53 protein-coding genes, 6 tRNA genes and 2 pseudogenes (1 of these 61 running past the window's edge) are annotated in these 57,671 nt (G+C 48.3%); 12 read left to right on the top strand and 49 right to left on the bottom strand.

What is annotated here, in order from left to right:
- From L1N85_RS05340 to yicI, 8 genes are all read right to left on the bottom strand, one after another.
- Positions 1-217 carry the 5' portion of a CAP domain-containing protein gene (locus L1N85_RS05340; protein ID WP_235235669.1) on the bottom strand. 545 nt of this gene lie to the left of the window's left edge, so the window shows 217 of its 762 coding nt (coding positions 1-217); it begins with the start codon at positions 215-217; the stop codon falls past the left edge of the window.
- 232 nt (positions 218-449) lie between these two features.
- Positions 450-1,136, bottom strand: coding sequence for a peptidoglycan recognition protein family protein (locus tag L1N85_RS05335; RefSeq protein WP_235235667.1), 687 nt, complete (start codon positions 1,134-1,136; stop codon positions 450-452).
- A gap of 149 nt (positions 1,137-1,285) precedes the next feature.
- Positions 1,286-2,122, bottom strand: a complete 837-nt coding sequence (locus L1N85_RS05330) for a DUF4097 family beta strand repeat-containing protein (protein ID WP_235235665.1) — start codon at positions 2,120-2,122, stop codon at positions 1,286-1,288.
- A complete protein-coding gene (locus L1N85_RS05325) occupies positions 2,119-2,676 on the bottom strand; it encodes an HAAS signaling domain-containing protein (RefSeq protein WP_235235657.1) in 558 nt (185 codons plus the stop codon). The genes L1N85_RS05330 and L1N85_RS05325 overlap by 4 nt, the downstream gene beginning before the upstream one ends.
- Positions 2,673-2,993, bottom strand: coding sequence for a PadR family transcriptional regulator (locus L1N85_RS05320; RefSeq protein WP_235235655.1), 321 nt, complete (start codon positions 2,991-2,993; stop codon positions 2,673-2,675). Before L1N85_RS05320 ends, L1N85_RS05325 begins: the two co-directional genes overlap by 4 nt.
- 213 nt (positions 2,994-3,206) lie before the next feature.
- Positions 3,207-4,229: a Gfo/Idh/MocA family protein gene (locus L1N85_RS05315; RefSeq protein ID WP_235235653.1), complete on the bottom strand. Its 1,023-nt coding sequence runs from the start codon at positions 4,227-4,229 to the stop codon at positions 3,207-3,209.
- A 32-nt stretch (positions 4,230-4,261) separates the two neighbouring features.
- The gene (locus L1N85_RS05310; RefSeq protein ID WP_235235650.1) at positions 4,262-5,032 is read right to left on the bottom strand and encodes a sugar phosphate isomerase/epimerase family protein; all 771 of its coding nucleotides are present in this window, start codon (positions 5,030-5,032) and stop codon (positions 4,262-4,264) included.
- Positions 5,033-5,240: 208 nt separating this feature from the next.
- Positions 5,241-7,562: an alpha-xylosidase gene (gene yicI, locus L1N85_RS05305; RefSeq protein ID WP_235235648.1), complete on the bottom strand. Its 2,322-nt coding sequence runs from the start codon at positions 7,560-7,562 to the stop codon at positions 5,241-5,243.
- A gap of 172 nt (positions 7,563-7,734) precedes the next feature.
- On the opposite strand from yicI, the gene L1N85_RS05300 reads away from it, so the two are divergent.
- From L1N85_RS05300 to L1N85_RS05290, 3 genes are all read left to right on the top strand, one after another.
- Positions 7,735-8,646, top strand: a complete 912-nt coding sequence (locus L1N85_RS05300) for an AraC family transcriptional regulator (RefSeq protein WP_235235646.1) — start codon at positions 7,735-7,737, stop codon at positions 8,644-8,646.
- A 111-nt stretch (positions 8,647-8,757) separates the two neighbouring features.
- Positions 8,758-8,985: a 3-dehydroquinate dehydratase gene (locus L1N85_RS05295; protein WP_235235644.1), complete on the top strand. Its 228-nt coding sequence runs from the start codon at positions 8,758-8,760 to the stop codon at positions 8,983-8,985.
- A gap of 176 nt (positions 8,986-9,161) precedes the next feature.
- Positions 9,162-10,061 (top strand): ArsR/SmtB family transcription factor, encoded by a 900-nt coding sequence (locus tag L1N85_RS05290; RefSeq protein WP_235235642.1) that lies wholly within the window; start codon positions 9,162-9,164, stop codon positions 10,059-10,061.
- A gap of 9 nt (positions 10,062-10,070) precedes the next feature.
- Here the strand turns inward: L1N85_RS05290 and L1N85_RS05285 are convergent, their stop codons facing one another.
- Positions 10,071-10,946, bottom strand: a complete 876-nt coding sequence (locus L1N85_RS05285) for a helix-turn-helix domain-containing protein (RefSeq protein ID WP_235235640.1) — start codon at positions 10,944-10,946, stop codon at positions 10,071-10,073.
- A 284-nt stretch (positions 10,947-11,230) separates the two neighbouring features.
- Here L1N85_RS05285 and L1N85_RS05280 point away from each other — a divergent pair, with 284 nt between their 5' ends.
- On the top strand, positions 11,231-12,067 hold the full coding sequence (locus tag L1N85_RS05280; RefSeq protein WP_235235637.1) for a phytanoyl-CoA dioxygenase family protein: 837 nt from the start codon (positions 11,231-11,233) through the stop codon (positions 12,065-12,067).
- An 89-nt stretch (positions 12,068-12,156) separates the two neighbouring features.
- On the opposite strand, the gene L1N85_RS05275 is transcribed toward L1N85_RS05280, so the two are convergent.
- Entirely contained in the window at positions 12,157-13,431 is a 1,275-nt protein-coding gene (locus tag L1N85_RS05275; protein WP_235235634.1) for an MFS transporter, read from the bottom strand.
- 223 nt (positions 13,432-13,654) lie between these two features.
- Between L1N85_RS05275 and L1N85_RS05270 the strand changes: the two genes are divergently transcribed.
- On the top strand, positions 13,655-14,545 hold the full coding sequence (locus tag L1N85_RS05270) for an ROK family protein (RefSeq protein ID WP_235235633.1): 891 nt from the start codon (positions 13,655-13,657) through the stop codon (positions 14,543-14,545).
- 58 nt (positions 14,546-14,603) lie between these two features.
- Here the strand turns inward: L1N85_RS05270 and L1N85_RS05265 are convergent, their stop codons facing one another.
- From L1N85_RS05265 to L1N85_RS05250, 4 genes and pseudogenes are all read right to left on the bottom strand, one after another.
- The gene (locus L1N85_RS05265; RefSeq protein ID WP_235235631.1) at positions 14,604-15,167 is read right to left on the bottom strand and encodes a TetR/AcrR family transcriptional regulator; all 564 of its coding nucleotides are present in this window, start codon (positions 15,165-15,167) and stop codon (positions 14,604-14,606) included.
- Positions 15,168-15,194: 27 nt separating this feature from the next.
- Positions 15,195-15,585 (bottom strand): annotated as a pseudogene (locus L1N85_RS05260) (MBL fold metallo-hydrolase).
- Between the two features lie 209 nt (positions 15,586-15,794).
- Complete coding sequence (locus L1N85_RS05255) at positions 15,795-16,631, bottom strand: phytanoyl-CoA dioxygenase family protein (protein ID WP_235235629.1); 837 nt, start codon at positions 16,629-16,631, stop codon at positions 15,795-15,797.
- Positions 16,632-16,666: 35 nt separating this feature from the next.
- Positions 16,667-17,512, bottom strand: a complete 846-nt coding sequence (locus tag L1N85_RS05250) for a phytanoyl-CoA dioxygenase family protein (protein ID WP_235235627.1) — start codon at positions 17,510-17,512, stop codon at positions 16,667-16,669.
- Positions 17,513-17,637: 125 nt separating this feature from the next.
- Here L1N85_RS05250 and L1N85_RS05245 point away from each other — a divergent pair, with 125 nt between their 5' ends.
- Entirely contained in the window at positions 17,638-18,504 is an 867-nt protein-coding gene (locus tag L1N85_RS05245) for a helix-turn-helix domain-containing protein (RefSeq protein ID WP_235235625.1), read from the top strand.
- Between the two features lie 87 nt (positions 18,505-18,591).
- On the opposite strand, the gene L1N85_RS27060 is transcribed toward L1N85_RS05245, so the two are convergent.
- The 6 genes from L1N85_RS27060 to L1N85_RS05220 form a co-directional block, all read right to left on the bottom strand.
- Positions 18,592-18,723, bottom strand: a complete 132-nt coding sequence (locus L1N85_RS27060) for a hypothetical protein (RefSeq protein WP_268818149.1) — start codon at positions 18,721-18,723, stop codon at positions 18,592-18,594.
- 65 nt (positions 18,724-18,788) lie between these two features.
- Positions 18,789-19,700 (bottom strand): sugar phosphate isomerase/epimerase family protein, encoded by a 912-nt coding sequence (locus L1N85_RS05240; protein WP_235235623.1) that lies wholly within the window; start codon positions 19,698-19,700, stop codon positions 18,789-18,791.
- Between the two features lie 41 nt (positions 19,701-19,741).
- Entirely contained in the window at positions 19,742-20,443 is a 702-nt protein-coding gene (locus tag L1N85_RS05235; protein ID WP_235235621.1) for a sugar phosphate isomerase/epimerase family protein, read from the bottom strand.
- Between the two features lie 11 nt (positions 20,444-20,454).
- Positions 20,455-21,411 carry a phosphotriesterase family protein gene (locus L1N85_RS05230; RefSeq protein WP_235235619.1) on the bottom strand — a complete coding sequence of 319 codons (957 nt, stop codon included), beginning with the start codon at positions 21,409-21,411 and terminating at the stop codon, positions 20,455-20,457.
- A 33-nt stretch (positions 21,412-21,444) separates the two neighbouring features.
- Positions 21,445-22,731, bottom strand: coding sequence for an FAD-dependent oxidoreductase (locus L1N85_RS05225; protein ID WP_235235617.1), 1,287 nt, complete (start codon positions 22,729-22,731; stop codon positions 21,445-21,447).
- A gap of 74 nt (positions 22,732-22,805) precedes the next feature.
- The gene (locus L1N85_RS05220; protein ID WP_235235615.1) at positions 22,806-23,666 is read right to left on the bottom strand and encodes a YhfZ family protein; all 861 of its coding nucleotides are present in this window, start codon (positions 23,664-23,666) and stop codon (positions 22,806-22,808) included.
- 297 nt (positions 23,667-23,963) lie between these two features.
- On the opposite strand from L1N85_RS05220, the pseudogene L1N85_RS05215 reads away from it, so the two are divergent.
- A pseudogene (locus L1N85_RS05215) lies at positions 23,964-24,188 on the top strand (LysR family transcriptional regulator substrate-binding protein); the annotation flags it as partial.
- Positions 24,189-24,225: 37 nt separating this feature from the next.
- Here L1N85_RS05215 and L1N85_RS05210 read toward each other — a convergent pair.
- The 5 genes from L1N85_RS05210 to L1N85_RS05190 form a co-directional block, all read right to left on the bottom strand.
- Entirely contained in the window at positions 24,226-26,004 is a 1,779-nt protein-coding gene (locus L1N85_RS05210) for a cache domain-containing sensor histidine kinase (protein WP_235235613.1), read from the bottom strand.
- On the bottom strand, positions 26,001-27,542 hold the full coding sequence (locus L1N85_RS05205; RefSeq protein ID WP_235235611.1) for a response regulator transcription factor: 1,542 nt from the start codon (positions 27,540-27,542) through the stop codon (positions 26,001-26,003). Before L1N85_RS05205 ends, L1N85_RS05210 begins: the two co-directional genes overlap by 4 nt.
- A gap of 142 nt (positions 27,543-27,684) precedes the next feature.
- Positions 27,685-29,349 (bottom strand): extracellular solute-binding protein, encoded by a 1,665-nt coding sequence (locus L1N85_RS05200; RefSeq protein WP_235235609.1) that lies wholly within the window; start codon positions 29,347-29,349, stop codon positions 27,685-27,687.
- Between the two features lie 75 nt (positions 29,350-29,424).
- Positions 29,425-30,321 (bottom strand): carbohydrate ABC transporter permease, encoded by an 897-nt coding sequence (locus tag L1N85_RS05195; protein WP_235235607.1) that lies wholly within the window; start codon positions 30,319-30,321, stop codon positions 29,425-29,427.
- A gap of 34 nt (positions 30,322-30,355) precedes the next feature.
- Positions 30,356-31,312 (bottom strand): ABC transporter permease, encoded by a 957-nt coding sequence (locus tag L1N85_RS05190; protein ID WP_235235605.1) that lies wholly within the window; start codon positions 31,310-31,312, stop codon positions 30,356-30,358.
- A 193-nt stretch (positions 31,313-31,505) separates the two neighbouring features.
- Between L1N85_RS05190 and L1N85_RS05185 the strand changes: the two genes are divergently transcribed.
- The gene (locus L1N85_RS05185; protein ID WP_235235603.1) at positions 31,506-32,381 is read left to right on the top strand and encodes an alpha/beta fold hydrolase; all 876 of its coding nucleotides are present in this window, start codon (positions 31,506-31,508) and stop codon (positions 32,379-32,381) included.
- A gap of 46 nt (positions 32,382-32,427) precedes the next feature.
- On the opposite strand, the gene L1N85_RS05180 is transcribed toward L1N85_RS05185, so the two are convergent.
- From L1N85_RS05180 to L1N85_RS05115, 14 genes are all read right to left on the bottom strand, one after another.
- Positions 32,428-32,886 carry a DUF421 domain-containing protein gene (locus tag L1N85_RS05180; RefSeq protein WP_235235601.1) on the bottom strand — a complete coding sequence of 153 codons (459 nt, stop codon included), beginning with the start codon at positions 32,884-32,886 and terminating at the stop codon, positions 32,428-32,430.
- Between the two features lie 129 nt (positions 32,887-33,015).
- Positions 33,016-33,804, bottom strand: a complete 789-nt coding sequence (locus L1N85_RS05175) for a YheC/YheD family protein (RefSeq protein WP_235235599.1) — start codon at positions 33,802-33,804, stop codon at positions 33,016-33,018.
- Positions 33,805-33,897: 93 nt separating this feature from the next.
- The gene (locus L1N85_RS05170; RefSeq protein ID WP_235235597.1) at positions 33,898-34,158 is read right to left on the bottom strand and encodes a hypothetical protein; all 261 of its coding nucleotides are present in this window, start codon (positions 34,156-34,158) and stop codon (positions 33,898-33,900) included.
- Between the two features lie 357 nt (positions 34,159-34,515).
- Complete coding sequence (locus tag L1N85_RS05165) at positions 34,516-37,953, bottom strand: glycosyl hydrolase 53 family protein (protein WP_235235595.1); 3,438 nt, start codon at positions 37,951-37,953, stop codon at positions 34,516-34,518.
- 21 nt (positions 37,954-37,974) lie between these two features.
- Complete coding sequence (locus L1N85_RS05160; RefSeq protein WP_235235594.1) at positions 37,975-39,018, bottom strand: glycoside hydrolase family 53 protein; 1,044 nt, start codon at positions 39,016-39,018, stop codon at positions 37,975-37,977.
- Between the two features lie 56 nt (positions 39,019-39,074).
- Positions 39,075-40,637, bottom strand: coding sequence for a DUF3502 domain-containing protein (locus tag L1N85_RS05155; RefSeq protein ID WP_235235591.1), 1,563 nt, complete (start codon positions 40,635-40,637; stop codon positions 39,075-39,077).
- A 55-nt stretch (positions 40,638-40,692) separates the two neighbouring features.
- The gene (locus tag L1N85_RS05150; protein ID WP_235235752.1) at positions 40,693-41,616 is read right to left on the bottom strand and encodes a carbohydrate ABC transporter permease; all 924 of its coding nucleotides are present in this window, start codon (positions 41,614-41,616) and stop codon (positions 40,693-40,695) included.
- 27 nt (positions 41,617-41,643) lie between these two features.
- Positions 41,644-42,564, bottom strand: a complete 921-nt coding sequence (locus L1N85_RS05145; RefSeq protein ID WP_235235589.1) for an ABC transporter permease — start codon at positions 42,562-42,564, stop codon at positions 41,644-41,646.
- A gap of 190 nt (positions 42,565-42,754) precedes the next feature.
- Positions 42,755-44,314: a response regulator gene (locus tag L1N85_RS05140; RefSeq protein WP_235235587.1), complete on the bottom strand. Its 1,560-nt coding sequence runs from the start codon at positions 44,312-44,314 to the stop codon at positions 42,755-42,757.
- A gap of 43 nt (positions 44,315-44,357) precedes the next feature.
- Positions 44,358-46,100 (bottom strand): sensor histidine kinase, encoded by a 1,743-nt coding sequence (locus tag L1N85_RS05135; protein ID WP_235235585.1) that lies wholly within the window; start codon positions 46,098-46,100, stop codon positions 44,358-44,360.
- Positions 46,101-46,249: 149 nt separating this feature from the next.
- Positions 46,250-46,756 (bottom strand): C40 family peptidase, encoded by a 507-nt coding sequence (locus L1N85_RS05130; RefSeq protein ID WP_235235583.1) that lies wholly within the window; start codon positions 46,754-46,756, stop codon positions 46,250-46,252.
- A 211-nt stretch (positions 46,757-46,967) separates the two neighbouring features.
- Positions 46,968-47,834, bottom strand: a complete 867-nt coding sequence (hflC, locus tag L1N85_RS05125; RefSeq protein WP_235235580.1) for a protease modulator HflC — start codon at positions 47,832-47,834, stop codon at positions 46,968-46,970.
- On the bottom strand, positions 47,831-48,898 hold the full coding sequence (gene hflK, locus L1N85_RS05120; protein WP_235235579.1) for an FtsH protease activity modulator HflK: 1,068 nt from the start codon (positions 48,896-48,898) through the stop codon (positions 47,831-47,833). Before hflK ends, hflC begins: the two co-directional genes overlap by 4 nt.
- A gap of 87 nt (positions 48,899-48,985) precedes the next feature.
- Positions 48,986-49,156 carry a hypothetical protein gene (locus tag L1N85_RS05115; protein ID WP_235235577.1) on the bottom strand — a complete coding sequence of 57 codons (171 nt, stop codon included), beginning with the start codon at positions 49,154-49,156 and terminating at the stop codon, positions 48,986-48,988.
- 53 nt (positions 49,157-49,209) lie between these two features.
- Here L1N85_RS05115 and L1N85_RS05110 point away from each other — a divergent pair, with 53 nt between their 5' ends.
- The gene (locus L1N85_RS05110; RefSeq protein WP_235235575.1) at positions 49,210-49,968 is read left to right on the top strand and encodes a sensor histidine kinase; all 759 of its coding nucleotides are present in this window, start codon (positions 49,210-49,212) and stop codon (positions 49,966-49,968) included.
- Positions 49,969-50,048: 80 nt separating this feature from the next.
- Here the strand turns inward: L1N85_RS05110 and L1N85_RS05105 are convergent, their stop codons facing one another.
- Positions 50,049-50,975 carry an SPFH domain-containing protein gene (locus L1N85_RS05105; protein ID WP_235235573.1) on the bottom strand — a complete coding sequence of 309 codons (927 nt, stop codon included), beginning with the start codon at positions 50,973-50,975 and terminating at the stop codon, positions 50,049-50,051.
- Between the two features lie 7 nt (positions 50,976-50,982).
- Positions 50,983-51,411: an NfeD family protein gene (locus L1N85_RS05100; protein WP_235235571.1), complete on the bottom strand. Its 429-nt coding sequence runs from the start codon at positions 51,409-51,411 to the stop codon at positions 50,983-50,985.
- A gap of 143 nt (positions 51,412-51,554) precedes the next feature.
- Here L1N85_RS05100 and uraA point away from each other — a divergent pair, with 143 nt between their 5' ends.
- From uraA to L1N85_RS27505, 3 genes are all read left to right on the top strand, one after another.
- Positions 51,555-52,859 (top strand): uracil permease, encoded by a 1,305-nt coding sequence (gene uraA / locus L1N85_RS05095; protein WP_235235569.1) that lies wholly within the window; start codon positions 51,555-51,557, stop codon positions 52,857-52,859.
- A 95-nt stretch (positions 52,860-52,954) separates the two neighbouring features.
- Positions 52,955-53,293, top strand: a complete 339-nt coding sequence (locus L1N85_RS05090; RefSeq protein WP_235235567.1) for a L,D-transpeptidase — start codon at positions 52,955-52,957, stop codon at positions 53,291-53,293.
- Positions 53,294-53,399: 106 nt separating this feature from the next.
- Positions 53,400-54,296, top strand: coding sequence for an AraC family transcriptional regulator (locus L1N85_RS27505; RefSeq protein ID WP_235235565.1), 897 nt, complete (start codon positions 53,400-53,402; stop codon positions 54,294-54,296).
- 5 nt (positions 54,297-54,301) lie between these two features.
- Here the strand turns inward: L1N85_RS27505 and L1N85_RS05080 are convergent, their stop codons facing one another.
- The 8 genes from L1N85_RS05080 to L1N85_RS05045 all read right to left on the bottom strand — a co-directional run bounded on the left by L1N85_RS05080 (position 54,302) and on the right by L1N85_RS05045 (position 57,562).
- On the bottom strand, positions 54,302-55,453 hold the full coding sequence (locus L1N85_RS05080) for a Gfo/Idh/MocA family protein (RefSeq protein ID WP_235235563.1): 1,152 nt from the start codon (positions 55,451-55,453) through the stop codon (positions 54,302-54,304).
- Positions 55,454-56,280: 827 nt separating this feature from the next.
- Positions 56,281-56,365 (bottom strand) — tRNA-Leu (locus tag L1N85_RS05075).
- A 54-nt stretch (positions 56,366-56,419) separates the two neighbouring features.
- Positions 56,420-56,495 (bottom strand) — tRNA-Lys (locus L1N85_RS05070).
- A 49-nt stretch (positions 56,496-56,544) separates the two neighbouring features.
- Positions 56,545-56,619 (bottom strand) — tRNA-Glu (locus tag L1N85_RS05065).
- A gap of 110 nt (positions 56,620-56,729) precedes the next feature.
- A complete protein-coding gene (locus L1N85_RS05060; RefSeq protein WP_235235561.1) occupies positions 56,730-57,044 on the bottom strand; it encodes a hypothetical protein in 315 nt (104 codons plus the stop codon).
- A 180-nt stretch (positions 57,045-57,224) separates the two neighbouring features.
- Positions 57,225-57,309, bottom strand: a tRNA-Leu gene (locus tag L1N85_RS05055).
- Positions 57,310-57,363: 54 nt separating this feature from the next.
- Positions 57,364-57,439, bottom strand: a tRNA-Lys gene (locus L1N85_RS05050).
- A 48-nt stretch (positions 57,440-57,487) separates the two neighbouring features.
- Positions 57,488-57,562 (bottom strand) — tRNA-Glu (locus tag L1N85_RS05045).
- Positions 57,563-57,671: the final 109 nt, after the last annotated feature.

Below are 57,671 nucleotides of genomic sequence, written 5' to 3'. Positions count from 1 at the left end.
AATTAATCTTACCGCCGTTAAATGTAATCTTGCTAAGGTCGATACCATATTTATTCGCGATTTCTTTGATCGCATCCTGTTTAAGCACATAAGTTTGTACCGTAGAGTTTGTCTTCACAGCAGGCGCTGCACCTGCCGTTGGAGCCGTAAAACCTGCGCCGATTACCGTTGCTGCGATTATGCTGGCGACACCTACACGTATTGGTTGCATCTTCATGAATTCATCCTCCTGGATTATAAGTTTTTTATTCAAAACGCCTTGCGGCTAGTCTTCCAATCTAGCAGCGCATTCGTTTTGATTGCGTGTCGTTCTTCCTGACGCCACTTATCTTACCATGGGGATTTGGACGTTTCATGACACAAAAACTGGAAAATAGTCGAAAACTGGCCGCAAAACGGCGTCATTACTGCATTATGAGAATATGCTCATCGAGCCTATTAGACGTTTGCTATAATTGACCGCTAGCTTTGCGAAGCTCATTGGCAAGCCGATGAATCTCGTCTTTTTCGGCTTTTGTGCTTGCAGCAAACCAAGCCGGAGACAGCCAGTTTTCTATAACTTTGTTCGCATCGTCAACACTTAGTTCCATGCTGGGCAAATCACGAACAAGCTGGACAAAAGCCGATTTATTAATGCCGCTGCCCGGGCATGTCTTGCCCGGATTCATTTCTCGGTGAAACTTGATTTGTTCATGAGGCAGTTTCCACATCGTTAATATAGCGTTAGTGAGCTTGACTGCCGCAGCCAATTGAGAGCCTTCCAGTTTCTCGGCTCCAATATCAAAATTTCCGATCATCTCAAACATAAATGGATGGATCCGATCATGATCAGGATCATTAAAGCCCACTGAAGAAGCTGGCGCCTCGAGCAAAGATCTGCCTTCCCATATATAGCCGTCCGGATCTATAGTCGCATGCTGGGCGATGTCTCCCCATTTGTTCGTGACGGTATGGAACCGCCACATCCCTTGAATGATTTTCATCTTATCCTTAGCCTTGCGATAATCGGCAATCGTCGGTTTCCATGTGCCATGCACATGAACCTGCGAGAATTTCACCTGCGAGACGAATGGTCTTAAATAATCGATATATTCCGTAAACGTGAACCTACGGAAGTTTTTGCGCTCTATTGCCATGATGCATCGCTTCCTTTCGAGAAAATAGTTGCTTCATCATATGCCAGGGAGCGGAGAACCGAAACGGCCGTCTCGCAGAAAAAGAAAGCATGCATAGGACAACCCATACTGGCTTTCTTAGTCAAACAATCGGCTTTGAGACTCAAATCTTATCTAGTTCCGAGCTTTATATTCCCTATTTCCGAATTGATATCGATATGAATATCGCCGCTGCCGATCTTACCGCTCATCGTATATTTTTTATCATTGTCTTTCTCAAATCCATCCCAATTAATTTTGCTGCTGCCGATATCCTTCTTAATCCGGATCGCAGCCGATTCTGGTTGTTTATCTACATTAATGGTCACGTTCCCGGTATCCGATTGTAGAAAAACATCATTAAGCAATTGATTGGTTTCTATTCGGATATTCCCAATATCCGATTCGCCCTTCAGGACTCCTGAACCATCCAATAAGGTAACGTTTCCGGTATCCGATTCAAAGCTGAGTTCCTGTACCTCATAATTGGACGCCTTCACATTTCCGATGTCTGACTGCAGGTTTACTGTATTGGCATGCAATTGATCAATTACGATGTTGCCCGTATCGGAAACAATATCCACAGAATCCCACTCTCTGTCCGGCAGCTCCACAATTAGCTTCAGGTTAATCATCGACCAGCCAATCGTAAATTTATTAGAGTGAAAGCTCTCGATGTAGAGCGTATCTCCTTTTGGCACAGCATTTAGTACAATTTTATCTAAAAATCTCTTGCTGGCATTACCTTCGAGACGAAGCTGAATTTCGTCGCTGTCGCCGCGAACGAATTCCAAATTGAACGTGTCGGTTTCCGTATGGATTGAACGAATCGAATCCGAATCGACCGTTTTTTCTTGTGTATAAGGTTCTCCCTTTATTTTCGTTAAATCGTTTTTATCAAATACGAAAAATGCACAAATCAGTCCGATTCCAAGCATAATAAGGGCGACCGCTAAAAGCTTCTTCATTTACTATTCCCCCTGAGAATACGTGTGTTGAATTTCAAATATTTTAAAGTCATTTTGTAAAAAGAAGTAGTAAGCGATTTTAAACCAACAATGAGTAAGATCGTAATAGAGCTGCTTATGAGGCCTACTGCCAGCGCTTGAGCCATAGAGAATGTTCCATTCCAGAGGCTCTCGAATACGATGCCAATACCGGCTACACCGATCGCAACAGCCGTAGCCCATAGGGCAAGCAATATAGCTGCCAAAGCTAAATAAGGGCCCAATATGAAAATAATATTAAATAAACCGAGGCTTACGGTAGCAAACACTGCGCGCGACAGCTTGCCGAAGCTATTGTTTGTCTCCGCTTGATCGACCCGATATCCAAGCAGAAGCTCGCTTGCGATGCTTCGCGGGTCTCCTAATTCGCGCGCTGCTTCCTCCTCGCTCTGACCATTCTGGGCGGCTTGCTCAAAATGTAAATAGTAGTCATACAACCACTCCTTGCGCTGAGGCTCCGGTATGACCCTCAACAAATGATCAAGCTCCATCATATAGCTGTCTCTTGTTCTCATGGTTTAAGTCCTTCCTCTACAATTTCATTAACCGCTCTCGTAAAATCCTGCCATTCCGCAATTAGTAAACGCATGTGATTCCAGCCCTCCGGCGTTAAATGATAATACTTGCGCGGCGGCCCTTCCGGGGATTCCTTCAAATAGGTGGAGAAGTAACCGTCCTGCGTCAGTCGGTTTAGGAGCGGATATACGCTGCCTACCGCTACCTCGAATTTTTCCGAAATTTTCACCGCTAGTTCATATCCGTAACGATCTCCTCTTGTAGCGAGTACGAGGACGCATATTTCAAGTACGCCCTTCTTAAATTGAATGTTCATCTTCTGTCCTCCATTAATGAATTGGAGCCTCATTTCCTTGTTAGATTACCTATGATATATTGATTACTATTGCCTATTGCATAATAGTGGCGCGCACTCGCTCGTCGTTAGGTATAATTTACCACATGGTATTCTGTAATGCAAGATAGTGTTCAAAAAAGAATACCTCCGGCAAAACGGCTTTCGCTCGCCTATCGGAGGTATCGGATCATACTAGTTCACGCTGATGAATTTGCCTGTTTCTTGCGATTCGAATGCGCACAGAATAACTTTCAATGATGCGCGTCCGTCTTCGCCGCTTACTGCAGGTGTTGTGTTCGTCAGGATGCTTTCCAGGAATGCGTTAATAACGCCGCTTGTTTCTTGCTTGTCATTCGTAGAGATTGCGCCAACCTTATGCTTTTCAACTGTGCCGTTGCGCAATTCAACGATAACTTGATCGTCGGGATGCGTGCCGATTTTCATTACGCCATTCTCGCACCATAGGATCGTGCTGTTATCCTCGCCTTTGTAGTAAGTCCAGCTTGCTACAAGCGTTCCGATCGCACCGCTCTTCATACGAAGCAAGCAGGAAGCATTATCGTCTACTTCCGTTCCCTTTTTATCGAGCGTGCCCACAAATCCAGCTACCTCGGAAACCTCATCGTCCAGCATCCACCGCATGAGATCGGATTTGTGAACGCCAAGGTCGCCCATTGCGCCCATAATCGCTTCCTGCTTACGGAAGAACCAGCTGTTCGCGCCGTCAACGCTCCAGCCGTCAGGACCAGGATGCCCGAAGGAAGTACGGAACGTAAGCACTTTGCCGAGTATGCCCGATTTCAACACCTGCTTCGCTTTCACATGCGGCGGCATGAAGCGTTGGTTTTGTCCAACCATCAGATGAACGCCGTTTTGCTTTGCGGCTTCGATCATCGCTTCCGCTTCTTCGTCCGTAACGGCCATCGGCTTCTCAACGAGCACATGCGCGCCGGCTTTAGCCGCTGCAATGGACATTGGTGCGTGCAAAGCGTTAGGCGTACATACGCTAACCGCATCAGGTTTAATTTCCGCAAGCATCGTTTCAAAATCAGCAAACGCTTTTCCGCCATGCTTAGCCGCATAAAGCTCTGCACGTTCGATAATCGGATCTACGAATGCAACAAGCTCAACATTTTCATGAGCGGCATATTCCGGGATATGACGATGTTTCGAGATAGAACCGCAACCAACTACTGCTACGCGTACTTTTGACATATTATATTTCTCCTGCCTCTTCTTTAAAAGTTTTATTTGTTTAAGTAATTGCTTTTCATCCATTCCATGCTCTCCGCCACTGCTTCAAGCGGAGGATTCGCGCATACATCCTGTTCAACGATCAACCATTCAACGGAAGCCTTTGAGGCTGCATCGATGATCGGCAGGAGCGGCAAGTCGCCGCGGCCAAGCTCGACCGTATCGATTTGTTTGCCCTTCTCGCCGGCGCGGAAATCCTTCAAGTGCAAAAGCGGCAGACGGCCGGCGTATTTCGCGATATATGCAAGCGGGTCCACGCCTGAATACTGAACCCAGCCGATATCCATTTCAACCTGCAAATATTGTGGATCAATACGCTCGTACAAAGCGTCGAATACGATTTGGCCGTCGATTTCCACTTCGAATTCAAAATCATGGTTATGATAAGCGAAAGTAATGCCCGCTTCACGGAAACGCTTCCCGTATTCCTCGAATTTGACAATATGTCCGCGGAACGCCTCTGAACTGCGAGCCTCGGCGGGCAGCCAAGGGCAGATGGCATATTTCGCTCCGATGGTTTGAAGATAAGCAATTTCCTCATCAAGGCGCTCCTCAAGCAAATGCAAGCCGATATGACTTCCGATTGCTTTTAAATGAAGCTCTTGAAGCAGGTCGCGCATGTCCTCTGCTTTGATATCGCCATAGCCGGCAAATTCAACGCCCTCGTAACCCATTGCAGCAATCTTGCGTAGCGTGCCTTCGAAATCGGCTGCTGTAGCATCACGAACCGTGTACAACTGTAAACCAACTGCCATTTGTGTCATTTGTGCTGCACTCCCTTATATTTGATGATATTGTATTTGATTTTGCTTACCGAATATCATTATATCGACAGTTACAATTGAAAAACAGCTGACTTATTAGCATTTTTTTATGCGATTTTGTTAAATGCTTGTTTTTATTGTAAAATTAAGAGCAGCAGCCCTGATAAAGCCTGTCTCTCAGGCAATATCAGAGCTGCTTATTGTTTATTTAGATATGGATCGTCAATTCAACTTGGCTTTCACCGGCAGAAAGCTGCACGACACCATTAACCAGTTCGGCTTTCGCGCCGTCTACGGAAACGATATCGCCAAGTCCTTTTACCGCCAACGTAAACGGTTTGCCGCTGCCGTCTACTTTAACGCTGATCGCTCTGCCTTGACGGCTTGCGGTCACGGTCATTTCCGTCACGCCCTTCATGTCGCGAACAAGCGTCGCAGCCATGCGGTTATCCTCCAGATTATGAAGCTCCAACGATACGCCATCCGCATAGTCGTAATCCGGACGGACATCGTTGGCGCCAAGCGCGATAATCGAGTTCGGGCGAACGAACAACGGAAGACTGAAGAAATCGTATTGCTCCTTGCGCCATGCTCCGCCTTCAACAACCTCACCAGTCAACAGATGCGTCCACTTGCCGGCAGGCAGATAATAGGTAACCTTGCCCTGCTCGTTAAAGATCGGCGCTACGAGTATGGAGTCACCCAGCATATACTGACGATCAAGCATTTCGCTTGTCGGGTCCTCCGGGAACTCGAGAACCATCGCGCGCATCGAAGGCAGTCCTTTCTCAGCGGCTTGTACAGCCGTATTGAAAAGATATGGCATTATCCGGCATTTCAGTTTCGTGAAGAAACGCGTTACATCGACCGCTTCCGTGTCATAAGTCCAAGGCACCCGGTACGATTTGCTGCCGTGCAGACGGCTGTGGCTAGAGAGCAAGCCGAACGCCAGCCAACGCTTGAACACATGTACAGGCGCCGTATTTTCGAATCCGCCAATGTCATGGCTCCAGAAGCCGAAGCCGGAGATACCGAGCGATAAACCGCCGCGCAGACTTTCCGCCATCGATTCGTAATCCGCATAGCAGTCGCCGCCCCAGTGAACCGGGAACTTCTGACCGCCGGCCGTTGCCGAGCGGGCGAACACTGCCGCTTCGTTCTTGCCGAGCTTCTCCTCAAGCACCTCAAATACGACTTTATTGTAGAGCTGCGTGTAGTAGTTATGCATTTTGTTTGGGTCAGAGCCGTCAAAGTAGGCAACGTCGGTCGGAATCCGCTCGCCGAAATCCGTTTTGAAGCTGTCCACTCCCATATCCACAAGCTCGCGCAGGTAGCCGGCATACCATTCGCAAGCGGCAGGGTTCGTGAAATCGACAAGGGCCATGCCCGGCTGCCACAAATCCCATTGCCATACGTCGCCATTCGGTCTTTTCACCAGATAGCCGTTTTGCTTTCCTTCCTCAAACAGGCGGGAACGCTGTGCGATGTAAGGATTGATCCATACGCAAATCTTAAGGCCTTTTTCTTTCAACCGCTTCAGCATGCCTACCGGATCCGGAAATACGCGCTCATCCCATTTGAAGTCTGTCCAGTGGAATTCACGCATCCAGAAGCAGTCGAAGTGAAACACATGAAGCGGCAAATCGCGCTCGGCCATGCCGTCTACGAAGGAATTTACCGTTGCTTCGTCATAATTGGTCGTGAACGAGGTCGTTAGCCATAAGCCGAATGTCCAGGCAGGCGGCAGCGCCGGCTTGCCGGTCAAATCCGTATATTTGCCAAGCACTTCCTTCATGCTTGGACCGTCGATCACGAAATATTCAAGCGATTCGCCCGAGACGCTGAATTGAACCTTCTTTACTTTCTCCGATGCGACCTCGAAAGATACGAGCTCCGGATGATTGACGAAGACGCCATAGCCTTTGTTTGTGATATAGAAAGGAATGTTTTTGTACGACTGCTCGGAGCTGGTGCCTCCGTCCTTGTTCCACAGGTCAACGACTTGTCCATTTCTCACGAACGGCGTGAAGCGTTCGCCAAGTCCGTAAACCCATTCTCCGACGCCTACATCCAACTCCTCGCGCATAAAGGCGTTTCCGTTGTTTTCCTTAATGTAAGCCATTGATTTTTGCGTGCTGCCCGTAATTCTCTCGCCATCGCGATAGAAATCAACCGCCCATTCCGGACCTTTGCGAATGTGAACGCTCAAGCTGCCGCTAGTGAGCACCGCTTCACTTTCATTTTCTTCAATAACGACATGATCGCCCGTTTGCGAGGATAGCTCGAATGCCGGTCCGCGGTCGACAACGCCCGCATGGTGAACAAGTTTAACGCCGATGATACCGGGCAGCGGGGAGTGGAAATGAACCGTCAGCAGCATCGTATCGAGCATGTTAGAGCGCGTAACGATTGGACGAGGGGATGCATAAGCCGTCAGCCTGCCATTCCGCTGTTCGAAATCATGGACCTGTACGGCTCCCAATACGTTGTATTCTTCACGAATGAGCCAGTTGCCATCAGTAAATTTCATGGATTGCACCAACTTTCTGTTTGATTTTATTTGCATTGCTACATAATTGCATTATACTGATAGTGAATCAAACTAATCTAACAAAATCATGCTCAACTATAGCACTATTTTGATAAAATGCGACTCAAACAACCTAATCCTTCCGAATGATCTCCAAGGAGGCTATCTCAGCATGGATCAGACAACCCGCCATTCCTTAAAGGAGAACCGCCTTCACGGCGACAATATGTTTCCGCTCGCTGCGTATTGGATGGAGCCAGGGGAGCTTGGGGCTCCGGTGCTTGACTGCCACTGGCATGCGGAGGCCGAATTTTTTTATGTGCTTGAGGGTGAGGTGCTGTTTCAGGTAGATACCGATTATTTTCCCGTGAAAGCCGGCGAGGCCGTGTATATCGACAGCGGCGACATTCATGCCGGACATGCCATAGGCAGCTCTGCTTGCTCGTTTTGCGCAATCGTGTTCGATACCCATTTACTGGCCAGCGCCAGCTTTGATGCCGTTCAGGAACGCTACATATCTCCATTGCAGGATAAGAAAAGAACGTTCCCCCGTCATATCAAGCCGAGCACGGAATGGGAAAGAAATTTGCTTGAGCATTTGCGCGGCATCATGAAAGCTTGCGGCGATCAACAGTCAGGTTATGAAGCAGCCGTGAAAGGCCGTTTTTATATCATGCTTCACGAAATTTCGGAAGAAGGCCGTTACTGCAACCGAAGTGAAACGAATGCAGCCGATACGACGAAGATCGACAGACTGAAGACAGCAATCGTGTATATGCAGCAGAATTACTACCGCCCAATACGCATCTCGGAAATAGCCGATCAAATTCCGATGAGCGAAGGACAATTTTGCCGCTTCTTCAAGGCGATGACAAGACAAACGCCGATCGAATATTTGAATGCCTACCGGATCAGGCAGGCAACCGAGCTGCTGCTCCAGCCTGAGCGCAAAATATCGGCCGTCGCGCTCGATGTAGGCTTCGATCACATTAGCTACTTCGTTAAAGTATTTCGCAAATCGATGAAGTGTACACCCTCTCAATTTCGAAAAAAACAGGCGGAAGCAGCCGAACGCCGCCAATGAGGCCAGAAAAGTTACAGCTTTGTAACCAAATTCTCACGCTTTTTTAAGAATGATTTAATATTTGTAAGTTAAACTATAAAAAAATTCCTTCGCGGGATGGAGGTTTCTACCATGAAAACGATAATGATTTTCCAAAATAAAACGATACCTGTTTACTTAACCGATACAAATAAACAAGCTATCGAAAAGCTGTCTGCCGTGCTCAACCGGAAGCTCACAACTGGCAAAAACGCTTTGAAAACCTGTATTAAATCACTAATAAGCGTTGAAATTGTAGGCAGCGAAGCTACGCTGCATTCCTATTTCGAGCGCGACACGCTGACTATTTCCCTTTACTAATCAAACTTCTAAGTCACCGTATGTCCATATGAAATGAAACAAAGGAGAGTCGATGGTGCCAGCAGCGCCATCGACTCTCCTTTGTTTGTTGCTCGTTTACATTAGTAAACTTTTAAGTTGTATGATTAACTTATGGATTATATAATATAGGAAAAAGAATAAAATGAGGGTTTTTCATGAACATTGAGGTCAACAGCCAAAACTTGAAGTTTCTGGAGTGCTTTGCATCTGATACGCGAATAAAGATTATCGAATTGCTCAATGAACGGCCGATGAATATCAAAGACCTCGCGGAATCGCTTGGCTTCTCGTCCGCTATCGTGACGAAGCATGTGCAAAAACTGGAGGAAGCTTTCATTATAACGACTGAAAGCGTTCCTAGCACGAGGGGCCGTCAGAAGATATGCCATCTAACGCTCGAATCGGCAACGCTGCAATTTCGGGCTAAGAAGCAGGATGATCAGAACCGCTATGCCGTATCCATCCCGATCGGACAATACTCTGCTTATGATGTAAAGCCTACTTGCGGGCTGGCCTCCGACACGAAAATTATCGGCATGGTTGACGATCCCCGATATTTCTCCGACCCTGAGCATGTGAAGGCCTGTCATCTATGGTTCGGAAGCGGCTTTATAGAATATCGGATTCCGAACTATTTGGTGGGCAAGCAGAGCGTAAGAAGTCTATCGATTTCTCTGGAAATTTGCTCGGAAGCACCTCACTACAATGAGAACTGGCCATCCGATCTTACCTTCTATATTAATGACACTTGCTTGGGTGCTTGGACCTGTCCAGGCGACTTTGGAGCTGTGAAGGGCGTCTATACACCGAGCTGGTGGAAGCTTGGCACGCAGCATGGTTTGCTCAAACAAATAACCGTCGATTCGGAGGGCTCCTATATCGACGGCATTCGTATTTCCGATCGGACGGTTCAAGATCTTGCGATCCATTACGGAGACGATATCCGCTTCCGGATCAGTGCTCCCGAAACAGCTGCCCATAGCGGCGGGTTAAGCATGTTCGGCAAGCAGTTCGGCAACTACGACCAGGATATTCAAGTCTATGTCGCTTATTGATTCACAAGACTAGCTCTGTTTTCGGTATTCACCAGGAGGCACCCCTATTTTCTTTCTAAAAGATTTAGAAAAATGGTGAATGTCAGAAAATCCGCAATAATTCGAAATTTGTTCTTGTGTCAACTCGGATGTAAACAGCAGCTCGCATGCGTGGTTAATGCGCATGTCCAACAAGTATTGATGCGGAGTCATTCCATATTGCATTTTGAATACATCATTAAATCTGGAAGTAGATAGATTGGCTCTGCGAGCCATATCAACCACCGATAGAGGTTCTCCAAGATTAAAAGAGAAGTATGAAGAAATCCAGTTCAATGCCTGCGGCGACGTTCGCTGTGCATGCTTGGCAGGCATGTAATTCTCCAATAAGATAGTTACAAGCTCCATCATTCCGGTTTGCGCCTTCAGTAACATAATCGGGTCCCTATACTGCCAATACTCCACCACTTGCAGAAACGTATCTCGGAATTTCGCTGGATGGCTCAGATTTAACTTTACAGGAATGTCAATTTGAAACATTTCATCCAGTCTAGGCTGCAATAGGTGCTGATAGGAGGTCAAATCTAATTGACCTGCGCGTGTTGGAAAGCTTTGTTCACGGCTTGAACTGTAAAAAATATCAAAATGCGCAAACGGTGTTACCGTTTTCGTTTTCCCTTCTAAGCGGTTGACGCTGTTCGGCTGTATAAGACAAAACTCACCTTTTCCGAAATCATTAGTTTCCCCATCTACAATGAACGAGCATTCGCCGTCCTGCACATAGATAAGCAAATAATCAAGCAAGCGGCGCTCCGGGCTTTCCCAAGGCTTTCTCACCGCAAAATCGCACTCGCGTATAAAGGGAAGAATCGGATAATTCATCATTGAATCCATACTATACTTCATTGAAAACTGCCCTCCCGTCCTAACACATACACATATGTTATCATAAGCTAATTAATAATACAGTTGTTTTTGACAAACTTATTTAAAGCTTTGACAAAGCCAAACCAGGACAGGAACTGTTACACTGTAGCTGAACGGAAGTTCGAAGAAGTCGCAAAAGGCGGGTTTACTGGTATTTTTGGAAGTTTGTCAGAACCAGATGCGGTAACTATGTGTTCGCAGGTGAATTGTACAATTGACATCTGGCAGTATAATTATCAAAAACAGTCTAAGGAGGAAACACAATGGGCAACAATCTTAACGAAAACGAATTTTCTTCACTTAAAGAATGCTACCATCTTACCCAAGAGCAAATCAAATCCTATCAAGAGGATGGCAATATCTTTTTGAAAAATGTCGCATCCGCAGAAGAAATTCAGACTTATGAACCGATTATCAGTGATTGGGTATTTAAGTTGAATTACCATGATAAGCCGATTGCCGCAAGGGATACATACGGCAAAGCGTTTATCCAAGTAGGAAACCTTTGGAAGAAGAGTGAAGCTGCAGCAAAATTCACACTGGCAAAGCGCTTTGCGAAGATCGCAGCAGATTTGATGGGCGTCGACGGCGTTCGCATTTACCATGATCAAGCGCTATTCAAAGAACCCGGGGGCGGACATACGCCATGGCATCAAGATCAAATCTACTGGCCGCTTGATACGAACCATACCATTACGATGTGGATGCCGCTTGTCCCTATTCCAGCGGAAGTGGGCACGATGAATTTTGCTTCCGGCTCCAATCATTTAGGTTATGTAAGCAAGCAAGGAATCTCCGATGAGTCGCACAAAACACTTGGTCAATTTATTGAAGGCCGCGGCATCCCGCAAATAAACTACGGCGCAATGTCGGCTGGAGACGCTACTTTCCATGCTGGCTGGACCATGCACTCCGCGCCTGGCAACCCGACAGACCATATGCGCAAAGTAATGACCATAATCTACTACGCTGATGACACTCGTGTTACAGAGCCGGACAGCAATGCTAGACGTTCTGATCTCGAGACATGGTTGCCAGGTTGTGTGCCAGGCAGTATCGCAGGAAGCCCTCTTAATCCACTGGTGTACAAAAAGTCTTAAGAATAAAGGCAGCCCTGCAGTTTCATTCGAACCGCTGGGTTGCCTTTTATTTTGGATATTTGCACTAATCAAATATTATGATAAATTCTTCATAACCTGCGCTTCCAGTTGCCGGAGACGAACAGAAGCGTTCCGATCCAGCCGCAAATAGAAGCAACGATAAGCAGCACGGACAAGGAAACGCTCGTAGACAGCGAGGAGCTTATAATCGGTCCCAACGTTCCCCTTACCCCGAAGAGCATGAGATGAAGACCGAATACCATCGCTTCCCGCCCCGGAGCCAGCCGGAAAACGAAAGCGAGAATGCCGATATCCCAGATGGCCTCACCGATCCCTTGGATCGCATTGCCCGTAATAACGGCAGCATAGCTGCCCCAAACACCATAAAGCATCGGAACGACCGCATAAGCAGCAATGCCGAAAAGCAGCGTATATTTGATGTCAAAGCGGTCAATCATCCAGCCCGCGATTAAAAATGTTAGCAGCAGAGCCGTAAAATAAGCGACGCGGGCAAAGCCGATTTGCACGTTTGACAGCTCCAGAACGTCAACCTGAATGATCTGATACAACGGATAGGCGAGCATATTGCCAAAGCCTGAGAACGTCGTCGCGACCAGGAAAACGGCCAGCGTCCGATTTTCCTTTACGAGCTTCCATTGCTCCTGCAGAGGAAAGCGGCTTGCCGTTTTTCCCATAATCGGTTTGGCCTTCTCCCTCTGTTTGGGAAGCTTCAACGTATTAAACAAACCAATGGAAAGCATGCCGATAATCGAAGCAGCAATAAGCGGGCCCGACGGGCCGAAGGCATCCGACCAACTGCCGACAAAATAAGCTAGCGGAATCATCAGAATTCCCATCGCCACTCGAACATAACCCATCAGTCTTCCTCTAAGATCCGAGGGGTACATGCGCGAAATTAGCGCGGCATACGCAGGCGCTGAAATGCCCATTAATAGCTGAAACAAAAGCGCGGCAGCTACATAGACCGAAGGATACGCGAACAAGGCAGGCAGCAGCAAGAGCAGTCTTCCGATCGCATTCGGAATAATGACGAACGGCCGCGGATTGTTCGCCTTCTCGATCCATGCAGCCCAGAAAGGGGAAAATAGCAAGCCGACTGCAGGTGCCGCCGATAACAGGCCGACCTGCAGATTGCTTGCCCCTTGCTGAATCGCAAAGGCAATGTAAAACTGATTAATTACGACATTAAATAGGCTGAATAAGCAGGATGCCCATAGATCGATGCGGGCGTTTCTCCAAACTCTTGCGGTCATCGGCATACCCAATTTAATAAATCGCCGATTTTTTTGGGCTTCTGGCTCCATATGAACTGATACCTTCTTCTTTGAATGGTTAGTAAACACAGAGAGGACCCCCTTGCGCCGCAAAGGATCCTCTCTCTCTAGCACCTCATTTGATTGGATATTACTACACTCGCAATTATTTGTACAGCTTTACTTATAGTCAAAAATTACCTCTCTCAAAATGCTGACGGCAAGCTGCCTTCTTCCTAATAGGGCCCGAATATGATAGACTTTTTTTCAAACGCATACAGCATCTTTTTTTCATCTAATTGGAGGGTATTACGTGAGTATAGCAGTAGGAATTGATATCGGTGGAACGAAGATAGCGTACGGATTCGTGGATCAGCAGGGAACAGTGCTGGCCAAAGGTTCTTTAAAAACCGATCTGTCGGTATCGCCGTCCGAAATGACGGAAAGAATGGCGTCAGCAGTAAAGCAACTGGCTGAGCAAAATGGACTTTCGCTTGAAGCGATGAAGGGGATCGGCGTGGGCGCGCCCGGACCGCTCGATACTCGGAACGGGAAGCTTACCTGTCCGCCAAACCTTAAAAGCTGGTGGGACTTTCCTGTCGTTGAAGCGCTGGGATCGCATCTCCCTCTACCTATTAAAATGGAGAACGACGCGACAGCTGCCGCGCTTGCCGAGAAATGGCTTGGAGCGGCGCAGGATACCGAGCATTTTATTTTCATTACAATAAGCACGGGGATCGGCGCAGGCATTTATTTGCACGGCAAGCTTATTACCGGCTCTACGGGCAATGCCGGCGATGCCGGCTTTATGATCGTCGATCCGGACGGGACGCCTTGGGAGCTTGTAGCTTCGGGGACCGCCATTACGCGTCAAGCGACAGAGCTGCTAGGGCGCGACGTTACCTCTAAGGAAGCGTTCGAGCTGGCGGCGCAAGGCGACCCGCAAATGTCAGAGTTGATCGACCGCGTTTTCGGCTATATCGGAATGGGCTGCGTATCGCTCATCAATCTATTGGATCCGAACAAAATCGTAATCGGCGGCGGCGTCTCGCAGGTTGGCGATCCGTTATTTTCAGCCGTTCAGCAATATGTATCCAAACATGCGCTAAATCCGTCAGGACGGCAAACCGCCATCGTTCCAGCTCAACTGCAGCAGGATGCAGGTCTGATCGGTGCGGCGGCATTAATACAGAAGTCTTATTAATAGGACAAAAGAGCAGTAGCGCTAGCGAATCAGCCGGGCTATTGCTCTTTTTTTGTCATTAGGACTGCCTTAATCCCTTTAAATAGGCTTGCAGCACGATTTTCAAGCTTTCGTCGACAGCCTGCGGCATGCCGAAGCCGCCCTTCTGCTCGATGGAGGCGAACCCGTGCAATAAGCTGCGAAAGCCGCGTACAATATGGATTGACATGTCGGCGTCGAGCTCATAATAGCTCAGCGTCCCTACTAATATATCGACCAGCACCCGCCCTGCTTCCGCATATTCCTTCTCCCCGGTATCTGGAGCGCGCAGCGTTAGCTCGTATAAGCCCGGGTGGGCGCGGGCAAATGCGATATAGGCCGCAGCTATGGCAAGCATAGCCTCGTCTCCTTCTTTATCCTTTAAATCATCGTTTATGACAGCGGTTAGCTTCTTCAATCCGTAAATGGCCAGCTGGATGCGCAAACCTGTCAATCCTTTGATATGATTATATAAGGAAGGAGAACGTACGCCTAATTTTTGCGCAAGCGAGGCGAGCGTTACCTCTTCCACGCCGGAAGCATCGGCAATTCCGGCCGCCGCTGCTACAATCGTCGGTAAATCAAGCCCTTTTCTGGGTGTCATGCAGATCATTCTTCCTTTCGTTATCTACTAAGCCAATGACCGCTCCGCCTCGGCGATCGCCCGATCCATTAACCGCCTCGGCTGCATCGACATGTTGCCGTGTCCCGTCGCAAGCAAGGACGGATTTAATGCGCTAAGCCTTCGTGCCGTTTCCAGGCTTGTTTGTTTATCCCAGGTGGCCATGGCCGGAAAAGGGAACAGCAGTCTCATTTGTCCGGAAACCGCGACGCCTGTGCACGATCCGAGTAATCGGTTTCTCCATCCGCTCTGCCGCTTGAAGGATTGCCTTAACGTTATTCGGAAGCGCGGCGTCAACAAGCGTTAAGCCATCCTCCTCTTCCACCAAATAGCAGTTTACCGGAAAAATAGTTGGTAAATACGTCAACTGTACAACCGTCTTCTCACGAATGAACCTCATCCCTATCGGCCTCCTCAAATAAAAACTAATACCATTAGTTTTATAATAAACTAATGGTATTAGTTTTAGCAAGCCCATTTTCATTTTTTAGTAAGTGGCAACGGCTCACGCAGCCGTTTTTCCTTCACGTTTCCAATTTTAGAAACAGCTGTCCTGCAGTCATTAATCCCCTGCATTCTCATCGAATACCGAGGGCTATTGGCTAGCGGTTACCATTCCCAGGGCATCTTAACCGGGTAGCCGACTTTTTCGGTGCGCAGCAGCTGTTTGGAGCGTTCCGGAAGATTCTCGTAAACTTCCGTCGGAATTTGAATCTGGTAGCCGCTGCCGTACCAGTCGCGGTTGTAGATCAGCGCGATGTTCGTGCGGCGGTATTCGGAACGGTTCGGCGTGCCGCGGTGCCACATACGGATGTCGCGGATGACGATGGAACCGGCGGACATGTATACTTTCTCGGAATGCATGTGCTCGGCCGCTCTCACGATGTGCATGTGCGGATTGATCACGCCGCCCAGCGTATCCTGGTTCGCGCGGTCTCCGTGCAAATGCGTGCCGCCCGGCCATACTTCTAGCGGCCCGTTCTCCTCCGTCGTATCCACAAGCGGAATATTCAAGACGAGACTGAATGGAGGCAGCGGAACCGACAGGTCCGGGAACAGCGGGTTGATGTCGCAATGCACGGCTTGATAGTCCGAACCGGGCATCGGCGTATCGGATGCGAAGTAGACCAATTTATTGTACTCTCCAAGCAGCCCGTCGATAACGGACATCGCGATCGGATGCTCGATGATCGAGGCATCACTGAACGGATGCTGGAACGGCAGATGCATCTGCGCCCGGTTGGTGCCAGTGTTGTAGCCTTTCTTTTCGATGTATTCATCGAACAACGGATCGAAAGCGCCGCGAAGCTCCGCCATTTGCTCGTCGCTGTATACTTTGTCGAATACAATATAACCGTTCGCTTTTACTTGCTCGATAGCGATTGCAAGCGTTTCCGGATCGAGGCGGCCATTTTTAATTTCTTCAGGTGTCAATTTGATTTTCATTTTTTTACCTCCGTATATAGTCGTTTATTATCGTTTTATGAATCGGCTTTTTCTGAATAAGCGAGCGGAAAATATTCACTGTTGTACAATTGCCCTTCTTTGGGACGGGACCCCAGCAGCCGGATATTGTCCACGTTATGACCGCGGTTCTTATAGTACGTGCCATCAGGCATCAGATGAGCCACAATGGACAACCTTGGATGCTCAGAATAATTTTGGCCTGAGCCGTGAATCGCCAAGGAATGATGGAAGCTTGCCTGACCGGCCTTAAGAATCATCGGCACTTCCTTCCAATCCCTCCCAGCCCCCTCAAGCCTGGACTTGACAGCATCAAGATCCCGGTTGAAGAAACCGTCGCTCCCTTCAAGCAATCCCCATTTGTGGGAACCGGGGATAACGGACATGCAGCCGTTTGACAGATCCGTATCCTGGAGAGCGATCCAAGCGGTAACCAGATTGTCCGTATTCGTGCATTGCCAGTATATATAGTCCTGATGCCATCCTACATTCCCAAGTGAAACAGAATCCTTCTTGCCGGTGCCTGTACCCGGTTTGTAAATAATCTGATCGTACCACAACCGCGCTCCAGTGCTGTCCATCAAGCCGGCGGCGATTCGGCCGAGCACCGGATTCGTCACGGTATCCCGGATCACATCGTTGATCCACCAGGTATTGTCGATTTTTCTAAGCGACTTGGGTTCCCCGTCCCATTCTCCCAGCGGATATCCGTCGCCGTCGTAATCGTTAGCCCATACGCGGTCATGCGCTTGGCGCATAGCCTCTATTTCTGCTTCATCAAATAGCACCGGGCTGATCCAATAGCCGTTCTGCTTGTAAAATTCCTTATCTTCTTGGGTAATAAGTCCAACTGTATCCTTCATACGCTTAATCCCCCCTTCAACTTCGTAATGACTTATCCGTCTACCTGTATTGTATTTCACTATCCGGATTCCGTATTGTATAATCAAATTATATTTGTAAAAAAGTAAGAAAAAATGAGGTTATTATGAGAGAATACCATTCGGCTTCGCCTCTCAAGGCGCTTATTGAATTATTCGATTCGGAGTGGACGCAGTTCTCGATTCATTCGTTTGGCTTCTGGAGGAACAGAGGCTGGAACGGGGCAGTCTCCGGGTTCGAATTGAATTACTACACTCGGGGGGAAAACACTGTCGTGCAGGATAAGCGCACGGTGTCCTTCAAGCAAGGGGACCTGTTCCTGGTTTCGGATTCCATTCGTCACAGCTTTTGTTCGGACGGATCGTTTGACTTGTATTATTTGATGTTCCATTTCGATCGCCCGGAATTGAATTCACGTATGCGAAGTCTGTTTTCCCAGTCGAAGCTTGAGACAGAGCCGCTGTCCGTACCCAGCTTGCAATCCGACCTTCATACGCTAATTACCGAGCTGCGCATGAATCGTCAAACTTCCGTGATGGCCAAACATTATTTTCTTCATATATTCGTTAAGATACACACTGTCCTGATGCAGAGCGCCGGGCAGCGGAATAAACACGAGCGAATCGTCCGTCAAGTTATTGAAGATATCCAAGAGCGCCTGGACAGCGGACTGAAAATTTTATTGCCTGAAGTGGCCGCAAGACATTCCCTCAATGAAAGATATTTGAATCATATCTTTAAAACGATAACCGGAACTACGCTCGGACAGTATATTCTCACATTCCGGATCGAATGGGCCAAACGCCTGCTGGAAACGACCTCGATGCTGGTTACCGAGATTGCGATTGTTACGGGCTTTTTTGACGGCGCTCATTTCTCCAAAGCGTTCAAGGCCAGTCAGGCGATTTCTCCGCTTGATTACCGGATGCGGCATGCCTTTTTACCGGTCGATCCCGAATCCGAACCGCAGTAAATAAAAAAAGGACCCCCTGCAGTATGCAAAGGGTTTACCGCTTGCGGTATTTTCCACTGCCTGCTGTATAGGGGGTGCTTCATTCGTTTAATTCAGCTTCTGTAAGAAGTTAGCCCGCAGCTTGTAATAATTCATCCAAGCTTCCAACTGTTTGGCTTCCCCTTCAACAATATCCGGCCTCGACAAAATATCGGTGTATTCTTTATAGAATATAAACATTGGAAACCTCTCTCCTTTTTAGTACACGTAAGCGTTTCCATTTCATTAATAAATGATCCTGTCCGCTAAAACTCCGCCAGCCAGCGCTTCAGGCCTTCGATCGACAGCCTTGTATCTTCCGTCAGCGTGCGCTGCGGGTTATTGTCCTCGCGGTGCCACAGCTCGAAAGACAGCCAGCCCGTGTAACCGATTTCCGCGAGGGCGGCGATCAGATCGCGCATGTTAATCTCGCCCGTAAGGATATCCTCCGTCGGAATGTCCCCGTTCTGGTTCCGCAGATGCAAGGCCGCGACTCGATCCGGATATTTCCGGATCCAATCGATCGGATCGCATCCAGCCGCATGGGCCCATCCGGTATCGATGCAGAGCCCTACCTCAGGCGAAGCGTATTCGATGACTGAGCGCAGATCGCCTTCCGCATTATGCTTGTCCGCCGCGTGATTGTGCAGGCTTACCTTCAATCCGAGCGGTCGGACTGCGGCGGCGATTCTCGCAAGATTATCGCCCTGTCTCCTGAATTCCTCTTCTGTCTTCGGCTGAGCCTCTCCCCAGCCGCCCTTCGGATCGGCATTGATGATGAGATCGGTGCCTCCGGCTTCCGCAAGCCGCCTTGCAGCCGGTATGACATTGTTGTCGATGTCGAGCGCTTCGAACGGCTCGTGCAGCGCCAATCCCACATACGTGCCGGAGACCGCCAACCCAAGCGCTTTGGCTGTCTCCGTCTGTTCCGGCACGGCGTCAATCTCCACCGCGTCAAGGCCCGCTTCAACGCATTCACGGAAAATTTCCTCCCATACCGGCTCCTTGTCCTGCGTCCAATAATTCACGTTCCAGCCAAACATGCTGGTCGAAAATCCTTTGATTTCCATATTCTCCGTATCTTCCCTCTCAGCTAAACGCTCACATTCCGCAGTTGTCCGCTCCCAACGCGCTGCGGCTGGCCGGATTCGGCGCAATCGTATATCGCCTGCAAACAACCGAGAGCATTCCTTCCGCTCTGTTCCTTCCTCATCTTTGCTTAAGACCGCAGCTTTAATTGATCCATCAATTCCGCTGTCCGGTCATACGCTTCGGTGACCCATTCGATGATGCGGTCCGGATCGTCGGCAAATTCCAGCTCGATGGACACTACATCGTCGTATCCGCATTCGTGCAGCACTTTCAGATACCCTTCCAGATCCGCGTTGCCCCTTCTAGTCGGCCAGTCGTTATGAATGGTGCCGTCGTTGTCGGACAGATGAACGCCGCCGATTTTCCCTTTCAGCCGTATGATCTCGGAAGCGGGAACGCCCCTGACGTGCAGGTGGCCAAGATCCACGTTTGCCAGGCAGTTGGACTTGTCGACGTCCAAAAGAAACTTCTCCATCGTGTCGATGTCGTTAACCAGCGAATAGGAGAACGGCTCCAATTCGACAAGCACGTTCATCTCGCACTTGGCCGCATAGTCGGACAATTCCTGCGCCGCCTCGACGGCCTGCCGCCACTGCAGCTCGGGTTTGATCACATTTTTCTCCCAGATATATTCTCCAAGCACGATCAGCAGATTTTTTGCGTCCAGATAGACGCCCATATCCAGCAGCCGCTTATAGGAATCGATCGCGTACCTGCGGACGTGCTCCTCCAGCGAGATCAGCTCCGGATACGCCGAAACCATCGAGGAAATCGGCATGTGCCTCTCGTCGCACAGCTTCTTGATGCGTTTCAAATTTCCCCGCTTCATTCGCTTGGCTCTTATTTCGAAAATGAAAACGCCCGTGCAGGATTATGAATCATAAACTTGGCAATCGTTTCTGCGCTGAGCCCATTCTTCATCAAGCGCGGAATAAAGGATTGCGCCAGATGGGCCATGCCGGGACCTCCGCCGTATGCTTTCCAATAGGAACGAAGCGCAAAGTCAGTGCCGAGCAGGATCTGATCCTCGAAGCCCGCCTCCACGACTTTCACGATCAAATCGATGATCATGCTGTCCGGCCAGTATTTGATCCGGGACGCATTGTCGTATTCCAGGAAGATGCCGCTCTCCAGCATGGCGGTATGATACTCGAGGTCCGGGTTGCGGTCCGTGTGGCAAATAATGATCGAGTCCGCCGGAACGCCCAGATCGGTCAGCAGCCGGATCTGCTCCAGCCCCATCGTTCCTTCTTCCGTGTGAGTCGATACGGGGGCCCCGGTTATGCTCTGAGCTTCTGCGACGGCATTGAACAATTTTTGCGACACGGCGCTGATCCGATTATAGTCCGATGCCCCTTTCAGCAGTCCCGCACGCGCCTTGATGCGCTCCACGATCGGTCCGTTGTGGCTGTGCCGGTCCATCCCCTCCATGACCTCTGCCGCCAGCAGGTCGCAGATCTGACGTTCCGAGTAGTGGTAAATCCAATGAATATCGTCGTAATACATCGGTTTATGGAATCCGGTTGCGGCAATTACATGTGTACCCGTACGGACAGCGATCTCAACAAGCTTCTCGGGATCTCGGCCGCAATCGAGCGGCATCATGTCGACAAAGGTTTTGATGCCGTACTGCTTCACGTCTTCCACTTCCTTGCAGGCCGCCTCCACACTGTTAAGCAGCAGGTCGCTTTTCTTCATCACTCCCAGACCGCCGGAAATAATAAGATGCTCATGCGCATACACCATGCCCAGATTCGCGGAATCGACATCGCCCAGTACCGTTCTGACTTTTCCCACTTTTGTCCCTCCCGATCGAAAATCTGATTACTTCTAATCGATGATTGCGTACTGCTCTGTAAGCATGCGTCGCACCGCGTCGATATCCAGATCGGCAAAATCAGTTTTGTCCTTAGCCGCAAGTGCCGCTGCCGTACCCGCCGCCTGCCCCATGGCCATCGACTGCGCTGAATTCCGTGCGGATGCCTGTGCTCCATGCGTCGCGGACAGACATCGTCCAGCCACAACAACGTTGTGCAGAGCGACCGGGATCAGGCAGCGGAACGGAATATGATAATGCCCGCCGTCCGACACATACGCCCAACGCGTGCCTTCGCCGGGGTGGTGATCCTCGACCGGAGCACCGCAGCAGGCGATGGAATCGGAGAACTTTCGACCGCTGATGACGTCATCCTCGGTCAGCGTATAATGTCCTTCGATTTTACGCGATTCTCGAACGCCAATATATTGGCTCGTGCCGATTAGGAAGGCGCTTTCAAATCCCGGAATATGCGACTTCAGGAAAGCGGCATACTGCTGCACCTGCTTCCTGCCTTCGAGTTCGGCCTTCGTCAACGCGAAGGGATCAGTAGCGTCGATGTTTTTTACTCGTACCATGTTCGCCTGAATGACACCGGGGTTCGGCGTCCGGTGATACGAACCGTCTTCCCGGGGAAGCGTAAACTTACCTCTCCGGTTCGCTTCCTTCATCCGCTCCGCCATCTCGCGGTGGCTGACCGCAGCCGCACGCTCCAGATCGACGTTGCCCATGAAAAATATCGTGCTCAGTGACTGGTTCGGCTCTGCCTCCGATCCGGCATTGAAGCCTCCGCCCGCGCGGGCTACAATATCGGCGTCTCCCGTCGTGTCCACAAAAACAGCCGCTTTCACTTCCGTCAGTCCCGCCTTGTTGGCGAGCCAGACGCTGTTCACCCGACCATCCGCCGCTTCCACATGACACGCCGTCGTATGAAACAGAAGCCGGCAGCCCGCTTGCATAACCAGATCCTCATAAGCGATCTTCAGCGCTTCCACATCGTAGGTGAGCCCGGTTCCAGCACCATATGTATTCTGCCTCTCAAACAGCTTATTTTCCCTGCGCAGCCGCTCCACAATCTCGTCGGGGATGCCGCCTACGACTTTTCTTGGATGCTCGCCCGGCGTATAAAATCCGTAAAAGGTATCTACCCCCGTCGCCGTCCGGGAACCTCCGAGACAATTCTGGCTCTCCACGAGCAATACGTTTGCGCCATTTCTTGCCGCCGCTGCCGCAGCCATAACGCCCGCAGCACCCCCGCCCAAAACTACAATGTCCGCCACTTCCGTATTTCGCTTGATCATGAATGCCGCCTTTCTCTTCTTTGCATAATGTAAGATTTAACGATACTTCGAATTTAGAATTTGACGGTGCCGGATCAATATGCCGGGGAGCGCTTGCGTGTGATAACCTCCTGCTGTATATTCCTGATCCTCCCGGCATCGCACAGATCCTCGAACAGAGCAATGATTTCTTCCTTCGCTCCGTCGACCACAAACGCAGCCGCCATATTTTTCTCTGATTCTGCCCTCGGCGTCTCCACCTGCTGAACCGCAAGAACGTCGATCAGCGCAGCCGGAACGAGCTGGGTGCTGTGCCATACGGCAGCATCGATAACGCCGTCCGCAATCAGATAAGGAATGTTTCCGTAATGAACATTTGTTTTCTCGTTGCAGGAGAAAATTTCGTCCGACAGGGCAATGTGATCGTAGGATGTCGGGTCGAGGCCGATCCGCCATTCGGTCATGTCCGAAATCACATCTTTTCTCCGCAAAATAATCAAATCGATATAATAGCTGTTGTTGTCCAGCATCGACACAATCCGTAAATGCGGATGCTCCGCGCAGGCCTGCACCGCAGACAAATGCGACATAATCACAAAATCGCACTGCCCGCTGAGCAGCTGCTTCACCCTGATTGTCGCACCGTTTTTGAACGTCAGGCTGCATGTGATTCCCTGTTCTATGAACATCTCGATCAGTCCGGATGCAAGACCTTCAAATTCGATTGTATTGGGCAGCGGGGACGATCCGACCAGCGATCCTTGCTCCATAATAGCCCATAACGCCGACATGTCCTTCTCCAGGAGCAGGGTGCCAAGCTGTCCTTTCGACTGCAGTTTAATCGCACCCGTTTCCTTGAGCACGTTCATCGCCTTATCCACAGTGCCGAAGCCGACGGAAAACATAGACGCCAGATTGGGCGTGGTGGGAATCTTCGTACCGACCTTGCATTTCATCAACTCTCTAGCTATGCTTTTGATTAAATCAGCCGATTTGGAATTTAAATTTTTCATATTTTCAGTATACGGAAAATTGAAATTAAGTCAACCCCCTTTGCAAGCATTATCTGATTCCCTACCTGGAGCAGTTTCATGCCGCTTACCCTGACATGCGCATCCGCGTAACGAATCGGACGACTCCCGAGACGGAAGCTTGATCAGGTTAGCCAATATCCTTTGCTGCTTCTCTAGCAAGGGAGCAGCACCAGGCGCTTTCTTGATCAGTTTGCCGAAACGCACGGAGTCAAGTTTTCGCCTGAGCTCGAGCTTGGCAGCACCGATCTGCTTGCGCAGTTTGCACGAATCGGTTTCGGACTGGCCTTTCTCATCCGCAGCTATATCGAAGGCGAACTGGCTTCCGGCGAGCTCGTCGAAATTCCACTGCAACAGCCCCTGCCGCCGCGGAGCATCGTCATCGCCACTCTGCGCGGCGTTCCGCTGTCCCCCGCCGCGAAGCGCTTTATCGAGATCCTTCCATAATATAGGTTTTACTACATAAACATAAAAAAACCGCCCCTTACAAAGGGCGGTTCGAAAGCTTATCGTGCATTTTTGCAGGTATTCTTATGTTGACCGAGGTACCCATCCCTCTTTTGCTTGCAATACTTACACCATATTCATTGCCGAAATGCAGCCTTATTCTGCCGTCCACATTACGAATGCCATAGCCGACGTTAAGGCTTTCCACTGGATCAAACAACTGACGAAGCGTGTCCGGATGAATGCCGATCCCATCATCGATGATTTGGAAGGCAATCAGCCCTTCCTCCAGCTTCCCGACAATTCGAATGTTTATACGATCGCCATACCACGCATGCTCCAGCGCATTTTCAATAAACGGCTGCAGGATCAGCTTTACGGTCGCGAAGCGAAGAATGTCCGGATCAACGTCGAACATTACCTGCATCCCATCCCCGAATTTCGTCTTCTGAATGTTAATATAAGCCTCAATCTGTTCCAGCTCATTCTTAATCGGAATAACCGTTCGGCCTTCATTAAGCGACAACCGGTAAAATTTGGCTAAATCGAGTACCATTCGCTGCAGCTTACCGATCTCGCCGAACTTCGCAAGCCGGCTGATGGAGGATAACGTATTATACAGGAAATGCGGATTAATTTGCGCTTGCAGCGATTCGAGTTCCGCTTCCTTTTTCTTAATATTCGTGACGTACACTTCATGGATCAATTCATCGATGTTCCGGCCCATTTCATTCAAGGCGATGGAGATTCGAGTAAACTCATCCTTGCCCTTGAAGTTAATGCTTTTGTTGAAATTTCCTTCTTGAAATGCGTCCAGAACGCGGACGATTTTGGAAACCTTGCGGGAATAGAAGCGGGAGATGAACAAGCCCGCCACAGAAAACACGATATAACAAGCTAAACAGATCAGAATGGTCCATAACCTGACCTTCTCCGTTGCCTTTTCCATAATATCGGTCGGTACGAGCGCTACCAATTGCCAATCGAGCTCAGGAATCGTCTCATCGATGACCCAGTAATCCGCCATTTTGTCCTCGCTCAAGGTTTCATCGAGCCGATACTCCGTTTCTCCTGAGGAGAACATGATTTTGCGGCGTTCGTCCACCGCGAATATCGCCGTTCCTTCCCCCATTTTCTCGTAATCGACGCTTTCAAGCAAATCGGTGAGCCGCAGGCTGATCCGGACAAAGCCGATCTCCTCCAGATCCAACGGATCATTGGTATCGACCAGCCTTCTGAGAAGCGAAATATGGCCGAACTTCTTATCCCCTTCTACCTGCTTCCATTCCATCGTTTCCCCGTACCGCTCTTTCGGATAATTCGTATACCAAGGCCTGTCCATTATCCGCGTAATATGATACAAATCGAATAACGGACCCTCCGAGCTTAAAGGATCGTTATTCTTGTAGTTATGATAAATTTCCGGCAGCGTATCGTTATGCAAATACACCGCGAGCCGCATTTTGTTATTGGCAGCCTCGATCGTGGTCTGTATTTTCGGGAGCAGCTGCTTCGTCGTCGCTTCGTAGCTGACCCAGCCCTCTTCATAGTGACGCAAGTACGAAGCCAAGTTGCTGTCGGTATAGAGCATATCCGAAATGCGCGACATGTCCTCCATCTTATAAACGATATTATCCTTCATTTGCTCCAAGGTGCCCTCATTGATCTCGCGCGTGCGCTCTTGAATGGAGGTCGTGAATATCGAGTTGGCGGCATAGCCTGCAAGGAGCACCGGTATAATAATGAAAATGCTGTAGGTAAGCATGAGCTTGATGCCGAAAGGGACATAGCGATGCTCTTTCGCGCCCGTCTTCATGCTCGTCTGAACTCCAGCGGCGTCATGCCGTACGTCTCTTTGAATTGTCTGCTGAAATAAGGCAAATGGCGATACCCGACCTGATCGGCGATTTCGTATATTTTCAGATTCGTCGTCTTAAGCAGCTCGCATGACTTTTCCATCCGCAGCTGAATAAAATATTCACTGAAGTTTTTACCGGTCTCCTCTTTAAAAATAAGGCCCAAATAGTTCGGCGACAACGAAAACTGCTCGGCCAAATCGCGCAGCGTAATGTTGTCTTTCGTTCGCTCCTTCATATAGTCGACCATTTGTTTAACGAGCTTCCAGTTTTTTTTGTGCTTATTCGATTGAAGCGTTTCCGAAATTTCATATACCCTTCGTCTAAGCCATAGATGAATATCGTTAATCGTTTCGAATTGCATAAGAACATCGTAATGATCAAGCTCCATGCCAAGCAGCTGAAATACGTTCTCGTTCGTTCTTTGCAAATATTGATCCAGCTTCATCAATATAAACAAGGCATAATTCCGCAGCGTAAATTTAGACTTCAAGCTTTTGGCAACCTGAAACAGACCGTCCAGCTCATCATGTATCCGGACAAGCTCATAGTTGGACATGGCTGCGAACAAAGCCTCGAGCCTTTCATCCAGGTTTTTGACGTCTTCCATCTCCGCAGGCCTTACTTCGCCATAGCCGATAATCTTGCCTTTGCCATGGAACATTTTCAAATCCAGCGCTTCCACCGCTTGGCGGTAGGAGCTTGTCAAATTGGGAAGGGAATGACATAATTCGCCGACGCCGACCGTAATCGTAAAAGAGTGTACTCCATTAACCCGCTCTACAACGCTCTCTAATACAGCGGAACTGCTTGCATGCTGAATCAGCAATGCTACGCGAGCTTTATTCATTTTACAAATATGCTCGACGCCGAGCTGCGTGCATATGGAGACGACCTGCTCCATTTCATCTTTCTCCGCGCCGCTTTCATCCGCCTGCCTCCACGACCTGTCATCTATTTCAAGGACAGCTATACAGCCGGGCCAGCGGAAACGATTCAGTTCATACTCCTGATTCAGAATATCGATCGTTTTATCGCTGCATGGCCCTTCCAGCAGCTGCAGCAAATATTCATTTTTGACGATCGGCACCATCTGCCAATACGCATCCTGCCTGAGCCGCTCGTGGTCCAAATCCTCGCGCACCTTGATCAAGGAATCTACGAGCTCTTGATCATCCATCGGCTTCAGCACATAATTGACCGCGTTAAGAGATAACGCTTGCTTGACATAACTGAAATCCTGATAACCGCTGACAAAAATAATCTTGATATCCTTCCACTTTTCCAAAGCATGTCTGGCTAGCTCCAAGCCTGACATATTGGGCATTCTTACGTCTGTCACGAGAATGTCAATTTTCTCTGCGTCGAGTACCTTGCAGGCATCGAAGCCATTCATCACGCCGGCTACGACCTCCATACTTAGCTCATTCCACGGAATGAACGTCCGCATCCCTTCTAAATCCAGTCTCTCGTCGTCTGCCAGCAACACTTTATACATGATATTCTCAGCTCCGTTCTATCAAGACAATAATTGCATGCTAAACATAGGATTGCCCTCCACCTATCTATTTATCTTAAAATAAAAAACCCGGGTATACTAAGAAGATTAGTATACCCGTCGGTTTTTTAAGAAGCTATGCTTACTCGGTTTTCATTTTTACAAGGTTTTCTTGCCATTTTTGCGTTTTGAAGGCAAGAAGCTTGTCGTAGCCAGCCGCTTGAGCATCCTTCTCCGCTTGATCAAGAATCTCGAGCACTTCCGCATCGCTTTTCGCGAACAATGCTTTCGCTTTTACTTCAACATAAAGATCCTCGATACGCTGGCGGATAATGCCTTCCTCGGTTTCCGGCTGCGGATCAATGTTAATGAATTCCGTAGCGTTCGATTGCGTTTTCCACGTAATTTCACGCTGGTAGCGAGTCGCCCAGTTCTGCTGATCCACAGGCAAGGTTGCTTCGAACTTCGCTTTGGTTTGGTCAACGAATACCGTATTGCCAACCCAGTTCAGGTTCGTCGTAACGGCTTGAAGCTTCGCAAGCTCGCCTGCTTCTGACGTATACTTCTCCGTAAAGACCGGAGTCTCGCCATCAGCCTCTACGCCATCCCAGTAAATGCCGGGAGGTCCCCACATCAATGCGCTTTGCCCTTCCGGACCAGTCAGCCAATCATAGAAAGCAAAGATCGCTTCCGGGTTTTTAGCCGATTTCGTAATAACCGTTACGTTCCAGCCCAGCATACCGTACGTGCCAGGGAAAACTTTGTTTTTATCGATACCTTCTTTGTGAATCGGCCAGATCATGAAATAACCTGCTTCAGGATCTGTTTTTGTAAGTTCAGCATGTGCTTGCATCGCGATTTCGGTCGGACTTGCTGCTGCGAATACCGCCACGCGGCCTGTCATGACCTTCTCGGTAATTTGATCCATCGTTTGCGTCATGGCATCTTGAGTAATCAATTTCTCACGGAACAACTTCGCTTGGTATTGCGCAGCTTCGCGGAATGCAGGATCAAGGAAAATCGAAGTCAGCTTATCGCCGTTAGGAACGGCGCGCATGCCCGGGTACTTTTGGTCGTTTTCTTTGAACGCGGAGTACAATACGTCCAGACCTTGCCCGTCTTTTGCCAAATGCGGCTCATAAGGAATGACATTCGGATATTTCTCTTTGACTAGCTTCAAGTAATTGTACAGGTCATCTGTCGTTTCCAGCTTAGGAGAGCCCAGCTCCGTATAAATTTTCTTGTTTACGACGTAACCGGCATTGCCATTCGGTTGTTTCGTATACCAGTTAGGGAACTGGTACAGCTTGCCGTCTTCCGAGCGAAGCATGTTGATGCCTTCCTCGCCCAGCCATTTTTTCAAATTCGGATATTTGTCGATGTAATCGTCGAAAGCAACAAGCATATCGGCGTTGCGCAATTTCTCCACGTCAACGCGCTCAAGCCAAATTGCGTCGGGCAAATCGCCGGTTGCGATCATTGTATTCAGCTTTTGAGGAGCCGCACCGCCGGAATGAATCGGTTTCACATTTACCTTCTTCGTATCTCTAATCCATGTGCTTGTTATGTCGCCGCCCCATTCAGGCATCGTGTACCAGTCGTAATGACCGTAAAGGGTGAAGTCAAGCTGTTCCTTGCCAAGCTCGAACACGGCTGCCGGATTGTTGCCGTTATTAGCCTCAGCATTGTTGCCATTAGCCGTTTCTCCGTTGCCGGAATTACCGCCGTTGCTGCTGCAGCCTGCCATTAAGGAAATGGCCATAAATGCGGAGACGATTGGGACGAGCAGTTTGTTTTTCGCTATCATCTGTTTAAAATCCCCTTTCAACATCTTTTTATATGTTCAAAGCTTGCGCTCTAAACTTCTTTTCATACACGGCCGCTACTCTTTCAACGAGCCTACAAGAACGCCCTTCACGAAATACTTCTGAACGAAAGGGTATACCATAATGATCGGAATGGTTGCGACCATCATCGTCGCCATCGAAAGCGACTTGCTCGTAACCGTTCTCATCTTGGCCAATTGGCCTTGCGCCGCCGAGTCAAGCTGCGACATCTGATCGGATACGATATTGGAGTTCAGAATTTGCTTCAGCATCGTTTGTATGGGAAGCAGATTTTCATTGGTAATATAGATACTTGGCCCAAACCAATCATTCCAATGAAAAACGGCTGTGAACAGCGAGAGCGTTGCAATGACCGGTCCCGAAAGCGGAACGACGATCCGGAAAAAAATGCCCCAGTTGCCGCTGCCGTCGATTTTCGCCGATTCTTCAAGTCCGGCAGGCAAGCCTTTGAAAAAGGTGCGGAATATGATCATGTTCCAGACGCTGATGAGCGACGGGATAATAAAGACCCAGAACGTATTCATCAGATGCAATTCGCGGATTAACAAGAAGGTCGGAATAAGTCCGCCGCTGAAATACATCGTTATAATACACAGAATCATATAAAACTTGCGGCCCATGAGCTCATTCTTCGATATGCCGTAGGCGAAGATGGCCGTTAAGAGTATCGATGCCGCCGTACCGGCTACCGTCCGGGCAATCGAGACAAAGAATGCGCCGACAAGACGCTCGTCCTTAAAGACGATGCTGTAGTTTTCCAGCGTCCAATCGCGCGGCCAGAAGGTTACACCGCCCATCGATGTGTCTATTCCACTGTTGAATGAAATGACGAGCGCATTCCAGAATGGATAGAAGGTCATAAAAGCTAATAATGTAAGCAAAACATAGATTGTGACCGTCATTACGCGGTCTCCAAAGCTGAGCCGAATCACTGCATCATCCGCCTTTCCGGGCTAATTATATCGTTTACCACAAGCTGCTGCCGGCTCTGCGTGCCAGATAGTTCGCCATCGTCAACAGCCCGACGCTAATTATCGCTTTGAATAGTCCTACCGCAGTGGCGTATGAGTATCTGGAGCTTTGAATACCGACTCGGTATACGTACGTATCGATGACATCGGACACGTCCCGGAGTACCGGGTTTACAGCTAGCAGGAGGATATCCTCGAAGCCTGCATTGAGCAAGTTTCCTATCGCCAAAATCATGAAGATCAGAACGACAGGCATAATGGAAGGCAAGGTAATCAAAAAGATTTGTTTGAACTTGCTCGCTCCGTCCATCGACGCCGCTTCGTACATGCTTGGATCAATACTTGCGATCGCCGCCAAATATACGATAGATCCAAAGCCGATTTCCTTCCAGACGCCGGTCGATACAAGGATGGACCAGAACAATTCCGGAAGCGATAGGAAATTAATCGGTTCTTCAATAAAATTCATCTTTTCAAGCAAAATGTTAACACTGCCATTATCAGTCGAAAGCATCGACATGATAAGTCCCGCAACAATAACCCAGGACATAAAATGCGGCAGGTAGCTTACCGTTTGCACGATTCGCTTGAACATTAAGTTCTTCACTTCGTTAAGCATTAACGCGAGCATGATCGGTGCCGGAAATCCTATGAAAAACTTCAACAGGCTGATGACGACCGTGTTTCGCATGACCTCAAAAAACTCCGGGGAGTTAAAAAACATTTCGAAATGTTTGAAACCAACCCACGGGCTTGCCATAAATCCTTTGAAGATGCTGTAATCCTGAAACGCCATAAGCACGCCGTACATCGGAATATAACTAAATACAAAAATTAATAATAATGCAGGAATAACCATTAATTGAATGTCGATTTGTTTTATAAACCGAATGAACACATTTTTAGTTTTTGGTTTCAATTCCAGCTCATGATTAACGGAAAGCTGCGCCACTGTTCAATCCCCCTTGCTCTTGTTGTTCTATTAACATTCTATCTCGATGCTAGCAGCACTGCCAGCTAACTGATCAACTAAAAATGATACTTTTCAATCATCGGGAGTTAAACATACCTGAGGAATATTTTTAGCATGTATCAGGAAAAGCTAATTTAGCATTCTAGCGTACTTACCAGAGGAGTGAATACATATGCCAATTAAGAATATTAACGGAACTATGCTTCATTTCCGTAAAATGGGAGAAGGAACACCGATTGTGTTCATCCATCCCCCGCTCCTTACTAGCGCCAACTTCCGTTACCAGCAGGTACAGCTGTCAGATGAATTTCAGGTTATCACCTTTGATATTCGCGGACATGGACAAAGCGGCAAATCGGACGCTCCTATCACCTATAAACTGATCGTCGAGGATATCAAACAATTGCTTGATCATCTCAATATCGAAAAAGCTGTCGTATGCGGCTACTCGACAGGAGGAGCGGTCGCTTTAGAAGCAATTCTAACTTATCCGGACCGTTTTTCGGGTGGAGTTCTTATTAGCGCCATGTCTGAGGCAAGTGATTTCATACTGCGTAACCGTATTCGAATCGCAAGCGGATTATCAAAATGGAAAATCGCAATTCGCATGTTAATGCTGGGCATTACATGGGGAAATTCAGACAATATCCCGACGTTTCGCAAGCTGCTGAACGACTCTAAAAGCGGAGATAACCGTAATATTCATCAATATTATCGTTATAGTCTAAACTATAATTGCACGAAACAGCTCTCCCGAATCAAAGCGCCTGTCCTGCTGCTTTACGGCGACAAGGATCGGGGCTTTAAACGCTACAGCAGAAAGCTGCAGAAAGGACTCCGCAATTGTAAGCTGGTTACCTTCCGCAAAGAGAAGCATCAATTGCCGACGAAAGCGGCAGTGGAAATGAATGAGGCCATGCGCGCGTGGATTCATCAATCGATACAAGATAAGCGGGATAACTTGGAAGCGGGGTACCCGATACCGGAAGCATATATTTTGGACAAAATCCAAATGGAGGACTTAGCGTCCAAATCCACCGATAAATAATCCGATTTCTTCGAAAAAAGACACTGACCTCATTCGGTCAGTGTCCTTAATTCTTCTTGTTTTTTTCAATAACGCTAAGCTTTCCGTTCGGCTCCATAAAAGCTTGTTCGATCTGATCAAGGCTTGATAATCCTTTAGTACGCAATTCCTGATCTAAGTTGTTTTTCGTTATTCTTGCCTTTCGTAATCCGTTTAGCAGCAATTTACCGTTTTCAATCAGCTTGATTGGACTGCCCATCACTATTTTTTCAACAACTGTGCTCTTCATGGCAAGCATGCTGATTATCAATTGCATCATCACCAGTCCGGCAATGGCTGCAATCAGAATGAATAGATTTAGTTCAGGATCAGCTAGTCCGTCACCAATTATCGCACCTATCGCTATGACGACGACCAAGTCAAAATCCGTTAATCTTCCCACCGTTTGACTTCCCATTACCCGAAATGCCAATAATCCAACTGCAAACATCCCAGCTGCTCTTAAAACAGAAAGCAGATAATCCATGTCATGTCCTCCGTTTGTTTATTCAAACCATATGTTACACAAATTTCTTTATAATATTCCTCAAATTTTGTAATTAATTTACAACCTAAGAAGCAGGCCAAGTATTTTCCTTGGCCCGGTTCTCAATTTCTATTTTGCATCGTACCTGCCATAGCTGGCCGCAAACCGCTTCATCTTGTTGTATGCCCGCCGATCAAGCTGCTTTAGCGGATGAAATTGCGGGTGATTCGAATTCACCTCAAGCACCCATAGATGCTTCTGCTTATCATAAGCGAAATCGATGCCCATTTCGTGCATGCCTGATTGTTTCTTGCTTAATGTCCTTGAGATGCTCAGCGCCGTTCGAGTTAGCTTCCGGACTCGCCGAGCCGTCTCCGACTCCGCTATTCCCTGCTGCTTGCCCAGCTTCTTTATGGTATAAATCATGCCTCCCTGATGATAGTTCGTTACGATTTTATGCCGGGCTCCTACCTTCACCATGAAGCCGGTACATATCCAGGAGCCTCTTGGCTTGCGCTGCACCATCGCTCTTATATCATAGGGACAGTCATTCACGCAATCCAATGAAATGCCCTTTTGAATTATGAGCCTAGAGGACTTTGCATTATTTATTCGTTCAAACACGTCTGTAAGGGAGCTGAACGAAGTTTGTACTTGTTTCTTTTTCACAATCTCATACAGTCCATAACCCGACTCCGCCCGTTTCAGCATGAATATGTCCATTCCCAGCGAACCGACATCCGGCTTCACATAGACTATATCATAGCGATCCATCATCATTTCCAGATTCGCTCGACTGAACGAAACGGTTCGCGGCACATGCTGTTTCAGCTTCTTATTCGCGGATAAGTATCGGCAAACTCGAAGCTTCCCTCTAATCTTTCGGCTGGCATAACGCTTCTTGTACAATGCTTTCACCTCATCCTATGTTATGAAGAAGGAGGCGCGGGAATTTGGACGAACGTGTATAGACGCGAAAAATACCATTTAGGCGCAACATTAATCCATAAATTATGGCGTGGAATTGGATGTTATGACCGAAGCTCTGGTCAGCAAGGATTGCTTCATGACGACTTGTTTCGCGGTTTGTCGTTGGATAGGCGGCGGTTGATGAAAAAAAGATTCGTTGTGCAGCAGTTCACTTAACGCCTCCGTGGCTGCTTGTGCGGCCAGGGCTTCGTTTTCGAGCAAAAAATAAGCGACTTGATAACCATAGACCTCGTATTGCTTTAGTACGGCTGCTTTTCTCTGCAGCTCCTGCTTCTTATTCATTGTCATTTGCACCCTGCACATTCACCTTCCTAATATCCCATCACATTTGCAATGACAAGACGTAAAGTCGATTGTGGGTGAATTAACTATACACTAGGACATTTCGTTCACATAGTACTATGTTTTCATAGTACCGCGGTTCATTAGGATGCGGTACGTACGGCACGAGCTATTGACGAATTTATTACGGAGTAGGTTCCAATTTAAAGTTGCTTGATGAGAAAAGTTGATTTATTGAAGGAAAGTAGAATACCATTCAAAATGGATTTAAGCAATTTAGTCAATTCTCGGAAGCCTAATCTCAAACCAAAGCCGCACCTAGAAAAGCGCTAGGTGCGGCTTTGGTTTATTTGTAATTTAAAGAGATATCAATCGATAAACAGCTTGAGTAGCCTCGGCGCGGGTCATTTGCCCATTCGGTACAAACCGGTTGTCATGACGTCCTTTCAGTAAACCGGTCTCAAAGGCGGACTTGATGGACGCCATTGCCCACCCGTCTATCCAGTCGGAGTCAATGAAAGGTAAAGCAATCTCCGAGGTTGCCGAGGTATCCGAGGTATCCGTTTTAATCGAGTAAGCCTTCATCAGCATGACAGCCATTTCTTGGCGCAATATTGAAGCATCCGGATCAAAGCTCGACTCGCTGCGACCGTTGATGATTCCAGCCTCATATGCCGCGGAAACGGCTTCCGTATACCATGCGTCATCTGCGACATCGGCAAAGTTATGCTTCTGACCGCTTTTGAGCTTGAGCACTCTTACCAGCAATTCGGCAAACTCCGCACGGCTCATCGTACGGTCCGGCTCGAAGGAGGAGACCGTAGTTCCTAAAATAAATTGCTTGGCCGCAAGCTCGCTGATGACGCCATGCGCCCAATAGCCGGCCGGAACATCGTCAAACTGCTTCGTGACCTTGAGCACCGCGTACATACTGAAATGTTCGATCTGTACAATCCACTCGCCATCGATCAGCTCACCGCCCGCATACTCCAGACTGCCGTCCTCGGCGATATAATAAACACCTGCTTTATCGTCATTTGAAGCTGCTCCTGCCTTAAGCCGGATCTTGATCGGCTTGCTGAACTGTGACAGCACCGCTTCGTCTCCTGCGCCGTTTTTGATGGACAGCTTGAACTCATAGGCTTCCCCAACAAGTTCAATTCGGGTGTGTTCCGCTTGCTGGCCGCTTTGTTCAAGCATCTGCTCCGTATCCGTTTTGCCTACAGGCTGCAGCTTCAAAGTTATCGAGCTGTTAGCCGTACCGGTAAACTTGCTTAGAAGCTCCTTGAACAGCTCGGCCGGGATCTCTACGGATAAGTTTTCCGCTTCGAATTTCACCGGTTGCTTATTCAACTGATCATAGAGACCTGACGGGATTACAACCTCCGTGACAGCCGCAGGCAGCTTAACTGTGCTGGACCCGTCTTCATTTTTTTTCATTTGTCCCGGTGATACCGTCACATTGCCCGGCTTCGGCAAATTGTCCGAATTTCCAGTCCCGCCCTGCGAAGGTTCGGCCTTGTTGACCATTACGAGCTCAATATCATCGAAGTTGCCCCAAGTTCCCGCAGGCGCCTCGACGTCAAAGCCGATCATTGCTTGACCGTTCGTAACGACAATATTCGGCACAATATACTGCTTCCACACATTGAAGCCTGTATTGACGACATCGGTGCTTAGCGTCGTCCCGCCTGCCGTTTCCGCGAACAGCTTCAGCTTCGTTTCGCCGCCGCCGCCCGAAGACCAGCCCTTAAGCGCATAAATTCCGTTCTCTAAGCCGGTCACGGTTTGCGTTAATTGAAATGCGTAATTCGAAGCATTCCAATAATTGAAGGAATACGTACCGGAAACGGCTTTGCCCGCATTTTCTTCAATTTTCCCGGAGTTCTCCGTTCCCGTTAAGGACCAGTGTTCCAGGCTGCCCCTTTCGAAGCCTTCATTCTGAACCATGTTAGGAACAGCTTGCTCATCCGTCTTCACCAGCTCGAAATCATCGAAATAACCCCATACATCGCCGGGAGCCTCGACATCGAAGCCAAGCTTCACTTGTCCATTCGTCACCTTGATATTGCTGATTTTATACTGTTTCCACACGTTCCAGCCCGTATTAACGGCATCGACGCTAAGCGCTTCACCGCCGAAGTCTTCGGCGAACAGCTTCAGCTTCGATTCGCCGCCGCCGCCGGAAGACCAGCCCCTCAACTCGTAAGTGCCGTTGTCGAGCCCGGTAACCGTTTGTGAAAGTTTATAAGCATAAGGAGTACCGTAATAGTAGTCGAATGCATGATTTTGCGAATGAGCATCCCCTGGGCTATTTTTAACCCTAGCAGCCGCTGTCGTCCCCGAGACGGTCCAACTTGTCAAATCGCCAGTTTCGAAGCCTGGATTTTGCACCAAATTCGGATCTTCCAAAATCGTTATTTTTATCGTCGCCTTTTGGCTGATGCCGCTCACCGTACCGTTTACGGTAAATGTACCAGACGTGTTCAAACGCTCCTCAGAAATCTCGTCCCAAACGACAGGCTGCGGAGTAATTGAGCCTTCATTGAATAAAACATTCACTTGAGCCGGCAGCGCAGGCGTTTCTCCTAACGAGATAATCGCATCGGTAGCCGCATATACCATGATCGGGGTAAGCGCATCCATGCTGCCTGGCGTATAATTGAATGCATCCAGCGAGGAAAGAGCCTCGCCGTCAAAATCGAACATCGCCTGATTTTCCCAGCCGTTCCCCTCGCCCAGCGTCCAGCCGACGCCCGCAACCCAAGCGGGCTCCCAGTAAAATGCGCCGAGCCCTTTGCCCTCATCGACATCGGCAACCGTGTTGAATACGGTTTCAGTTACCAGCTTCTGATTTTCCACAGTAGCCGGAAAACCTGCAATTTTCGTCTGATCTGCGCCCACAATGTTAGACAGAGAATCGTCATTATCGAGCGTAAAAGCATAAGCCATCTCGGCTACGACGATTTCTTTGCCGTACCTTGCAACCATATCGTTCATGTTTGTTTTCAATTGCTGAAAGGTTCCGTGCCAGTATGGGTAATAAGACAATCCGATAACATCGTAATCGACCTGAGCCGTTTCCACTTGGTCAAAAAAGGTGCGGAATCGGTGATTGTCGCCGCCCTCGGCCAGGTGCAACATAATTTTCGTTTCATGCCCTACTGGCGTCGTATCGCGAACTCCGCGCACGCCCTCCTTCAGCAAATCCGTCAGCTGGGAGAAGTTGGCGGTCGATCCCTCGGGATGAATCATGCCGCTGTTAATCTCATTCCCGATTTGCACCATGTCCGGATAAGCGTTAACCGCTTTCAAGCTGTTCATTACCTCAGCCGTATAATCATAGACGGCTGTCTTCAGACCTGCAAAATCAAGGTCCTTCCAAGCCTCCGGCTTCACCTGCTTGCCAGGATCCGCCCAAAAGTCGGAATAGTGAAAATCGACAAGCAGCTTCATGCCGGCCGCCTTCACCCGCTGGGACATCGTAATCAAATGAGCAGCGTCGTTAAAGCCTTCGGCCAATACCGGGTTATTCCACACGCGCAAACGGACATAGTTGACGCCATGCTCTTTAAGGATGACCAGAAGCTCCTTTTCCACTCCCTCATCATAAAATTTAATACCCTTAGCCTCAATCGCCTGAAGCGTCGAAATGTCTACCCCTTTTATAAAAGTGTCCGGATCGGACAGCGCTTCCGCGGAAACCCGCTCTTGCGGACCCGCAGCCATTAACGTTGTAAGCGCTATCACGAAGGTCAATAAAATGTTAAGTCTTTTCTGATACCATGCACTCATATGCTTTTCCTCCTTAGTAGATTATGTATTTGATTGTAGCGCTTCAAGCGCAGGCTGCACCCGGCCTTCATGATCAAATAGGGTCAGGTTCAACCAATTGTTTGCATGGCCCACCGACCACTCTTCCTTCGACGGGATCCAAGCCGGCTCCCACCAGTAGAAGCCTACGCCGCGGTCTCCGGCAGCCTTCTTTATAATCCCAATCAGGTCGAGCAAATAATCCGCCTGTCCTTGAACGGTCGCAGGGTATCCGGCATGCAGCTGTTCCTCTTTATCCACTATGCATGATCTGCCCTCCGAAGCATCCAGCGTCCAAGGGTAAGCGGTTTCAACGACGTTAATATCTTTGCCGAAAGTGCTTGTCAGCTCCTGCAGATTGTTGTTGAGATCGTCCAGACTGCCGTGCCACCAAGGATAGAAGGAGAGACCGATCGTATCGTATTTAACGCCGTGCTGAGCGAATTTTTCGAAAAATCTGCGGCTTGCCGCCAGATCCCCGCCCCGGTCGATATGAATCATGATATTGATCAAAGGTGCAACGGCTTTTGCGGCCACGATACCCGATTTCACCAGCGTCGTAAACTTCACCCACTGCTCCTCTGTATCGAATTCCCCGTCAACCTTCCCATCGTTCCACAGCATGCCGGGAGTAATTTCGTTGCCGATCTGTACCATGTCCGGCAGCGTGCCCTGTCCCTTCAATTCCGACAATACAAAATACGTATAATTAAAAACCTCATCGTTCAACACATCAAAGCTAAGATGCTCCCACGCTTTCGGTTTCCATTGATTCGCGGGATCCGCCCATTTGTCCGAGTAGTGGAAATCAAGCAGAAAATGCATATCAAGCGCTTTTATCCGCTTTGCCATAAGCAAGGTCCGCTCCAGATTGCAAAAGCCGCCAACAGGGTCGTTCCAAATGCGCAGCCGGATCGCGTTGACGCCGTTATTTTTCATAATTTGCAGCGCATCGGCCGATTGACCGTTTTCCTCATACTTTCCGCCAGACATTTCGATTTCATCCAAAAACGACATGTCCATGCCTTTAATAAATGTCTTTGTCATTTCCCATGGCTCCTTAAAAGAAAGGAGGAGACTTTCGCCACCTCCTTTTCATCTATTTACTTGCTTGCAAGAAAAGCATCGATTTGCGATTGAAGCTCTGTCTGCAGCTTTTCAATGCCGGCCGCTTGCAGTTGCTTGATCAGATCCGCTTGGCCTTTATCGATATCCTTGATTAAGCCGTATTCGAGAGGAATCGCATAACGAAGCATAACATTGCCGATGTTGGCTACTTCGTTTTTCACATTCGCATCGTTGAATACGAAGGTTTCCAGATCGAAGTTGTAAACCTTTTGCTGCCAAGCGTCAGCGATTGCGTCCGCTTCGGCAGGGAATGAAGCATCCTTGCGGTTCAGCGGCGAGTTAGCGCCCCAGTTGGAGAAGCCCGTAAAGTTAGGCGTACCTGCAGTCGCGTTGAATTTATCGTCGCCTACCGGCTCATAGTGGGTGCCTGCAATGCCGTACATGAATAGATCATGGATTTCTTTATCGTTTTGCAGCAAATCGATAACCTTTAGCGAACGCTCGGCTTTTTTGGAAGGCGCATGAATCCCGAAGCCGTTTTGCGTCGAAATTGCTGCGATTTTCTTTTTGTCAGGCGTAAGATCCGCGATTGCAAGCTCAACTTCAGGCTGCTCTCTGCGAAGCTCGGCCAAGTTCATTGCAACCGTACCCAGATTTTGGGCGTAGGATGCCGTTTTGCCGGCTTTCATATCCTGCCATACGTCATTTTTGTTGCTGACTACGTTTTTTGACCAAGCATTATTGTCAGCCAGATCTTTGTAGTATTTCAGAAGTTCTTTAAACTCCGGCGTATCGTATACGTTAAATACTTTTCCGCTCGCATCGTCAAGCTTGTAAGCCAGCGGCATGTTGTAGTCTACAAGATTCCATTCATTTTGCTGCTCGAGCAGGATTTGGTCCAGCTCATGCCATTTCCAGCCGTCAGCCGCTTTAGCGTTGTAAGCGTTGATGCCTTTTTCATTAGCAGCGATCGTTTTTACGTAATTTGCAAACGTTTCAGGGCTGTTGACAGGGTCAAGATTGTGTTTCTTGCGAAGGTCATCGCGGATCAGAACCGCTTTATCCGTTACTTCAGGGTTGTTATTCGGAACCATGTACTGCTTGCCGTTCACCTTCGATTGCTCCCAAGCGACTGCTGGCATCGCTTCCCATGTAAGCGGCATGTTTTTCTTAAGCAGCTCGTCAGTCAGCTCAAGGAAACCGCCTTTTAGCGCTTGATCGTTATAGAACGCCCAGTTTGCCGTATAAGCGATATCAAAGTCTTCGCTAGCCGCGAATTTCAAAGGATATTTTTGCGTCCAGTCGGACCAGTCCAAAAATTCGGCTTCAACCGCAGCATTGACCTTTTCTTTCAGTTTTTTGTTCAACTCTCCAAAAACCGTATCATAGTCGATTGGCTTTCCGCCAACCAAAAGCATCTTGATGACAAGCTCCTCGGAATTTCCGTCATTAGCTGCCGGCTCCGTCGTTCCTTCGGATGGCGCGTTGCTTGCTTCAGTGTTATTGCCTGCATTGTTGTTGCTTCCGCATGCGCTTAGTACCGTTGTCAACACAAGAACTAAGGCGAATAATAGAATAAATGGTTTTTTGTTTTGCATGACCTGTATTCCCCCTAAAAGGTAATTTTTATATGATAACCAGGTTGCCCTGAGGTCATCCTTTTACTGCGCCAATCGTTAAGCCTTGCACGAAATAACGTTGAATGAACGGGTAAGCGAGCAGGATCGGGCCGGTAGCGACAATCGTCATCGCCATCTTCAGGCTTTCGGTCGGTATATTCATAGTCACGACCGCTCCCGAGCTGACCATTGCCTTGCGCATGCCATCCATATTGCCAAGCATTTTGTACAGATAGTATTGAAGCGGCATTAAATTTTCGTTGCTGATAAACAGCAGCGCGTTATACCAATCGTTCCAGTAAGCAAGAGCGATGAACAAGCCGATAGTAGCTAATGCGGGCTTGGATAGAGGCAAAATGAGCTGGATAAAAATCCGGAAGTCGCCCGCCCCGTCAATTTTCGCCGATTCCGTAATCGCTTCGGGAATGCTGCTCATAAACGATTTCATAACGATAATATAGAACACGTTCAGCAGCATCGGGAGAATGAGCACGATCAGCCTATCCTTTAGATCAAGATAGTTGACGATCATCAAATACCAAGGTACAAGCCCCCCGCTGAACAGTGTCGTAAAGAAGAAGAAAAACGAAAACTTATTGCGCCATTTAAAATCCTTGCGCTGCAGCACGTAGGCCGTCATCGCCGTTAAGAACAGTCCGGCCAAAGTGCCGAGCGCCGTTACCGCGATCGTTACGCCATACGCTTTCAGCATCTGAGCGGGATATTTAAACAAGAGCGTGTAAGCCTCGACCGAGAACGCCGTTGGAATCAGCTGAAATCCGTTCTCGACGATTTTGGCTTCCTCTGTCAGCGAGGAGGAAATGATTAAAAGAAACGGTATGATGCACACAATCGCCAGCAGCGAAATAAACACATATCCGATAATCGTAAGCAGCAGGCGGTCAATTTGCTTTTTACCCGCGCCTCTGGGCGCATTGCCCGTTTTTTCATTAGTCATAGCAGCACTCATGGTCATTCCTCCGTTTTAGAACAAAGCGTGATCTTTGTCATATTTACGTACCGCGTAGTTTGCCAGCAAGATCGTCGCAAAACCAAGTACGGATTGATAAAAGCCCGCTGCGGCCGACAGCCCGATTTCGTTCGACGTCGTCAGCGACCGGAATACGAAGGTGTCAATGACGTCGGTCGAAGAGAACAGCAGTCCGTTATTTCCGACCATGTTGTAGAACATGCCGAAGTCGCCTCTAAAGATGTTGCCGACAGCAAGCAGCACCAGAATAATGATCGTTGGATACAAATTAGGAATCGTAATATGGAAAATCCGCTCAAAAACGTTCGCGCCGTCGATCTCGGCCGCCTCGTACATTTCCGTATCGATGCCCGTGATCGCAGCCAAGTACATAACCGAGCCATAACCTAATGCCTTCCAAGCGGAAACCAATACAAGAATGAACGGCCAATAAGAAGGCGTGTTGTAAATGTCAATCCGCTCGAGGCCGAACGCTGTCAGAATGGAGTTCAACGTTCCCACATCGTAGTTGAACAGGTTATAGGCGATAGCGCCTACGACGACCCACGAAATGAAGTAAGGCAGAAACATGACAGTTTGCGATATTTTCCGGAACCATTTGCCCACCGCTTCGAATAATAAGATCGCTGCTGCGATTTGCAGCACGTTATTGACGATAATGAACGCAATATTGTAAAGAGCGGTATTTCTCGTTACCATCCAGGCATTGCCCGATTCGAAGAAAAACCGGAAATTGTCCAGCCCGTTCCAAGGGCTTCCGAATATGCCGCCGCCGTAATTAAACTGTTTAAATGCAAGCACGATACCGGCCATTGGCACGTAAGCAAACAATATAAAAAACAGGACTGCCGGTATCAGCATAAGCAGCAGCGTTTTGTTCTTTCGTACATCGCCCAAAAATCCGTGTCGGTTCATCTGTACTCTCCTCCCGTAATCTCTCTGTGTAATCATTATATAAAGAAGTAGAGAGCAGCATAATGAAGGCAAACAACTAAAAGTAATACTTAATCTACGATTTGAAGCTAAGAGGTTTATATCCATAGGCCAAATAGCAAAAAAAAAGCCCGCTATCGGTTAAGATACGAGCTTACGTTTTTCATTTCAGCTATATTTTATGCTTTTTGCGGTACTCGCCCGGCGTCATTCCCGTCGACTGCTTAAACTGGCGGTTGAAGTAAATGATGTTTTTGTAGCCTACCCGATTGGCGATCTCATATATTTTGAGCGTAGGATCGGCAAGAAGCTCGCATACCCGGTTCATCCGCCTTTCGTTCAAAAAATCGCTGAACAGCGTGCCCGTTTCCTCTTTAAACAAATGTCCAAGATAATTCGGCGTAAAATCGAAGTTGACCGCTACCTCCTTAAGGGTAACGCGATACTCCAGCCGTTCGTCGATATACTTCATGATTTCCTCGACCAGCTTGCGCTTTTGCTTTTGATTCTTAACGTACAGCAGCTCCGACAATTCGAAAAATCTTCGTCTTAGCCACGAGAGGATATCATCCATCGTCTCGAATTGAAACAATACGGCCGGCTGATGCGATTCCCATTTGAGAAGTTCGTACAGATTTTCGTTTTGCTGCAGCAAATCCGCATGAAGCTTAGACGTAATTCGAATAATAAGATCGTAAATGTCGCTCTTCTGGGACAATGACACATGACGGTTAAACAGCTTTAACAAGCAATCGTCAATCGCAACTAAATCATATTCCAGTATAGCTGCAAGCATTTGCTCGACGATTACTTCTAAATTAGTCGCGAAAGCCCCAGTCGGCGACAATTTGGAACCATCCTTTATCAAACGATTTTTACCTAACAGCCATTTCGCGCTTAATGCAGCTTGAGCCTGCCGATAGGACTTGTGCAATTGTCTCATTTCATTGCCATAAATCCCAGTACCGATCGTAACCGTAACGGGAAATGCTTGACGTACCGCTTGAATGAGCTCCTCGAGCAAGGCTGTGAAACGATCCTCCTGAACAGCCGATAGCACGACGAAGCGGGCGTCGTGGCTTATGATCAATGTGCCTATGCCTTTTTCCATCGCAAATTGCTCGATAAATATGGAAATTTTTGTAATGAATGTTCGTCTTTCTTCCTCCGGAATTTTCCATTCCAGATCATCGGTTTCGATAATGGCTGCGGCAGTACCGAGTTGCAGGTGCGGCGCTAGAAACTCTCGGATATGCTGCTCCATGGCTTCTCCCAAAGTTGGATCATTGAACCAGCGCAGAAGCAGCTCCTGATTGACAAGCGACATGGCTTCCGCTACGCTGCGATTTTGTTCTCTTTCCTTTTCTACCTTATCGCATAAGGAAGCGAGCATGTCGTACAGCTCAGCATCATCAACGGGCTTCAGCAGATAACCGGAAGCATTGATTTGCAGCGCCTCTTTCGCATAACCAAAATCCTCATGCCCGCTTATGAATACGATTTGAACCTGCGGATTGAGCTCCTTGGCCTTGCGCGCAAATTCCATACCGCTCATGATCGGCATGCGGATATCAGATAGAATAATATCCACATGCTCCGACTCCAAAATCTTTAATGCGCTGAAGCCGCTATTCGCCGTTCCGATCACCTGTAAGGCGAGATCACTGCTGACCACCCTGCGGCGCAGCCATTCAAGATCGATCGCTTCATCATCAACCAACAAAATATTCATCTATGCCTATGCCCCTTTGCTTTAACTTGTTGCAACCGGATACTTAATAACCATTCTCGTCGGAATTTCGTTTGTCGCCTATATCAACCGGAAGCCGGATGAGTACCGTGGTTCCCCCTCCGTACACGCTTCCGATATGAATGCCGAACTCATCGCCGTATCTTAGCTTAATGCGGTCGTCTACATTTTTTAGCCCATAGCTATCCGATTGGCTAGGCCCGGCCAGCACATTTTTCACCGTATTCGGCTTCATGCCGATCCCGTTGTCGATGACCTTGAGCTCGATGTTTTCTCCGACCCGCCTGCCGGTAATGCGAATCGCGATCTGCTCGCCAAACCAGGCATGCTTAAATATATTTTCAACGAAAGGCTGCAAAATCAATTTAATGACCTGACAATCGGCGATGTCTGAATCGATGTCGAAATAAACGGTAAAGGCATCAGCGTACTTGATTTTTTGAATATCCAAATAAGTCTCAATCTGTTCCAGCTCTTTCTCGAGAGGAATATACACGTTCCCTTGGTTTAATGACAGCCTGTAAAATTTAGCGAGACCGCTAACCATGCCCGTTACCTTCTGCGTTTCCCCGAGATTGGCCAGACTGCTTATCGTTGATAACGTGTTATATAAAAAATGAGGATTGATCTGCGCCTGCAGCGCTTCAAGCTCCGCCTGCTTCTTCTGTATCCCCTGCACATAGACGCTCTTAATGAGCTCCTGTATATTGGACGCCATAATGTTATAGGCATCGGCAATATGGACAAACTCATCGTTTCCGCTGAAGCGCAGCCTTTTCTGGAAATTCCCCTCCTGGAAGGAACGCAGAAAGGTTACAATCCGTTTCATCTTCCGTCCCGACAACCGTGCCACGATAAAACCGATAAAGGCCATAACCAGGAAGCTGATTGCGCATACTGTAAAAATTGCGGATTGCAAACGGCTGGCGTCCTTGGCAAGGTACGAATAGGGGACAAGCGTCTCAATAACAACCCCCGTCTCGGGAATGCTTTCCTTCAAAATAAGAAACGAGTCGGAGTTGACCGGTTCGCCCGTTTCACCGCGCTGATAAAGGTTCGTACCTGTAGATTCGTCGAGAAGACGGAGGACGATGCCTTCCTCAACCGGGAACGTATTGAAATCGCCTAGCAGATCGTTCAACCTGGTCGTTATTCTGATGTAACCGATCACGGTTTTATAGTCGCTATAGGATACCAGCCTGCGAATATGGGAAACGTTCTCCAGATCCTGATCTGTATCGACCTGAAGCCATAAGTTATCCATTCCTGAGCTTTGAAGGGAGCGATACCATTGGCTATTCGCGATTTCGGCAAACGGGAGCACGTAATAATCGCTGTCCTTTATTTGCTCCGTCATATTGTCGCCAAGAATATAGTTAAGATTCTCGTTAGTCGCATATACGATTAGACGGATATGATTTCCATACAATTGCAGCGGCGCTTGCATTTGCGGAACGATTTCATCCAGCATGATCAAATAATTTTCCAACGAGTCTCCTTTTTTCTGAAGCGCGCGCTGAAACGCTTGGCTCCCGAAGAATGAATCGGACATTCGTTGCATTTCGTCCAGCTGGTATTTTAGATTGTTTCGAGTCTGCTCCATCGCGGTGCGAATATTGGTTTCAGCCATTTCCGTCCTCGATTGAATCAGCATCGAATAGGAAATATAACCGATAAATACGTCAGTCACTAGCACTAGTAAGAGGTATGGGATCATCATTTTATAAGTAAAGGGCATAAAGCTTTTATTGCGTTTCTGTTTCGTCATTGGCTCACCTGCTCTTATCTCATGTAATAGGACAAATGATATACGATCTTACAAAAGAAATAAATAGCGCGCATCATGAGACGCAAAAAAGCGGTGATCCGGAACAGTTTAGCCTGCTCTTGACCGCCGCTTGCTTTATGGGACTATAATTACAGCACTCTGCGAGCGCTGACGTATTTGTCTTTCCAATATCCAGTAGTTAAGCTGTTGACCGCGAGTCCATCCTTGACAGGCGTGTTATGAATGAACTTTCCGCTGCCCATATAAATGCCGACATGGTTGATGACGCGATTATTTACGCCGATTGTATCGAAAAATACGAGATCACCCTTGCGAAGATTGCTTTTGCTAACGCCATAGCCTTGAGATTTCTGGTACTTGGTTCCCCATTTCAATTCGACTCCTACTTTACGGTAGATAAATTGCGTGAACGAGGAGCAGTCGAAGATTAGGCGGCTCGAATTTTTCGTGCCCCAATCGTAGCTGACGCGGCCGCTGTAGCTCTTTGCCAAGCTAATGACCTTATCCGCTTTCGAGCTTGTCGCAGCCGATACCGTGGAAGCTTCCGGGGCTTGTACAAATTCAAAAGCCGTAAAACCAGTAGTCGCGCACATGCTTACAAGGATGACCTTCGTGATGAATTTTCTTAGCTGCATTTGCTTGTTACCTCCATGTGTGTGATAGTAACAAATATAGCAGGTTTGCCATTACCTAAATTATAACTCTAAGAAAAAAAAAGTAGCATTTACGGGGCTTTGCGCCCATTAATTAAAAAAAAATGAGAATTGCTTAATCTAAATTAAAATCCAAAAAGAGACCACCCCGGTCCTTGACCATTCAGGCAGTCTCTACGCTTATTCGTGAAAACTATTGGCCTAACAAGATCTTCGCGTAAGGTGAATCGATCGGAATCATAATGACCGGCTCATTCTTCAACGTCGTCGCATAGCTCTCGAGCGTCCGGTAGAAGTTGTAGAACTGCGGATCGCTTCCGTAGGCGCGATTATAAATTTTCGCCGCTTCGCCCTCGCCCTCCGCGACAATTTTTTTCGCATCGGATTGTGCCTGCGCCAGCAGCTCGGTCGCGGTTCGATCCGCCTTAGACGTAATTTTACGTGATTCCTCGTCGCCCTCCGACAAATAGCGGGCTGCGATCGATTGCCGGTCGGAAATCATTCGGTTGTATACGCTTTGTTTATTTTGCTCCGGCAAATCGGTACGCTTAATACGCACGTCAATGACTTCTATGCCGTAGTCGTCTCTTTTTAATGCCTCTATGACATCATTCGTAATCTCATCATTAATATTGCCTCTTTCCGTGTTCTCGCTAATGATGTTGTCATAGTTCACTTCGGACAGCTTCCGTCTGACCGAGTTGTATACAGCCTCATCGAGGCGTTGAACGCCCCCGCTTACCGTTTGAACGGTTCTTAAAAATTGCGAAGCGTTCGTAATCCGCCATACCGTATAGTTATCGACAACTATCGGCTTCTGATCCTTCGTTAAAATTGTGGTCGGGGTGCTCTCGTACGTCATTTGATACTTGGGCAGCGTCGACACGTTCTCTATGAAGGGAATCTTAAGCTTTAATCCCGGTTCTCCAGTGGCTCTCATGGCTTCGCCGAAGCGGAGGATGACCTTATATTCGCCTTCCTTCACGATATACATCGAGCCTGAAAGAAAAATAAGTGCAAGCACCCCAACGATAATACTTATCCAATGATTTGTTTTCATTGTGCGTCTCCTCCCTGCGGAGCCGTTGCAGCAGGCGGTGTCGCAGCTGGCGGAGCCGTTGCGCTATTCGATCCGCTGCGCAGCAGTTCATTTAATGGTAAGTAGTTTACAGTGTCGCTGTTCGAATTCGTAATGAAAATTTGCGCATTAGGCAATATTTTTTCTAATGTCTCAAGCACCAAACGGCTTTGCGTAACACCCGGGTTGTTCTTATATTCTGCGTATATCGCATTGAACTTCGCTACGTCGCCCTCAGCATTTAATATACGCGATTTTTTCTGACCCTCCGCGATTTCGAGGAGCGCCTGTGCCTCGCCGCGCGCTTTCGGAATGCGGTCATTCTCGTATTTCGCCGCGTTGTTGATTTTCGTGTTTTTCTCTTCCCGCGCGTTCGTTACCTCACGGAATGCTTCCGCAACCTGGCCGCTCGGCGGCTCAATGTCCTGGAACTTAATGTCGATGATCTGAATGCCCGTATTGTATTTGGCCTGCAGCTCGATCAGTCTCTCACGAACCTTGTCCTGGATTACCGTCTTACCGTCGGTAATAGCGTAATCCAGCTTCTCCGAACCGATTACCGAGCGGATTGACGAGCTTGCCGCATTGCGCAAAAATTGCTCTGCATCATCGATATTGAACAAGAAATCGCGAATATTGCTAATTTTCCACTGGACGACGGCGTCAGCGGATACAATATTTTCGTCTCCCGTAATCATCATCGCTTCGTCTTCCACCGGCGTTTCTTGATTGCCGTTCACGCGGTATCCGATATGAATACGCTGTGTGAGCTCTGCCGGAACGGTATGAATTTGCTGGATAGGATAAGGCCATTTGAAATGCAGCCCCGCAGAGCTCTCCCCCGTATACTTGCCGAAGGTCATAATAGCGGCGCGCTCTTGCTCCTGAACCGTGTAAAACGATGTTGATCCTACAAAGATAACAATGACAGCCGCCGCGATGCCGAATACCAGCTTCTTCACCGTACCCGGCTTAAGTTCCGCAGGCCTGCGCGTGTTGACATGCGCAACATTTGGGCCATGATTTTGATCCTGATCGTTACTCAATAATATCTCTCCCCTTCTAAAAAATGATGCACGATAGGGGTAATACGTTGAAGTAAGGCAAAGGTCACGGTTTTTTTTATTTTAATCCTAGAGGCAGCGCCTATGCTGGCGCATAAACTGCTTAAACAGCAGCAGCTTTGACTCAGCAGGCTCTAGCACCGTGCAATGCTCCTCTGCGCCTGCCTCCAAGCTCCATTCCTTTCCGTTCCATAAATCTCGTAAGACAAGCCCCTTTGAGGAATCTATGCCCAGTCTCATTCGCCTTGCCATACGCTTCAAGTCCGTCACGGTAATCAGGGAACGCAGTCGGAATGATGCGCCGCATCGAGAGAGAGGAATTCGAACTCGTCGACATCCGGCCGCTTGGGCGGGACGAGATCGGTCAGCTGGGCAACGTGCTGCGAAAAATGACCCAAAGGCTGAATAGCTTAATTTCCGATGTGTGCAAGAAGGAAATCGATAAGAAGGAAGCGGAGATGAATGTGCTGCAGGCTCAAATTAACCCGCATTTTCTATATAATACGCTTGCTTCCATCTCCTCTCTCGCCATTAGAAACTCGGACCCGCGAATGAACAAAATGGTCACCGATCTGGCCAAGTTCTATCGCATTTCCCTCAATAAAGGGAAAAGCCGCATGTCGATCAATGAGGAAATTCAGCTTACTAAATATTACGTATCCATTCAGCAAGTGAGGTTCGCCGACCTGCTGCGCGTCCACTATCAGATCGACGAGTCGGTGCTGCCCTGCCCGATCGTGAAGCTGACGCTGCAGCCATTCGTGGAAAACTGCATAAACTATGCGATTTGGGACGATAAGCTTGGGATTAACATCATCATCAAAGCTTACCGGGAAGGAGCCGATATCACTCTCAAAATCATAGACGACGGCATGGGGATGCGAGGCGGAAACTTCCGTGAGCTTCCGGAGAGCGGGGACACTTTATCCGGTTACGGCATTCGCAACGTGGACAATCGGATCAAGCTGCTATTCGGCGACTCCTTCGGAGTCTCCGTGTACAGCAGGCTTGGCATCGGCACGACGGTGACGATTCGAATTCCGGGCCGGTAAATCACTGGCAGCGCAAAAAAAATGCCCCGCAAGCAGATCAATCCGCTCGCGGGACATCAAAAACTCTATCACCGTTATCGTTACTTGCCCTCTTTCAGCATTTCCCCTATCGCCCCAATGCTCCCGAGCGTCTCGACCGCCCTCGTTGGAATGAACACTTTATTCGCCGCTCCATTCGCTATATCCTTCAACGCTTCGAGCGAGCGGTAGGTCAGCACTTGATCATCCAAACCAGCCGAGCGAATAAGCTCGATCCGGCTTTTCTCCGCCTCGGCAATCGCCTGAATCGCTTTCGCTTCGCCTAGCGCCTCTAGCTCCTTAGCCTGACGTACGCCCTCCGCTTGGCGAATGCGGGCTTCCTTGTCGCCCTCCGCCTTTAGTATTTTGCTTTGCTTATCGCCTTCCGCCCGCAATATCATATCCTGCTTGGCCGCCTCAGCATCAAGCACCATCGCCCGCTTGCTGCGCTCCGCCTTCATTTGCTTATCCATCGCATCCTGAATGTCTGCCGGCGGCTGAATGTCGATAACCTCGACCCGCTCGATCCGCACGCCCCACTTTTCCGTCGCTTCATCTAAAGCAACGCGAATATCGGACGATATTTTCTCGCGTCCTGACAACGTTTCGTCGAGCTCCATTTTGCCGATAATTTGCCGCATCGTTGCCGTACTAATATTTCGTACGCCGTATACGTAATCCGAAATGCCGTATGTAGCCTGCTCCGGACCGGTTACCTGATAAAAAATAATCGTATCGATTTTCACCTGCACATTATCCTTTGTGATGACCGTTTGCGGAGGCACGTTGGCTTGCTGAATGCGCAAATCATGATAGGTTCGGACATGATCGATAATCGGGATAAGAATGTTTACGCCCGGCGTAAGCAGTCGATTGAATTTACCCAACCGTTCCACAACGCCAATCCTTTGCTGTGGGACGATTTTGATCGATAGTGCAACGAATACGACAACGATAATCAATAAAATAAACGTTACTAATATACCCACTACACGATCAGCCTCCCCATTTTTCAACCAGCAATACGGCGTTTCCGCGACTGACTACAATGATAGATTCGCCCTTCACCAGCGGAACGCCAGATGTCGCGCTCCACGTTTCATTGCCAACCTTGACAATTCCGGGAGCGTCCGCCGCGACAGCCTCAAGCACGATGCCCTGTTTGCCGACCAATTCGTCCATAACATCCTTGTAGTCGTGAGAGGCATGAAAGCGACGAGTAATAGGCTTGGTAAATACGGTCAAAATAAGGACAACCACACAGCCGATCACTACTTCGAGCACTAGCGCACCTGGGAAAAATAAATCAATGACTGCGGCGAAGACGGCACCGATACCGAGCCAAAGCAAGTAAAACGTAAGCGTAAGCATTTCGACGACTACCATTATGCCGGCGAGAATTAGCCATACCACCCACAATTCCATCTTGTCACCTGCCTTTCCTAAATAATGTATTCGTTATTGTCCATCCTATGATAAGAAAACACTTGCCAAACCGATACTGAACTATGTAGAATCGACAAGGGTCATTCCTGAAACCAGATATATTAATGGAGGCAAAATTCAATATGAAAAACGCAATCGGGGTTCATGAGAGACCCCCTACCCTTCAAAGCATCATGCTCAGCCTGCAGCATCTTTTTGCCATGTTCGGTTCAACCGTGCTCGTGCCTAACTTACTCGGCGTCGATCCGGCGATATGTTTGCTAATGAACGGTATCGGCACCTTGCTATATTTATGGATTTGCAAAGGAAAAATTCCCGCTTATTTGGGCTCGAGCTTCGCATTCCTCGCACCGGCTGGCGCCGTTATCGGGGATCAAGCAGCCGGCGGCGGCAGCTATGCAGCCGCTCTGGGAGGATTTATTATTGCCGGCTTGATATTCACAATCGTAGCATTCATTATTCATGCGGCGGGCACGGGCTGGATTAACATCGTGTTTCCGCCGGCTGCCTTGGGTGCTATCGTTGCCATCATCGGTTTGGAGCTTATTCCGGTTGCGGCTCAGATGTCAGGATGGATTATAAAGCCTGGTCAAAATCCGGCAACCTGGTCGCCAGATCCGAGCATCGTGGCCCTTTCAACGATTACGCTCGCCGTAACGGTGCTTGGTTCCGTGCTGTTTCGCGGCTTTATGCGCATCATTCCGATTCTGTTCGGTATCGTTACCGGTTACGTCATCGCCTATTTCATGGACTTTACGGACTTCAGCGCCGTTGCCGAAAACGGCTGGGTCCAATCGCCGCATTTCACATTCCCTGCTTTTCAGTGGACAGCGATCATCGCCATTGCTCCAGCTGCGCTTGTCGTCATTGCCGAGCACATCGGACATCTGGTCGTGACAGGCAACATCGTCGACAAGGATTTGTCGAAAGATCCCGGTCTTCACCGCTCCATGCTCGGTAACGGCATTTCAACGGTACTTTCCGGCTTCGTCGGCTCAACCCCGAACACGACCTACGGCGAAAACATCGGCGTTCTGGCCATAACGAAGGTATATTCGACTTTCGTTATCGGGGGCGCAGCCGTCATTGCAATCGTGCTGTCATTCTCAGGCAAGTTTTCCGCTTTGATCTCGAGTATTCCCGAGCCGGTTATGGGCGGCGTGTCGCTGCTCCTGTTCGGCGTAATCGCGGCATCCGGGCTTCGGATGCTCGTCGAATCCAAGGTCGATTACAGCAAGCCGACCAACCTATTTCTGACGACTGTCGTGCTCGTTACCGGCCTTAGCGGCGTGAAGCTGACGATTGGCGATTTCTCTCTGTCCGGCATGGCGCTTGCTACTGTAGTCGCAATCATGCTTAGCCTTCTGTTCAAGCTGTTTGAGGTGCTGAAGCTCTCGAACGATCATGAAGGATCTGGTCTTAAATAGGAAAGGGGCGCCTGGGTTGGCGCCCCTTTTTCGTTAAGCAATGAGACAGCTTCCTTTCCCTTCACATACCATAAAGCGAAAGGAGTGGAGCAAGCATGCCCGCTTATCGCATTATCGTCGATCTGTCCGATCGTCATTTGCATCTGTTGGACGGCGACATCGTTGTCCGATCCTTCCCCGTAGGCATCGGCAGAATGGTCACTCAAACGCCGACCGGCGAATTTACCATTATTAATAAGCAAGCGAATCCCGGCGGTCCGTTCGGCGCTTTCTGGATGGGACTCTCCAAGCCGCATTACGGCATTCACGGCACCAATGATCCGTCCTCCATCGGCCGTATGGTTTCGCAAGGCTGCATACGCATGTATAACGATGATGTAGTCGCTTTATCTCAAATTGTGCCCGTACGCACAAGGGTGACGATTCGACCCTAATGAACTGAAGCCCTCTCGGTCATGGGCCGGGAGATCTTCGCCTTTCAAGTATGCAAATATGTTAAAATAATAGAAGCTATCACTCTTTAATAAAGGATGTGCTTCCGTGTCCTACATCCATAGCATCGATCTTCGCGAGCTCCCGCTCTATTTTGCTTACCAACGCTCGAGCTATGAAGCAGAGCACTATCCAGGAACGTTTCATGCCCATCAAGGCATTGAAATTTTATATATCCATCAAGGAAAGGGCACCCTCATCCTCGAGCAGAAAAGCTATGAGCTGTCGGCGGGGATATTATGCATTTTCCAGCCTTATCAGCTCCATCACGTTCAGGTTGAAATAAGTCCGGATATGCCCTTTATTCGTTCCATTGTACATTTTGAGCCTCATGCCTATGAGGCCTATTTCGAGAAATGGCCGAGCCTTCATGCCTTCTTCAAACAGATGCACACGAGCAAGCTCGCCCAGCCATGCATCTATAACGCGGGAGAACACGAGCTTCTGCTCAACCTGCTGCGGGACTGGAATGAAACGCTGCCGCGCTTATCCAGAAACGAATATTTTGAAGAAATTTCACTATTCCTCCTTGCATTTCTGCGGATACTCAAGCAGCTATGGGAGCGGCAGACGACGAGAACAACGACAGTCGCTGCCAGAAACATGCATCATGCCGAACGCATATTGGAATGGCTCGAGCTTCACTACAAAGAGCCTTTGCGCCTGGAGGATATGGCGAGCGAGCTGCACTTGTCTCCATACCATCTATCCCATTTGTTTAAGGATTGCACAGGGAGCAGTATTTCCGACTACATTACCGCCAAAAAAACGCAGCAAGCGATCCTGCTCCTTACCGCAACCAGGCTTTCGATCTCCAGAATCGGCGAAGAAATCGGCATTACAAGCTGCTCTTATTTTTGTAAGCTGTTTAAGTCCCAAACCGGCATTACGCCACATCAATACCGTAAGCAGTTTCAGCAAAAAATATACCCACAGCGGCTTTAAACCGATTATTTATAGTCGCTGCCCGTTGTGATCGAAAGGTCCGAGAAGTTTTCTACCGAAGCATTCTTTTCATAAAAATGAGTAACGCGCTCTTGCATTGCGCTTCTCGTATAGAATGGATCATCCTTGCTTATCGGGAACCGCACAAGCTCACCTGTGCTCGCCGACTTATAAATGCCCACGATAAGCTCAAGTGTCTGGCGGCCGTTTAACCCGTCAATAAGCAATGGGGCTCCAGTCTCGATGGCGGTAAGCACGTTATCGATTTGGCCGGCATGACCCTCGTAAATCACTTCAGGCAAGGCATCGTAATAGCGCTGCAGCTCATCCTCTAGCAGCGGGTTCGGCTCGGGAAAGCCGTTCGCCATAGACGTCGACGCTATCCTTTTCCAAGGGGTGGAGACACGTGCCTTTGACCCTTGGAAAATCAGCTGCTGCTCCTCGCCATGGTGCACGACGGAGCTCGTAACCTGGGCAAGCGCTCCGTTTGCATACCTCAGCATTCCGATTGACAGATCCTCAACCTCAGCATTATCATGCGAAACATTCGTCATGAAAGCCTGCACTTCGGTCGGACTGCCCATCATCCACAGCAAGGCGTCGATATGATGTACCGCATGATTTAACGTACAGCCTCCGCCCTCCTTCTCCCAGGTACCGCGCCACCACAAATCATAGTAGCAATGTCCGCGCCACCAGAACGAGTCGGCCTGGGCGTGAACGATTTTGCCCATCAACCCGCTATCGAGCACAGCTTTCAGTTTCATCATCGGTGTCTTGAATCTATTCTGAGCGATGACCGACAGCAGCTTTCCGCTCCTGCTTGCCGCCTCATTCATAAGGTCGCATTCCTCCAAGGAGGAAGCCATCGGCTTCTCGATTACGACATGCTTACCTGCCTCGAGAAAAGCAACCGCCAGATCAGCGTGCGTATATGGCGGCGTACAAATCGATACGAGATCAATATCATCGTGAAGCAGCTCGCTGTAATCCTTCACCGCTCTGGCATTCAACTTATGCTCCTGAATTCTTGCAATGGCCTTATCTTCATAAATATCGCTGATGGCAACAATCTCGCAGCGCTCCGGAAACTGCAAATACGAATTGATATGAGCGTTAGATATAGCCCCTGCCCCTATAATAGCTACCTTAAGCATCGTAGAAACCTCCTTATTCGAAAGCATAAGCTTTTCGTATTGCCATAAGCTTACCAAAGATGAGATTTCAAAAGTATGCATAGATTGTTTGAAAATGACGCTGCTTTGCGGTATTTCTCTACCGATGACAATATGGGAACCTGATTATGTAAGAATAAGGCCGATTAAGAAACTCACCGTACCAGCAATAGATTCTACGGACAAGAGCCGGAACTTGATCAAGATTCGGCTTTTGTATTTCTTACCGTAATGCCTACTGCGTAAATTACTTTCATGACAATAAGGAGTAAATAAGGGCGCTGACGTCCGTTAAAATTTGAAAAGAGACGTTTCAGGTGGAATAGCGTACGCTGTGTCCGTTAGAGAGGATTTTCGAAGATGAACCATTCGAAGATGCAAATCGCAGCTATAGAACAAGATACCATTGTCCAGTTTAAGGCAGATTCCTTAGGAACTGCCGATCTAGGTAGTACTAGTTTGCTTTGCTATGATCCTTTTTTAAGGAAGCACGAGAAGTAAAGAACTTAAAAAACAGTTCGAAAGATTACCGTAGAGTAACTCGACCCATTGCTCAAGCACTTACTATTGCATAAGTTTACTATAAAGTAATTGAAATTGTAATATATAGGAATAGTTTTGACCAAGGACAAAAAGTTCAATAATCGTCGTACAGAAATAGGACTTTATTTTCACGTCCTAGTTCGCCTCTGTTTTTTTGTGAAAATAAGTGCTTCTTCGCAGCTAACCTATTCCCATTTTCACTTCGCTCCAAAAATTCAAACATCAAAAAATCCCTTGCGCCGCAAGGGATTTCAGTTGGTTATGTATGGTGCGGTAGACAGGATTTGAACCTGCACGTCCATGGGACACTACCCCCTCAAGATAGCGTGTCTGCCGTTCCACCACTACCGCACATTTGAAGTTTATGTCTTCCCTCACTCGCATCCGCTTCAAGGAAGAAACAAATGGTGAGCCATGAAGGACTCGAACCTTCGACACCCTGATTAAAAGTCAGGTGCTCTACCAACTGAGCTAATGGCTCTCACTGTGACTGTAAAGCAACTCTGGAGAGCTCTTCACTTGAAAATAATTGGTGACCCGTAGGGGATTCGAACCCCTGTTACCTCCGTGAAAGGGAGGTGTCTTAACCCCTTGACCAACGGGCCATTTCGTACCTAATAACAAGTCATCTTTGAGACAACAAAAATGATTATACCAGCTTGTCTGGTAGAGTTCAAGCATTTTTTATAAAACCAACTCGATCGTTAAATAATCTTTACTCTAACGACTCCGCTTTAAACACGTTATCCAGCTTGTCTTCCGGTGAAAGCCTCTTCTTAAGCGGTACCTTAACATCTCTGCCTAATTCCTTGAAGAAGGTGTCTACGTCGCATTCCACTTTATCCACAAGAACTGAAAGAACGCCTCTGTCGATAATCGCTTCATTTCCTTCTTCCGGCACGGTTACCTCGATCGAATATTTCTTCATAAGCGTGTTGCTGTATCTCGCGAAAATTTCCAATAATTCTTCATTGTTAAATTTCGCAATTGCTGCTTGTCCCTTGTTCGTAAAATTCAAATTGATTCTCATGTTCACAGCTCCTCATTTCAAATGATGCATCTGTTTGGACGGCATTAGCAACTTATAACGAAAAAACCACTCTCTAGTCAGATTTATGATCTGAATATAAAGTGGCAGCATCTATCAGAAAAGTGTTCATATCGCTACACCTTCTAAATTCACCTATATACATGGGCAAAAATTAAGTTATGGTGCGGTAGACAGGATTTGAACCTGCACGTCCATGGGACACTACCCCCTCAAGATAGCGTGTCTGCCGTTCCACCACTACCGCACATTTAAAGTATATATCATCCTTCACTCGCATTCGCTTCGAGGCAGAAGCAAATGGTGAGCCATGAAGGACTCGAACCTTCGACACCCTGATTAAAAGTCAGGTGCTCTACCAACTGAGCTAATGGCTCTCACTGTGATGTAAAGCAACTCTGGAGAGCTCTTCACTTGAAAATAATTGGTGACCCGTAGGGGATTCGAACCCCTGTTACCTCCGTGAAAGGGAGGTGTCTTAACCCCTTGACCAACGGGCCTTATTAATAATTGATTATTGCAGCTTCACAAGGCTATAACTTAAAGGGACAAATAAAAAAGACCGGTTGAACGGCCTCCCCGTTGCAAGCACTTGAAAAAATCATGTGG

This window comes from Paenibacillus alkaliterrae, assembly GCF_021532375.1.
GTDB lineage: Bacteria > Bacillota > Bacilli > Paenibacillales > Paenibacillaceae > Pristimantibacillus > Pristimantibacillus alkaliterrae.
Note: the sequence above shows the minus strand (reverse complement) of the source record. Positions and strands in the feature narration are given on the sequence as shown.

What these genes read in the sequence shown, in the direction of transcription:
- L1N85_RS05335 (WP_235235667.1), bottom strand. Translation starts at nt 1,136, where the DNA reads ATGGCAATAGAGCGCAAAAACTTCCGTAGGTTCACGTTTACGGAATAT.
- L1N85_RS05330 (WP_235235665.1), bottom strand. Translation starts at nt 2,122, where the DNA reads ATGAAGAAGCTTTTAGCGGTCGCCCTTATTATGCTTGGAATCGGACTG.
- L1N85_RS05325 (WP_235235657.1), bottom strand. Translation starts at nt 2,676, where the DNA reads ATGAGAACAAGAGACAGCTATATGATGGAGCTTGATCATTTGTTGAGG.
- L1N85_RS05320 (WP_235235655.1), bottom strand. Translation starts at nt 2,993, where the DNA reads ATGAACATTCAATTTAAGAAGGGCGTACTTGAAATATGCGTCCTCGTA.
- L1N85_RS05315 (WP_235235653.1), bottom strand. Translation starts at nt 4,229, where the DNA reads ATGTCAAAAGTACGCGTAGCAGTAGTTGGTTGCGGTTCTATCTCGAAA.
- L1N85_RS05310 (WP_235235650.1), bottom strand. Translation starts at nt 5,032, where the DNA reads ATGACACAAATGGCAGTTGGTTTACAGTTGTACACGGTTCGTGATGCT.
- yicI (WP_235235648.1), bottom strand. Translation starts at nt 7,562, where the DNA reads ATGAAATTTACTGATGGCAACTGGCTCATTCGTGAAGAATACAACGTA.
- L1N85_RS05300 (WP_235235646.1), top strand. Translation starts at nt 7,735, where the DNA reads ATGGATCAGACAACCCGCCATTCCTTAAAGGAGAACCGCCTTCACGGC.
- L1N85_RS05295 (WP_235235644.1), top strand. Translation starts at nt 8,758, where the DNA reads ATGAAAACGATAATGATTTTCCAAAATAAAACGATACCTGTTTACTTA.
- L1N85_RS05290 (WP_235235642.1), top strand. Translation starts at nt 9,162, where the DNA reads ATGAACATTGAGGTCAACAGCCAAAACTTGAAGTTTCTGGAGTGCTTT.
- L1N85_RS05285 (WP_235235640.1), bottom strand. Translation starts at nt 10,946, where the DNA reads ATGAAGTATAGTATGGATTCAATGATGAATTATCCGATTCTTCCCTTT.
- L1N85_RS05280 (WP_235235637.1), top strand. Translation starts at nt 11,231, where the DNA reads ATGGGCAACAATCTTAACGAAAACGAATTTTCTTCACTTAAAGAATGC.
- L1N85_RS05265 (WP_235235631.1), bottom strand. Translation starts at nt 15,167, where the DNA reads ATGACACCCAGAAAAGGGCTTGATTTACCGACGATTGTAGCAGCGGCG.
- L1N85_RS05255 (WP_235235629.1), bottom strand. Translation starts at nt 16,631, where the DNA reads ATGAAAATCAAATTGACACCTGAAGAAATTAAAAATGGCCGCCTCGAT.
- L1N85_RS05250 (WP_235235627.1), bottom strand. Translation starts at nt 17,512, where the DNA reads ATGAAGGATACAGTTGGACTTATTACCCAAGAAGATAAGGAATTTTAC.
- L1N85_RS05245 (WP_235235625.1), top strand. Translation starts at nt 17,638, where the DNA reads ATGAGAGAATACCATTCGGCTTCGCCTCTCAAGGCGCTTATTGAATTA.
- L1N85_RS27060 (WP_268818149.1), bottom strand. Translation starts at nt 18,723, where the DNA reads ATGTTTATATTCTATAAAGAATACACCGATATTTTGTCGAGGCCGGAT.
- L1N85_RS05235 (WP_235235621.1), bottom strand. Translation starts at nt 20,443, where the DNA reads ATGAAGCGGGGAAATTTGAAACGCATCAAGAAGCTGTGCGACGAGAGG.
- L1N85_RS05225 (WP_235235617.1), bottom strand. Translation starts at nt 22,731, where the DNA reads ATGATCAAGCGAAATACGGAAGTGGCGGACATTGTAGTTTTGGGCGGG.
- L1N85_RS05220 (WP_235235615.1), bottom strand. Translation starts at nt 23,666, where the DNA reads ATGAAATGCAAGGTCGGTACGAAGATTCCCACCACGCCCAATCTGGCG.
- L1N85_RS05210 (WP_235235613.1), bottom strand. Translation starts at nt 26,004, where the DNA reads ATGAAGACGGGCGCGAAAGAGCATCGCTATGTCCCTTTCGGCATCAAG.
- L1N85_RS05205 (WP_235235611.1), bottom strand. Translation starts at nt 27,542, where the DNA reads ATGTATAAAGTGTTGCTGGCAGACGACGAGAGACTGGATTTAGAAGGG.
- L1N85_RS05200 (WP_235235609.1), bottom strand. Translation starts at nt 29,349, where the DNA reads ATGATAGCGAAAAACAAACTGCTCGTCCCAATCGTCTCCGCATTTATG.
- L1N85_RS05185 (WP_235235603.1), top strand. Translation starts at nt 31,506, where the DNA reads ATGCCAATTAAGAATATTAACGGAACTATGCTTCATTTCCGTAAAATG.
- L1N85_RS05180 (WP_235235601.1), bottom strand. Translation starts at nt 32,886, where the DNA reads ATGGATTATCTGCTTTCTGTTTTAAGAGCAGCTGGGATGTTTGCAGTT.
- L1N85_RS05170 (WP_235235597.1), bottom strand. Translation starts at nt 34,158, where the DNA reads ATGAATAAGAAGCAGGAGCTGCAGAGAAAAGCAGCCGTACTAAAGCAA.
- L1N85_RS05165 (WP_235235595.1), bottom strand. Translation starts at nt 37,953, where the DNA reads ATGAGTGCATGGTATCAGAAAAGACTTAACATTTTATTGACCTTCGTG.
- L1N85_RS05160 (WP_235235594.1), bottom strand. Translation starts at nt 39,018, where the DNA reads ATGACAAAGACATTTATTAAAGGCATGGACATGTCGTTTTTGGATGAA.
- L1N85_RS05155 (WP_235235591.1), bottom strand. Translation starts at nt 40,637, where the DNA reads ATGCAAAACAAAAAACCATTTATTCTATTATTCGCCTTAGTTCTTGTG.
- L1N85_RS05150 (WP_235235752.1), bottom strand. Translation starts at nt 41,616, where the DNA reads ATGACTAATGAAAAAACGGGCAATGCGCCCAGAGGCGCGGGTAAAAAG.
- L1N85_RS05145 (WP_235235589.1), bottom strand. Translation starts at nt 42,564, where the DNA reads ATGAACCGACACGGATTTTTGGGCGATGTACGAAAGAACAAAACGCTG.
- L1N85_RS05140 (WP_235235587.1), bottom strand. Translation starts at nt 44,314, where the DNA reads ATGAATATTTTGTTGGTTGATGATGAAGCGATCGATCTTGAATGGCTG.
- L1N85_RS05135 (WP_235235585.1), bottom strand. Translation starts at nt 46,100, where the DNA reads ATGACGAAACAGAAACGCAATAAAAGCTTTATGCCCTTTACTTATAAA.
- L1N85_RS05130 (WP_235235583.1), bottom strand. Translation starts at nt 46,756, where the DNA reads ATGCAGCTAAGAAAATTCATCACGAAGGTCATCCTTGTAAGCATGTGC.
- hflC (WP_235235580.1), bottom strand. Translation starts at nt 47,834, where the DNA reads ATGAAAACAAATCATTGGATAAGTATTATCGTTGGGGTGCTTGCACTT.
- L1N85_RS05115 (WP_235235577.1), bottom strand. Translation starts at nt 49,156, where the DNA reads ATGAGACTGGGCATAGATTCCTCAAAGGGGCTTGTCTTACGAGATTTA.
- L1N85_RS05110 (WP_235235575.1), top strand. Translation starts at nt 49,210, where the DNA reads ATGATGCGCCGCATCGAGAGAGAGGAATTCGAACTCGTCGACATCCGG.
- L1N85_RS05100 (WP_235235571.1), bottom strand. Translation starts at nt 51,411, where the DNA reads ATGGAATTGTGGGTGGTATGGCTAATTCTCGCCGGCATAATGGTAGTC.
- uraA (WP_235235569.1), top strand. Translation starts at nt 51,555, where the DNA reads ATGAAAAACGCAATCGGGGTTCATGAGAGACCCCCTACCCTTCAAAGC.
- L1N85_RS05090 (WP_235235567.1), top strand. Translation starts at nt 52,955, where the DNA reads ATGCCCGCTTATCGCATTATCGTCGATCTGTCCGATCGTCATTTGCAT.
- L1N85_RS05080 (WP_235235563.1), bottom strand. Translation starts at nt 55,453, where the DNA reads ATGCTTAAGGTAGCTATTATAGGGGCAGGGGCTATATCTAACGCTCAT.
- L1N85_RS05060 (WP_235235561.1), bottom strand. Translation starts at nt 57,044, where the DNA reads ATGAGAATCAATTTGAATTTTACGAACAAGGGACAAGCAGCAATTGCG.